General features: G+C 70.0%; 35 protein-coding genes (1 of these 35 running past the window's edge). 19 read left to right on the top strand and 16 right to left on the bottom strand.

Going from position 1 to position 43,420, the window contains the following annotated elements:
• Both ACYVDG_RS05610 and ACYVDG_RS05615 read left to right on the top strand, forming a co-directional pair.
• On the top strand, positions 1-437 hold the final stretch of the coding sequence (locus tag ACYVDG_RS05610) for a carbohydrate ABC transporter permease (protein ID WP_460747248.1). 586 nt of this gene lie to the left of the window's left edge; the window shows 437 of its 1,023 coding nt (coding positions 587-1,023); its start codon lies off the left edge, out of view; its stop codon occupies positions 435-437.
• Entirely contained in the window at positions 434-1,303 is an 870-nt protein-coding gene (locus ACYVDG_RS05615) for a carbohydrate ABC transporter permease (protein WP_460747249.1), read from the top strand. Before ACYVDG_RS05610 ends, ACYVDG_RS05615 begins: the two co-directional genes overlap by 4 nt.
• Before the next feature lie 60 nt (positions 1,304-1,363).
• Here the strand turns inward: ACYVDG_RS05615 and ACYVDG_RS05620 are convergent, their stop codons facing one another.
• Positions 1,364-2,284, bottom strand: coding sequence for a ketopantoate reductase family protein (locus ACYVDG_RS05620; protein WP_460747250.1), 921 nt, complete (start codon positions 2,282-2,284; stop codon positions 1,364-1,366).
• A 248-nt stretch (positions 2,285-2,532) separates the two neighbouring features.
• On the opposite strand from ACYVDG_RS05620, the gene ACYVDG_RS05625 reads away from it, so the two are divergent.
• On the top strand, positions 2,533-4,755 hold the full coding sequence (locus ACYVDG_RS05625) for an MMPL family transporter (protein ID WP_460747251.1): 2,223 nt from the start codon (positions 2,533-2,535) through the stop codon (positions 4,753-4,755).
• Positions 4,756-4,789: 34 nt separating this feature from the next.
• Here ACYVDG_RS05625 and ACYVDG_RS05630 read toward each other — a convergent pair whose 3' ends face one another.
• Entirely contained in the window at positions 4,790-5,392 is a 603-nt protein-coding gene (locus ACYVDG_RS05630) for a TetR/AcrR family transcriptional regulator (protein WP_460747252.1), read from the bottom strand.
• Positions 5,393-6,824: 1,432 nt separating this feature from the next.
• Between ACYVDG_RS05630 and ACYVDG_RS05635 the strand changes: the two genes are divergently transcribed.
• Positions 6,825-8,354, top strand: coding sequence for a fatty acyl-CoA synthetase (locus tag ACYVDG_RS05635; protein WP_460747253.1), 1,530 nt, complete (start codon positions 6,825-6,827; stop codon positions 8,352-8,354).
• A 48-nt stretch (positions 8,355-8,402) separates the two neighbouring features.
• Here the strand turns inward: ACYVDG_RS05635 and ACYVDG_RS05640 are convergent, their stop codons facing one another.
• Positions 8,403-10,304, bottom strand: a complete 1,902-nt coding sequence (locus tag ACYVDG_RS05640) for a CPBP family intramembrane glutamic endopeptidase (protein WP_460747254.1) — start codon at positions 10,302-10,304, stop codon at positions 8,403-8,405.
• Between the two features lie 86 nt (positions 10,305-10,390).
• Here ACYVDG_RS05640 and ACYVDG_RS05645 point away from each other — a divergent pair, with 86 nt between their 5' ends.
• Entirely contained in the window at positions 10,391-11,179 is a 789-nt protein-coding gene (locus tag ACYVDG_RS05645; RefSeq protein WP_460747255.1) for a TetR/AcrR family transcriptional regulator, read from the top strand.
• 68 nt (positions 11,180-11,247) lie between these two features.
• Positions 11,248-12,036, top strand: a complete 789-nt coding sequence (locus ACYVDG_RS05650; protein ID WP_460747256.1) for an SAM-dependent methyltransferase — start codon at positions 11,248-11,250, stop codon at positions 12,034-12,036.
• 118 nt (positions 12,037-12,154) lie between these two features.
• Here the strand turns inward: ACYVDG_RS05650 and ACYVDG_RS05655 are convergent, their stop codons facing one another.
• The 3 genes from ACYVDG_RS05655 to ACYVDG_RS05665 all read right to left on the bottom strand — a co-directional run bounded on the left by ACYVDG_RS05655 (position 12,155) and on the right by ACYVDG_RS05665 (position 15,339).
• On the bottom strand, positions 12,155-12,601 hold the full coding sequence (locus tag ACYVDG_RS05655) for an STAS domain-containing protein (RefSeq protein WP_460747257.1): 447 nt from the start codon (positions 12,599-12,601) through the stop codon (positions 12,155-12,157).
• Between the two features lie 234 nt (positions 12,602-12,835).
• On the bottom strand, positions 12,836-14,362 hold the full coding sequence (locus tag ACYVDG_RS05660) for a hypothetical protein (protein WP_460747258.1): 1,527 nt from the start codon (positions 14,360-14,362) through the stop codon (positions 12,836-12,838).
• 29 nt (positions 14,363-14,391) lie between these two features.
• Positions 14,392-15,339 carry an RRXRR domain-containing protein gene (locus ACYVDG_RS05665; RefSeq protein WP_460747259.1) on the bottom strand — a complete coding sequence of 316 codons (948 nt, stop codon included), beginning with the start codon at positions 15,337-15,339 and terminating at the stop codon, positions 14,392-14,394.
• A 609-nt stretch (positions 15,340-15,948) separates the two neighbouring features.
• Between ACYVDG_RS05665 and ACYVDG_RS05670 the strand changes: the two genes are divergently transcribed.
• Complete coding sequence (locus ACYVDG_RS05670) at positions 15,949-16,434, top strand: GNAT family N-acetyltransferase (protein ID WP_460747260.1); 486 nt, start codon at positions 15,949-15,951, stop codon at positions 16,432-16,434.
• A 2-nt stretch (positions 16,435-16,436) separates the two neighbouring features.
• The gene (locus ACYVDG_RS05675) at positions 16,437-17,846 is read left to right on the top strand and encodes an amidase (protein WP_460747261.1); all 1,410 of its coding nucleotides are present in this window, start codon (positions 16,437-16,439) and stop codon (positions 17,844-17,846) included.
• A gap of 26 nt (positions 17,847-17,872) precedes the next feature.
• Here ACYVDG_RS05675 and ACYVDG_RS05680 read toward each other — a convergent pair whose 3' ends face one another.
• On the bottom strand, positions 17,873-19,171 hold the full coding sequence (locus ACYVDG_RS05680; RefSeq protein ID WP_460747262.1) for a hypothetical protein: 1,299 nt from the start codon (positions 19,169-19,171) through the stop codon (positions 17,873-17,875).
• 734 nt (positions 19,172-19,905) lie between these two features.
• Between ACYVDG_RS05680 and ACYVDG_RS05685 the strand changes: the two genes are divergently transcribed.
• Both ACYVDG_RS05685 and ACYVDG_RS05690 read left to right on the top strand, forming a co-directional pair.
• Positions 19,906-21,075 (top strand): FxsB family cyclophane-forming radical SAM/SPASM peptide maturase, encoded by a 1,170-nt coding sequence (locus tag ACYVDG_RS05685; protein WP_460747286.1) that lies wholly within the window; start codon positions 19,906-19,908, stop codon positions 21,073-21,075.
• The gene (locus ACYVDG_RS05690) at positions 21,076-22,383 is read left to right on the top strand and encodes an HEXXH motif domain-containing protein (protein ID WP_460747263.1); all 1,308 of its coding nucleotides are present in this window, start codon (positions 21,076-21,078) and stop codon (positions 22,381-22,383) included. It begins immediately after the preceding gene.
• A gap of 62 nt (positions 22,384-22,445) precedes the next feature.
• On the opposite strand, the gene fxsT is transcribed toward ACYVDG_RS05690, so the two are convergent.
• A complete protein-coding gene (gene fxsT, locus ACYVDG_RS05695; protein WP_460747264.1) occupies positions 22,446-25,007 on the bottom strand; it encodes an FxSxx-COOH system tetratricopeptide repeat protein in 2,562 nt (853 codons plus the stop codon).
• A 246-nt stretch (positions 25,008-25,253) separates the two neighbouring features.
• Here fxsT and fxsA point away from each other — a divergent pair, with 246 nt between their 5' ends.
• Complete coding sequence (gene fxsA / locus ACYVDG_RS05700; RefSeq protein ID WP_460747265.1) at positions 25,254-25,427, top strand: FxSxx-COOH cyclophane-containing RiPP peptide; 174 nt, start codon at positions 25,254-25,256, stop codon at positions 25,425-25,427.
• Positions 25,428-25,633: 206 nt separating this feature from the next.
• A complete protein-coding gene (locus ACYVDG_RS05705) occupies positions 25,634-27,325 on the top strand; it encodes a tetratricopeptide repeat protein (RefSeq protein WP_460747266.1) in 1,692 nt (563 codons plus the stop codon).
• Between the two features lie 426 nt (positions 27,326-27,751).
• On the opposite strand, the gene ACYVDG_RS05710 is transcribed toward ACYVDG_RS05705, so the two are convergent.
• A complete protein-coding gene (locus tag ACYVDG_RS05710) occupies positions 27,752-29,128 on the bottom strand; it encodes an MFS transporter (RefSeq protein WP_460747267.1) in 1,377 nt (458 codons plus the stop codon).
• Positions 29,129-29,462: 334 nt separating this feature from the next.
• Between ACYVDG_RS05710 and ACYVDG_RS05715 the strand changes: the two genes are divergently transcribed.
• Positions 29,463-29,876 carry a pyridoxamine 5'-phosphate oxidase family protein gene (locus tag ACYVDG_RS05715; RefSeq protein ID WP_460747268.1) on the top strand — a complete coding sequence of 138 codons (414 nt, stop codon included), beginning with the start codon at positions 29,463-29,465 and terminating at the stop codon, positions 29,874-29,876.
• Between the two features lie 38 nt (positions 29,877-29,914).
• On the opposite strand, the gene ACYVDG_RS05720 is transcribed toward ACYVDG_RS05715, so the two are convergent.
• The 3 genes from ACYVDG_RS05720 to ACYVDG_RS05730 form a co-directional block, all read right to left on the bottom strand.
• Complete coding sequence (locus tag ACYVDG_RS05720) at positions 29,915-31,192, bottom strand: DUF2786 domain-containing protein (RefSeq protein ID WP_460747269.1); 1,278 nt, start codon at positions 31,190-31,192, stop codon at positions 29,915-29,917.
• A gap of 94 nt (positions 31,193-31,286) precedes the next feature.
• Positions 31,287-32,084, bottom strand: coding sequence for an SAM-dependent methyltransferase (locus tag ACYVDG_RS05725; protein ID WP_460747270.1), 798 nt, complete (start codon positions 32,082-32,084; stop codon positions 31,287-31,289).
• 45 nt (positions 32,085-32,129) lie between these two features.
• The gene (locus ACYVDG_RS05730; protein WP_460747272.1) at positions 32,130-32,927 is read right to left on the bottom strand and encodes an SAM-dependent methyltransferase; all 798 of its coding nucleotides are present in this window, start codon (positions 32,925-32,927) and stop codon (positions 32,130-32,132) included.
• Positions 32,928-33,223: 296 nt separating this feature from the next.
• Between ACYVDG_RS05730 and ACYVDG_RS05735 the strand changes: the two genes are divergently transcribed.
• The gene (locus tag ACYVDG_RS05735) at positions 33,224-34,747 is read left to right on the top strand and encodes a cytochrome P450 family protein (protein WP_460747273.1); all 1,524 of its coding nucleotides are present in this window, start codon (positions 33,224-33,226) and stop codon (positions 34,745-34,747) included.
• Here the strand turns inward: ACYVDG_RS05735 and ACYVDG_RS05740 are convergent.
• The 3 genes from ACYVDG_RS05740 to ACYVDG_RS05750 are packed head-to-tail and all read right to left on the bottom strand — an operon-like array spanning position 34,744 to position 37,573.
• Positions 34,744-35,412, bottom strand: coding sequence for a LutC/YkgG family protein (locus tag ACYVDG_RS05740; protein WP_460747274.1), 669 nt, complete (start codon positions 35,410-35,412; stop codon positions 34,744-34,746). The genes ACYVDG_RS05735 and ACYVDG_RS05740 overlap by 4 nt on opposite strands.
• Complete coding sequence (locus ACYVDG_RS05745) at positions 35,409-36,836, bottom strand: lactate utilization protein B (RefSeq protein WP_460747275.1); 1,428 nt, start codon at positions 36,834-36,836, stop codon at positions 35,409-35,411. Before ACYVDG_RS05745 ends, ACYVDG_RS05740 begins: the two co-directional genes overlap by 4 nt.
• Positions 36,833-37,573, bottom strand: a complete 741-nt coding sequence (locus ACYVDG_RS05750; protein WP_460747276.1) for a (Fe-S)-binding protein — start codon at positions 37,571-37,573, stop codon at positions 36,833-36,835. The genes ACYVDG_RS05745 and ACYVDG_RS05750 overlap by 4 nt, the downstream gene beginning before the upstream one ends.
• A gap of 150 nt (positions 37,574-37,723) precedes the next feature.
• Between ACYVDG_RS05750 and ACYVDG_RS05755 the strand changes: the two genes are divergently transcribed.
• A complete protein-coding gene (locus ACYVDG_RS05755) occupies positions 37,724-38,422 on the top strand; it encodes a FadR/GntR family transcriptional regulator (RefSeq protein ID WP_460747277.1) in 699 nt (232 codons plus the stop codon).
• A gap of 12 nt (positions 38,423-38,434) precedes the next feature.
• On the opposite strand, the gene ACYVDG_RS05760 is transcribed toward ACYVDG_RS05755, so the two are convergent.
• Entirely contained in the window at positions 38,435-38,746 is a 312-nt protein-coding gene (locus ACYVDG_RS05760; protein ID WP_460747278.1) for a hypothetical protein, read from the bottom strand.
• 162 nt (positions 38,747-38,908) lie between these two features.
• On the opposite strand from ACYVDG_RS05760, the gene ACYVDG_RS05765 reads away from it, so the two are divergent.
• From ACYVDG_RS05765 to ACYVDG_RS05780, 4 genes are all read left to right on the top strand, one after another.
• Positions 38,909-39,835, top strand: coding sequence for an ion transporter (locus ACYVDG_RS05765; RefSeq protein WP_460747279.1), 927 nt, complete (start codon positions 38,909-38,911; stop codon positions 39,833-39,835).
• A 141-nt stretch (positions 39,836-39,976) separates the two neighbouring features.
• Entirely contained in the window at positions 39,977-41,671 is a 1,695-nt protein-coding gene (gene pgi, locus ACYVDG_RS05770) for a glucose-6-phosphate isomerase (RefSeq protein WP_460747281.1), read from the top strand.
• 363 nt (positions 41,672-42,034) lie between these two features.
• Positions 42,035-42,229: a hypothetical protein gene (locus ACYVDG_RS05775; protein ID WP_460747282.1), complete on the top strand. Its 195-nt coding sequence runs from the start codon at positions 42,035-42,037 to the stop codon at positions 42,227-42,229.
• A 154-nt stretch (positions 42,230-42,383) separates the two neighbouring features.
• On the top strand, positions 42,384-42,728 hold the full coding sequence (locus ACYVDG_RS05780) for a hypothetical protein (RefSeq protein ID WP_460747283.1): 345 nt from the start codon (positions 42,384-42,386) through the stop codon (positions 42,726-42,728).
• Positions 42,729-43,420 lie beyond the last annotated feature (692 nt).

Consider the following 43,420-nt stretch of genomic DNA (forward strand, 5'->3'; position numbering starts at 1 on the left):
GGTGGACCGCGCCCGATCTCGGGATGGCGGCGATGGCGCTGCCCGCGGTCTGGCAGCTGAGCGGGTACATCATGGCGCTGTTCCTGGCCGGTTTCCGCGGGGTACCCGAGGACCTGCGCGAAGCGGCACGCGTGGACGGGTGTTCGGAGTGGGGCGTGTACTGGCGGGTGGTCATGCCGCAGCTGCGCCCGGTCATGCTGAGCGCGATCATCATCCTGGGACACATGTCGTTGAAGGTGTTCGACCTGATCATCGCGATCGCGGGGCAGCAGATCGTCGCCGATGTGCCCGCCGTGTACATGTGGGCGATGGTCTTCGAGGTCCGTGACCCGGCCAAGGGCGCCACCATCGCGTCCTACCTGTTGATCGCGGTCGCGGTGTTCGTCATCCCCTACCTGGTGTGGACCGTGCGCAAGGAACGGAGCGAGGGCCGATGACCCAGAGCGCACCCGAGCGCGTGGTCGCACCCGGCGGCGGTACGGCGGGGACCACGCGGCGCGGACAGGCGGTCAAGTTCACCTTCCTGTTCGTACTGGCGGCCGTGTTCCTCCTGCCGATGTACGTGCTGGCGGTCACCGGCTTCAAGCCCTTCGACGAGGCCACCGCGGCCCAAGCGTGGATGCTGCCGCAGAACTGGAGTCTGGAGGGGTGGTCGGCGGCCTGGTCGGCCCTGGCGCCGGGACTGCTGAACAGCGTGCTCATGGCGGTGCCCAGCGCGGTCATCTCTGCCGTGCTCGGTTCGATGAACGGCTACGTGATGGCGCGCTGGCGGTTCCCCGGCGCGGACACGGTGTTCACGCTGTTCCTGTTCGGGATGTTCATCCCCTACCAGGCGGTGATGATCCCGCTCCAGCAGATGCTGATGGGCGCCAACCTGATGGGCGGGCTCTTCCCGCTCATCCTGGCGCACACCGTGTACGGCATCCCGATCTGCACGCTCATCTTCCGCAACTACTACGCGAGTATCCCGCAGACGCTCATCGAGGCGGCCCGGGTGGACGGTGCGGGGCTGTTGCGCACCTATGCCTGGGTGGTGCTGCCGGTGTCGGCTCCCGCGTTCGCGGTGACGCTGATCTGGCAGTTCACCTCGGCGTGGAACGACTTCCTGTTCGCGGTGTTCCTTACCGGACCCAACAGCTGGCCGGTGACGGTACAGCTGAACAACGTGGCGGGGTCCATGGTGGTGCCCTACAACCAGCAGATGGCGGCGGCGGTTCTGGCCTCGCTGCCGACCCTGGTCATCTACCTGATCCTGGGCCGGTACTTCATGCGCGGCATGATGGCGGGCGCGCTGAAGGGCTGAGGGGCACGGGTTCGTACAGCCGCGGGACGCCCCGCGCCCGCGGCCGTCCCGTCCGGGCGTTCAGCCCCGGGCTGCGGAATAGATGCTCAGGTGCGTGTGGGCCAGTGAGAAGAGCGGGGTCGGTACCCCGAGCTCCCGGCCCCGGGCGACCAGGTCGCCGACGATGTGGTCGCCTTCCACGGGGTTGTCGTGGGTGAGGTCCCAGTACATGGACGTGGAGGTGTCGCGTTCGGTGTCGGAGATGACCTTGTCCGCGAACCCCCGGATCCGGTCGCTGGGCGGGTAGCCGGCCGCGGTGGCCACCGCGATCGCCTCGGCGAACATCCCGGCGCTGAACTCGGATCCGCCCGGGGCGCGGTTCACGCGGCCGATGGGCGCACGCATGAGGCAGGTGATGGCGCCCAAACTGCCCAGGAACACCCACTTGTCCCACATCTCCTGGCGGATCTCCTTGGTGGGCCGGGCCTTGAAACCGGCCTCCTCCAGCGCGGCATGGACGCGCTCCAAGCCGACCGCGGGGGAGTCGGAGAGCGGGCCGTAGATGAGCTCGCCCATCCGGCCGACCTCGACGATGCCGCCCTCTTCGTCCAAGCGGGTCATCACCATGCACACGCCGCCGTAGACGCGATCGTCGCCGAAGCGTTCGGTGAGCACGTCCAGGTGCCGCATGCCGTTGAGGAAGGGCAGCACGACGGTGTCCGGGCCCACCGCCGGGGCGAGGTCGTCGATGGCGGCGTCGAGGCCGTAGGACTTCACCGAGAGGATGACCAGGTCGTAGTCGGGCGTGAGCTGGTCCTTGGTGACCGCGTGCACGGGGATGTTCTCGCTGGTGCCGTCCACGGAGTGGATGTTCAGGCCGTGCTCGTTCAGGAGCTCGGCGCGTGCTGGGCGTACCAGGAAGTCGACGTCGCGCCCGGCTTGGACGAGCCGCCCGCCGAAGTAGCCGCCGACCGCACCCGCACCCACGACAAGGATCCTCATCTTCACTCCCGACACGACAGAGCCAGCCTGACCGGAGCAAACGTATGACTGTCGGACCTTTGTGCGCAAGGGCGAAAGGTGCCGAGGAGTCGGGTTCCGGGCGGTTCCCGCGGAGCGGTCTCACACGGGGTGCGGGGCGTTGACACACGAGGCCCGCTCCGCCTAGGTTGACACCGTCATCGGTTTACTGCGTAAACCACATCTCGGTGGGAACCACGCGGTTCCGCCCCTTCCCGGAAGGACCCGCGATGTTCACGGCCCTGGGCGAGTTCACCCACCGCAGGCCGCGCTCCGTGCTGCTGGCCACCCTGGCCTTCACCCTCTTCGCGATCCTGTGGGGGACCGGCCTCTTCCCGCAGATGGGAACGGCGGGATACGCCGACCCCGACATCGAATCCGAACGCGCGGACCGGCTGATCGCGGAAGAGTTCGGGGACTTCGGCGTCGACGCCGTCGTCGTCTACACCGACGGGACCGGCTCGCTCAGCGTCGACGACCCCGCGTTCGGCGATGCAGTCACCACCGTCGTGGACCAGCTGCCCGCGGAGTACGTCGACGAGGCGACCAGCTACTGGACACCGGACCTCGCCGATACTGACCGCGCTGCCCTGGTGTCCGAGGACGGCCATTCCACCTACGTGGCGCTCAACGTCTCCGGCGAGGACGAGGCCGAACGCCTGGCCGCCTACGAGGACCTGCTGCCGGCGTTGGAAGCCGAGGGCCTGACCCACCACACCGGTGGTGAACTCAACAGCCTCCAGCAGCTCCAGACCCTGGCCGCCGACGACCTGGCATCGGCCCAGATGATCGCGCTGCCCCTGCTCTTCGTGCTGCTGGTGGTCATTTTCCGCGGCCTCGTCGCGGCGTTCGTGCCCCTCCTCCTGGGCATCCTGTCCATCCTGGGGTCGCTGGTGCTGCTGCGCGTGCTGGTGCAGTTCACCGAAGTGTCCGTCTTCGCCCTGCAGATATCCGTCATGCTGGGCCTCGGCCTGGCCATCGACTACGGCCTGTTCATCGTCAGCCGCTTCCGGGACGAGCTCGCCCGCCACGGCGATACCTCCCGGGCCCTGCCCGCCACCATCGCCACCGCCGGGCGCACTGTCACCTTCTCGGGGCTGACCGTGGTCGCCGCCCTGTCGGGACTGCTGCTCTTCCCTCAGCCGGTGTCGGTCTCCTTCGGTCTGGGCGGGATGTCCGTGGTGCTGTTCACGATCGTGTCGGCGGTGATCGTGCTGCCCGCGGCCCTGGCCCTGCTCGGCCACCGCGTCAACGCGCTGCGGTTGCCCTGGCCGCGCAGCAGGCCCGGGGGAGCGGCCACCAGCGAGAGCGGGTTCTGGTCCCGCACCGCCCACCTGGTGATGCGCCGCCCCGGACTGTCCCTGGGCGTGACCGGTCTGGCCTTGATACTGCTGGCCTCACTGCTGCTCACGGTCAACCCGGGCCTGACCAACCACCGGTACCTGCCCGCCGACAACCCCGGACAGGTCAGCTCCGACATGATCGCGGAGGAGTTCCCCGAGGGCGGACCGGCGGCCTCGGTCGTGAGCGTCGCGGTCGTCGGCGCCGTGCCGGAACCGCAACTGCGGGACTACGCGGACCGCCTCGAGGGACTGGAGGGGTCCACGGGGGCCGACCTGGAGCAGACCGGCTCCGACACCGCCCACGTCACCGTCGGCTACAGCGGGGACCCCGACGACGGGACCAACCTGGACCTGGTCCGCGACGTACGTGCCGAGCCCTGGCCGGACGGGGCCGACGACGTACTCGTCGGCGGCGCGGGCGGACCCGCACTGACCTTGGACAACAGCGAATCCACGCTGGACGCGCTGCCCGGGGTGCTGCTGTACATCGTCGTGGTCACTTTGGCCCTGCTCTTCCTCGCCTTCCGCTCGGTCCTGCTCCCGGTCAAGGCCGTCGTCCTGGGATTCCTGTCCTTGGCGGCCTCGCTGGGCATCATGACCTGGGGTATCCAGGAAGGCGGGTTCGCTCCGGCGCTCGGCTTCACCCCGGTGGGCACAACGGACGTGTGGACCTACGCGATCATCCTGGTCATCGCCTTCGGCCTCATCACCGACTACGAGATGTTCATCGTCAGCCGGGCGCGGGAGGAGTTCCAGGCGACCGGGGACAACACCCGCTCCGTCGCCGTCGGCCTGCAGCGCACCGGCGGCATCGTCACCTGCGCCGCACTGCTCATGGTGGTGGTGCTAGGCACCACCGGAATCACCTCCAGTTCCCTGGTCATCACCACCATCGGTATCGGGCTGGCCCTGACCGTGGCCTTGGACGCCACGGTCGTGCGAGCCCTGGTGGTCCCCGCCTCCATGCGGCTCTTCGGCGACCTCAACTGGTGGGTGCCGAGCTTCGCGCGTCGGCGCGGGCGGCACGGCGGTCCGACCGGAACGGAGAGTGGCCCGGGGCGGGGCGAGAGCTCAGACCGGGAGCGTGGCGGAGCCCTTCCCGCACGTTGACGGCCCCCTTGGCTTCGACGACCAGAGTCGGCGGTCAGGTGGCCGTCGGGCGGGTGACACGGGCTTCGGCTGTGGCGCCCAGAAGGTCCAGCTGGTCGTCGAGAAGATCGCCGGGGTCGGCCCGGCCCTTGCCGTTGCGCGCCAGGTGCCCCCCGAGGGAGAGCATGACCGCGCCGTGAACGGTGGACAGCAGCAGCGCCGCGTGCCGCTCCGGGTCGCCTGGGGCCACCTCACCGGAGTCCTGTCCCCGGCGCACGGCGTCCACCAACGCTCCCCGTGCCGCCCCGGCAGCCTCGCCCATTTCTTCCTGTGGCATCGACCAGCGGCCGAAGATCAGGGAGAAGCGCACCGGGTGGGCTAGCGCCCAGTCCACGTACGAGTGCAGGGCTCGGCGCAGCGCCCGACCCGGGGTGGGCTCGCGGGAGGCGGCGTCGTCGATGAGGGCGTGCATCCGTTCCAGCTCCTGGGTGGCCACGGCGGCCAGGAGCGCCTCCTTGTCGGCGAAGTGCTTGTAGGGAGCCATGTGGGAGACCCCGCTCATCCGGCCGACCTCGCGGAGGGTTACCGCTTCAGCGCCGCCGTTGTCGAGCAGGGTCGTGGCAGATGACATGAGCACCGCCCGCGTGTTGTTGGCCATGCCGCCATGGTAGGTCCGAGGCGCGGCCACTCCGCCGAGAGTGTTCTGACCCAGGGTGCTGGGTTCTCCTGCCCTTGGGGTGTGCCCCTTTCTGCGTGGGTGCGGGAGGTCCACGCGGGTGCGGGGTTCAGCGTGGGGGCTCGCTGGGTGTGGGTGGTTCCCCTACGGGTGCGAGGTTGCCCCGTTTCCTGCCGCTTGATGGTGGCCGTCTCCGCTGCGCGCGTCAAGGTCGTCGCCGTCGAAGCGCTGGCGCGCTGTCGGTGGCGCTCCACCTTGACCCGCTTCGTTGCGACGGCGGGTCGGCGGCAGTCAGGAAACGGGGGAGGTGTGGTCGGGGCCCTGAAGGGGCCCTTCGGGCCCCGGACCTGCGGCCCGGTAGGCCGGGTGCCCCGGCCCTCCGGCCGTGGCCGGCCGGATTCCTGCCCGTCCGTCTGGCTTCTTCGGCCAGCGCGTCGCAATCCAGTGGCCAGCCGGCGACGAAGGACCCGATCAGGCGGGGCGGATGGCTGGGCGCGTCCCACCGGTCTTTCGGTCAGGCTCGGGCCCTCTTCTCGAAGTTGATCTTGCTCCCAGCTCAACCCTCGACGGCCGAGGGTTGAGACAGGGGCAAGATCATCGGGGATGAACCGGTTTCGGACGCAGCGGTCACCCCCACCGGGCCGGTTCCGGACACCGGGACCGCCCCCGGGGGCGGCCGCTACCCCCGGGTGGAGGCACCCGGGACACCGACCCCCCGCCCAGAAGCACCCGGGGGCCGGTGAGCCCCCTCCCTGGAGGCAAACTCGGCGCCCAAAATGCCTCCAACAGGGGGGCTCACCACGCCCCACCCCGCCCCGACCGGTCCACCCACCGAGCCGCAAGACCGGTGGGACGCGCCCGACCACCCGCCCGGCCTGCTCGGGTCCTTCGTCGCCAACCGGCCACTGGATTGCGACGCGCCTGCCGACACAACCAGACCCACGGGAAGGAACCCGGCCGGCCACGGCCGGACCGGGCCGCAGGCTCGGAGCAGTTCCCGGCCGAAGGCCGGTCCCGTAGCCACCCCGACCACACGTCCCCCGTTTCCTGACTGCCGCCGACCCGCCGTCGCAACGAAGCGGGTCAAGGTGGAGCGCCACCGATAGCGCGCCAGCGCTTCGACGGCGACGACCTTGACGCGCGCAGCGGAGACGGCCACCATCAAGCGGCAGGAAACGGGGAAACCCGCACCCAACAACAAACCCCAGCCACACCGAGCCCCACCCGCGCGGACTCCCCACCCACGTGGACAGGGGCACACCCCAAGGGCAGGGGAGCCCGACGCCCTGTGTCAGCAGGCTCTGAAACCGTGTTCGGGCCGACCCTTGCGGGGCGGGCACGGCGGCAACAGGATGGTGCCGAGCCCGTGGCCCGCTCGCCGGGCCGCACCGACCCGACGGGAAGAGCAGGTGCCATGACCGGTGTGACCAACTCCAGCCGTGTGGACGACATCCTTCGGCGGAGCGCGGCCAGAGCCCCCGCTGACAACGCGCTCCGCTTCGGGGACCGCGAGTGGACCTACGCCGACCTGGACGCCGCGGTGACGCGGGCCGCCGACCGGCTGTTGGGCATCGGCGCGGTCAAGGGCGACCGCGTCGCCGCCTACGGGAAGAACTCCGACTCCTACCTCATCGGCTTCCTGGCCTGCGCACGGGCGGGGCTGGTGCACGTACCCATCAACTTCGCACTCCAAGGTGAGGAGTTGGCCTACCTGTTGGAGCAGTCCGGCAGCACCGTGGTCCTGGCCGACCCCGCACTGCGCTCGGCGGTGGACGCCCTGCGCGACGAGACGGGGGTGGAGCAGGTTCTGGAGCTCAGGGACGGCCCCGGGTCGCTCCTGGCCGAAGCCGCCGACGGACCCGTCCCCGAGCTGGACGTGGAGGTGGCCGACACCGACCTGGTGCAGCTCCTCTACACCTCCGGAACCACGTCGCGGCCCAAGGGTGCGATGATGACGCACCGGGCCCTGGTGCACGAGTACCTGTCCTGCATGGTCGGGCTTGACCTGCGCGCCGACGACAACCCGCTGCACGCGATGCCGCTGTACCACAGCGCCCAGATGCACGTCTTCCTGCTGCCGTGGCTGGCGGTGGGCGCGAGCAACACGCTGGTGGAGGCGCCCGAGCCCGCCGACCTGTTGCGCCGGATCGAGACCGACGGGCACGGGGCGTTCTTCGCGGCACCGACGCTGTGGGTGGCGATGGCCAACCACCCCGACTTCACCGAGCGGGACCTGTCGAGCCTGGCGAAGGCCTACTACGGCGCTTCGGTCATGCCGGGTCCGGTCCTGGACAAGCTCCGCTCCACTCTTCCCGAACTGGGGTTCTACAACTGCTTCGGGCAGAGCGAGATCGGTCCGCTGGCCACTGTGCTGCGGCCGGAGGAACACGGGAGCAGGCCCGCTTCGGCCGGGCGCTCCGCCCTGTTCGTCGAGCTGCGGGTGGTGGACGACAAGGGTGCGGACGTGGCGCCGGGAGAGCTCGGCGAGGTGGTCTACCGGTCCCCGCAGCTGTGCCTTGGTTACTGGGACAAGCCGGAGGAGACCGAGGAGGCTTTCCGGGGCGGCTGGTTCCACTCCGGCGACCTGGTGCGTGCCGACTCCGAGGGCTACATCGAGGTGGTCGACCGGATCAAGGACGTCATCAACACCGGTGGTGTGCAGGTGGCCTCCCGGGAGATCGAGGACGTGCTCTTCGCGCACTCCGGGGTGGCCGAGGCCGCGGTGATCGGTGTCGCCGACGACAAGTGGATCGAGGCGGTGACCGCGTTCGTGGTGCCCGCACCGGACACGGACACCCGTGCGCTGCCGGAGCTGCTGGTGGAGCACGTCCGGGAGCGGCTGGCCCCGTTCAAGGTGCCCAAGACGGTTCGGGTGGTCTCCGAACTGCCGCGCAACGCCTCGGGCAAGATCCTCAAACGCGAACTGCGCGACAGCACCTCCTGACCCCCGACCCGCCTCTCCCGGTCACCGGAGCCTGGTTCGATCTGTGCCTCAGCCCTGGTCCGTACTGCTCGAGGGCGCTGGGACGTCGGCGCCGTAGCGGCGGGCCAGGGCGTGGAAGGCCAGTTTGGGCTCCCAGTGGCCGTCGTCGGGGGAGAGCCCCGACTCCAGGGCGGGCGGGCTCACGATCCCGAGGCTGGCCATATCGCAGTCACGGACGGGGTCGGTGGAGTACCGGAGGTCGCCCTCGACGAACATGCACAGGAAGGCGGCGTGCACGTCCTCGGTCTCGTAGACGTCGACGCACTCCTCGATGTGGTCGGCCTGGACCCGTTCACTGCGAACCAGCCCTTCGCGGACCTTGCGGTCCTCCAGGTCGCGCCAGTCCAGGACGTCGGCGCCACCGCCGCCCTTGGCCGGGGCGCCCACGTACGTGCAGGAGCCGAACTCGGTGATCGCGACCGGTTTTTGCTGCCGGCGCAGGTGGCGCAACCCTTGCCGGTAGACGCCGCGGGTGGCGGCGTCGAGGTAGTAGTCGACGCCGACGATGTCGAACGGGTCCCAGTCCACGGCCTCCCAGCTGCCGGAACCGTAGGTGAGGGGGCCGTGGAAGTGTTCGCGCGCGGTGGCGGCCACCCGGCGCAGGAAGCGGTTGAGCCGCAGGTTCATGTAGACCGGGAGCAGAACGAACACCCACAGGATCCGTGCCCGGCTGTACATGTGACGGCCCGGGACGATGCCGCTGTTGAGCACGGTGAATTCGCAGCCCACGTTGAGTACGACCCGGTCCGGCTCTCCGTCCGGGGCCGGGTACTCCTGGCGCAGGCGTTCGGCGAAGCGCGCGGTACGGCCCACGTGGTCGACGGTCTCGGCGTGCGCGGCCTCCTGGGAGCGCGGCTGGATCCACACGTCCAGGCCCTGGTCGAGGGCGGTTCCGGCTGCCTCCTCCAGGCGGGCCAGGTTCTTGCCGAACACGGTCACGGCGGTGCAGTGCAGCTCCTCGTGGATGACGCGCATCTCCTCGCGGACCACGTCGGGGCGCCAGTGCTCACGGGAGTTCTGGTCCTCCATGTAACTGGAGCCGACGTCGTAGAGGATGCCCCGAACCGGGATCCGGTGGTGATCGAGGCGGTCCTGCGCGGCGGCGGGGAGCGCGGTGAGCTCGGGACGCCTGGCGTGGAGGAGCCTGACCGCGAAGTACGCGGCCAGGGCGGTGCCGAAGCCGATGCCGAGGTCCCAGGCGTCCGGGTTCTGGACGAAGGTGAGTCCGGCCTGGGTGAGCACGATGCCGCTGGTGGCCAGGGCCAGCCGTGCGCCGACGCCCGCCCAGATGCCGCCGCTGATCTGGCGGAGGAGCCCCAGGTAAAGGCCGATCAGCGCCGTTCCCGCGAGCTGGTCGGTGGTGCCCAGGATCAGGGCACCGGACAGGGCGAACAGCGCGGCTTGGGCGAGGAGCACCACGAGTTGGGATGCGTGGTGACCGAGGAAGTGCTGGACGTAGCCGCGGAAGACCAGTTCCTCGGGCAGGACCTGGGCGGCCAGCAGCAGCGGGGCCAGAAGCAGGGCGCTCAGGGCGGCCGTTCCCAGCGCGCCGGGATTCAGCGTGGCGGCGCCGGAGGCCAGGGCCGTGGCCACGAGGAGTGCGGTCACCGCCCAGATGACCAGGACGGCGGTGAGGAGTCCGGGCCAGGCGCGGCGGAGCGGGCTCAGCCCGATGGTGGCCAGGGTGGCACCGCCGGTTGAGCGGCAGAGCAGCCAGAGCAGGGGCACGATCACGAGCAGGGAGACGGCGGAGCGCGTGGCTAGGCCGACCGGGTCGTCGTAGTCGCCGGGAAGCAGCCCGACGAGGGCGGCCGTGGCCGCTCCCAACAGCGTGAATACGGCCACCAGTAAGCCGACCCTGGATCGGAGGCGCCAGGGGTTGGGCCGGGCGGTCTTGTCGGTGCGGGACACGGGGGTTCCTCCAAAAACTCCGTACACTGTTCGATTAATGTAGAACAGTGTACGGAGTTTTGTGAAGTGTCAGCGGCGGAGGGGCCATGAGCAAGGCGCGCAAGGGCATCGAGGCCACCCTCGACCTGCTGTGGAGCGGTTTGGGCCAACCCAAGCGCGGCCCCCGCCACAACCTGACCGTGCACCGCCTGGTGGACACCGCGATGGCCGTCGCAGCGGAGGAGGGGGTCGAGGCGCTGTCCATGCGCAAGGTCGCCGCCCGTCTCGGGGTGGGCGCGGCCAGCCTGTACACCTACGTTCCGGACAAGGCCGCGCTGCTGGCCCTCATGACCGACACCATGACCGGCCAGGGAACCCTTCCGCACACCCGGCCGGGCGGCTGGCGCGAGAAGGTCGAGGCCTGGGCACGCGAGGACATCCGGGTCCTTCGGGAACACCCCTGGGCCGCCGAGATCACCTCGGGCCAGTACGTCGGCCCGAACGCCTTCGCCTGGACCGACTCCGCGATCCGGGCCTTCGACGGCACGGGCCTGAGCGCCCACGAGGCCCTCACCGTGGTGGAGGCCGTCAACGGCCTCATCCGGGGACACCTCACCCAGGTGGTGGCCGCGGACCGGACGGAGCGGTGGACCGATGCCGACGGACGTTCGTGGTCCACCGTGCAGGAGGCCTACCTGGTCGCCCAGCGGATCGATACGGACCGCTATCCCGCGATCCAGCGCCTGGAAACCTCCGGCCCCACGCCCATGGAGGCCTTCGAGCAGGGTCTGGCCTGGCTCCTGGACGGGGTCGAGCGCAGGATCGAGGAGATCCGGGCAGCCGAGTACGGCGGGGGCGCCCACGCCGGCGAAGAGGACGGGGGAGCGCACGCGTAGTTGCGCTGCTCTGCGCGGTGCCGGGAGAATGCGACCGTCCCTCCGCCGCCGTCCGCGAAAGGCCCTCCATGGCCGGCACCTCTCCGATCTACACGACCGTGGCCCATTCGGCACGCGTGTGGAACTACTGGCTCGGCGGCAAGGACAACTTCCAGGTGGACCGCGAGGTCGGCGACCACGTGCTCCGGGCCTGCCCGGAGATGGCCGAGGCCGCCCGGGCCGACCGGCGGTTCCTCGTCAGCGCCGTCACCTATCTGGCCCGAGAGCGCGGCGTGCGCCAGTTCCTCGACATCGGCACCGGGCTGCCCACCCACCACAACACCCACGAGGTCGCCCAAGCGGAGGACCCCGGCGTCGGTGTGGTCTACGTCGACAACGACCCCATGGTCCTGGCCCATGCCCGGGCCCTGCTCACCGGTGCCCGGGCCGGCACGGTCAACTACGTCGACTCCGACCTGCACGAGCCGGACAAGGTCCTGGCCGGTGCTGCTGAGCACCTGGACCTGAGCCAACCCGTCGGTCTCACCATCCTGGGCACCATGGGCCACACCCCGGACTACGCCCTGGCCAGGGCCACGGTGCGCGCCTACGTCGAGGCGCTCCCGCCGGGGAGTTTTCTGGCCCTGTGCGACGGGACCGATACCAGCGAGCCGATGGTCGAGGCGGCCCGTCGCTGGAACGACCGGGCGGGCATGCCGTACCACCTGCGCACCCCCGACGAGATCGCCGGGTTCTTCGACGGCCTGGAACTGCTGGAGCCGGGGGTGGTCTCGGCCCCGAAGTGGCGTCCGGGCCCGGACGAGGAGGGCGAGGCGGCAGAGGTCGCGCAGTACTGCGGGCTCGCCCGCAAATCCTGACCCAGCGCGGCAGCCTGCGGGCCGCGGGACCTTTACGGACATCCCCGGGACCGCGCTCAGACGGGACGGCCGAGTTACACGAACGCGTTGGACGGGACAGCCGCGATGGACAGGCGGTTCAGGAGGCCTGCGCCGACTCCAGCGCCTCGTCCACGGTCGTGACCAGCGGCAGGCGGCGGTCCAGCCCGACCAGGCTCAACGTCCGGGCGATCCGGTTGGTGGCGGCGGCGATGATGAGCACCGTCCCCTGGTCCCTGGCCAACTTGTAGGTGCGGATGAGTACGGCCAGGCCGCTGGAGTCGATGAAGCTCAGGGCGTGCAGGTCCAGGACGACCCGGCCGCCCGGTGAGGTGATGAGCGCGTGGTTGACGGCCTCCTCGAAGAGGTCCGCGGTCGCCATGTCCACTTCGCCCGCGACACTCAGCACCAGCCCGTTCTTCTGGTGGCGGGAGTCGAAGGTGACAACATCGGCTTCCGTCCCGAGGGGAGCACTGGATGCCCGCTGGAACGGAACGGCCGATTGGCCGTGAAACTGGTGGCCCTGCTGGCCGGGTAGGTGGCGCATCGCGTTCCTCGCCTCGTCCCTCCGGTCTTTCGGAGGCGTTCCATGGGACCCCTGATACCGGATGGGTCCGAACAGCACTTATATCGGCTTAACGCCACCGAGCCGAAAAATGGTTCCCCGATCGCCGAAACTACGAACGGTCACGGAAGCCCGACCCCGCGCAGGCAGGCCGCCAACGGGACCTCGCTGGTCACAGTCCACCGGTCGGTACCGGATCCCACCAGAGCCCGAAGGTCAGCGGTGGGTGCCAGACGTGGTGAAGCGGGCCCGGCGGGCCGCGCGTGCCGGATACGGACCCAGCGCACCCAAGGCGATCGCGCCGAGCACGCTGTCGGTCGCCGGGTGCCCCGAGCGCCACATCATCGCCGTGACCGCTTCCGGGTCCCGCCACAGCGGGGCGTCCGCGGGCAGGGGACTGCCTGCCTCGATGCGCAGGGCGTAGGTGTCGAGCAGGACCACCACCAACTGTTCGAGACGGACCCGGCCCGGTACCTGACGTGCGTGGGCGACCCAGCCGCCCAGGACGGGGTGGTCGCGGTAACCGTCGAGCACCGCACCCAGCTCGGGCTCCAGACCACGGAAGAGCCGGAACACATCCACGCGCTGGCGCCAGGCACCGAGCTCGGCGCACACCTCCAGGAGTTCGCGGGCCGCGGTCCGCACGCCCCGTTCGGCCATCCACCGGCGACCCAGCCGGGCGGTGTCGACCGGGCGGCCCTCCCAGAGGTGGAAGAGCAGTTCCCGCGCGGACATGTCGGAGGTGGGCGGGTAACCCGGCAGCGTGATCCCCCACCGCCACCAGCGGTGGGCCATGGCGTGGTCGCCCAGGGCGGTGATGCGCACCCCCGCCCCCGGGGCGGCCTCGACCGCACCCAAGCGGACCAGGGTCTCCACCGTCGCCGCCGTCCGGCCCGCCTCGGCCGCGTCGGACCAGGGGGCGAGCGCCTCCGTCAGTTCAGGAACGGTCCACACACCGCCGGAGGTGAAGAGTTCACCGAGGACCCGCAGGCCCAGGGTGCCGTGCGGGGACACCATGGCGGGCAGGGCCTCGGCCCAGGAACGCACGATGCGCGCGTCGTCTTCCCAGATCTGAGCGGCGGGGCCGGGGCGGGCCTCGGTATAGGTGGCGCGCAGGAACCCGGCACGCAGCGCGGTCTCGAACAGCAGCGGGATCCGCTCGGCGGGCAGCCCCAGGTGTGCGGCGGCCTCCACTCGGGCGCCCCCGGTGAGGGTCTCGTGTTCGGTGTCGTCAGCCAGGGGGAGGCCCCCGCCCACCCAGCTGGCGAGGCGCAGCGCCTGTTCCAGGCGTGGGCAGGACCGTGCGTCGGGAGCCGATTGTACGGCCGGTGGCAGGTGGACGCGCGGCAGCTCCTCTGGCTCCCAGAGCTCGTCCCACCAAGGGCTGCCGACCCCTTCCGGGCCCAGCGCGCTCAGTTGCTGTCGGGGGAGGAGCGCCGCGGACTCCACGGCGGCCCGCAGTCTGCGCGGGCTCTCCGCAGGACCGAGCAGTCCCCGGTTCACGAGGTGGTCGCACCAGGTCAGCCAGGTCTGGCGGAAGTCTTCGGGCACCGGTCCCGAGGCGGACAGGGTGAGCGTGACCCGGGTGACGTCGTCGACGTCCCAGTCACCGGGGTCGGAGCGCACGCTGCCGTGGACGGTGAGGAGTCTGGTGAGGAATCGGGGATCGACCGAGCGGGGCGGGTTGGAGCTTCGGGCCCAGTCGAGGCAGGAACGGACGGCATCGGCGACGGAAGCGGTCATCGGTTTGTTGGGCGTGGAAACCCGGTCCTTCAGGGCCGGGAGGAAACGCCCTGCTCCTTCCGTGTGGTGTAGGCGTAGCCGTCGGCTCGTTGGAGCAGCCGCATGTGCCGGTGGTTGATGCCCTGGACGGTGCCTTGGGTGGTGGTGATGTTGAACCTGCCCGTGGCGCGCACGGCGACCCGGCCGGTGTGCGTGCCCTTCTTTTTGCCCTTGGGGACTACTGCGCGGACCAGGTCACCGGTGGCGAAGGAGAAGAAGCGCTTGACCCGGGGCAGTCGCAGTCGGGGGAAGCCGTGTTTGTCGGTTCGGGTGCGGACGTAGGAGCCGCGCCCGGCGCACCCGGCCACCAGCACTGTGTCCACGGTGTGGGTGATGGTCTCGACCTTGCCCACGGCCAGGGCGTCCAGGGTGTGGGACTTGGGGAGCCGGTTGCGGGTGCGGTTGAATTTGGTGCGCCCACCCGAGCCCACGCGGGTGGGCAGGCGCTGGTCCAGGGCGCGCCAGAGCGCCCACCGGGTGGACTGCGCCGCGGCCGCATCCCGCAGCGGAGCCTGGGAGCGGGCCAGCACCCGGGCCAGCCATCCTGTAGGGCGGGTGCGGTTGGCGAACCGGGGCGTGCGGTAGCGCAGGTTCGCGCCACGTCGCCGCCGCCGGTAGGCGGAGCGCTGGCCTATCTTCTTTGAGATCTGGGCACCGCGGTGGTCGGGCTGGAGGCTGTAGCGGCCCCGGCGCTCACCGGCCTGGGCGGTGAACACGGCGATACCGGTGTGCTGAGAGCCCGGGTCGATGCCGAGTTCGACGCCGTCGACTTCGGAGTCGGCGCGCGTGCGGTCTGTGAGGCGGATGGTGAAGGGGGTGTGGCGGTGCACCACCGCCCGCTTCTTGGCTAGGAGCTTGCGGGCCCGGGCGGGAGGGCACGGTTGGAGGGGGACGTGGTGTTTGTCGAGGACGAACACGGACGGGTGGGTGGTGGGCACCTCACGGTGCTGTTCCCCAACCTGGGGGTTGGGGGTGGCGCCACCGGTACCGGGTGGGGTGCCGGTGGTCTCCCCTCGACCATGTTCGGCACCGGGTACCACCGCGTGGTGGTGTCCGTGCCCCGTTTCGTTCCCGATCCGGGGGGTGTCTGCTGGCACGGATTCCAGAAGGAAAAGGGCTGCGCCGGAGGCGTCCGTTGAGGGTGGTGCAGGGCGACGGGCGGGCTGCTGGGGAAGCACGGCTTGGTGGGTCGGCTGTCCTGTGCGGAACGTAGCCATCGAGGTCACCTCCTCTAGGGTGATGGCTGGGTCTGGTAAAGGCGGCCTCAACCACGGGGGTTGAAAGCCCGGTCCTTGGGGACCGGGATCCCTTTACGCACCCTCGCAGTTCTCCCGTGGGGTCCGCGCCTGCCTCCGAGTCGGTGATGGCGCGGCTGCACCACCATCATCGGGGATCGCGCGCGTTTGCGCTGAGCGCCTGTGGACAACCCGTGCTCGGACAAGGGCCGAGGGGACCCGGCCCGACCCGGAGCACCGGGGCCAGACTGAGGACTCGGTGCGGGCCGGAAACCCGGTGCGGGCGGTCCCCGGGGCTGTTTAGATACGTCCATGATGATTCGTACCGCGCTGCCCTCCGAGCGGCAGACCATCGGTGAGCTCCGGGTCCAGGCCTACAACGCTCAGGGGCTGCTGGACGCGAGCCCCGTGTACGCCGACACCCTGCGGGACTTGGGCTGGAGCGGCCGCGACGAGGTACTGGTGGCCGTGGAGGACCAGCGTGTGGTCGGCACGGTGGTGTTCGTGCCCTGGGGACCGCACAGCGAGATCGCCCGCGGCCCGGACGAGGTGGAGGTGCGCGCCTTCGCCGTGGACCCCACGGTCCAGCGGCGGGGGATCGGGGCTGCTCTGGTGCGCGCCGTGGCCGAACGGGCCGAGGAAGAGGGAGCGTCCCGTCTGGTGCTGTGCACACAGACGGTGATGACCGGAGCCCAGCGCCTGTACGAGGCGCACGGGTTCGTCCGCCTGCCCGAACGCGACTGGAACCCGGTGCCCGGGGTCGACCTCCTGGCCTATGAGCGCGTGCTCAAGGACTGACGTTGAATGCTCACGAGTACGCGGGCCTGGACGCCACCGGGCTGGCCGCGGCGCTGCGCGCGGGACAGGTGAGCCCGGCCGAGGTCGAATCGGCCGCCAGGGAATGCCTGGCCTCAGCGGACGCCGACCTCAACGCACTCACCCGGCCCCTCTTCGAACCCGGCCTCGCCTATGACCCCGATGGCCCTCTGTCCGGGGTGCCCTTCGTGCTCAAGGACAGCGGACCGGTGGCCCGGGGCGTGCCCTTCACCCTCGGTAGTCGGTCCCTGCACGGGGCCGTGGCCGCCGCCGACCAGGAGGTGATGGCCCGCTTCCGGAGAGCCGGGTTGACGGCCCTCGGCCAGAGCACCGCGCCCGAGCTGGGGCTGAGTTTCGCCACCGAATCCCTGGCGCACGGGGTCACGCGCAATCCGTGGGACACCGGGCGCGGGGTCGGCGGGTCCAGCGGGGGTTCGGCGGCACTGGTGGCTGCGGGCGCGGTGCCCTTCGCCCACGGCAACGACGGCGGGGGGTCGATCCGGGTACCGGCTTCGTCCTGCGGTGTGGTCGGGCTCAAACCCAGTCGGGGCCGCGTCCCCTGCGGGCCCTTAGTAGGAGAGGCCGCCTTCGGGCTCGTGTGCGAGTTCGGTCTGACCCGGACGGTGCGGGACGCCGCCCTGCTGCTCGACCTGGTGGGCGCTCCGCCGATCGGGGAGAAACACCTGGCGCCTCCGGTCCGGGGCACTTACGCCGATGCCGCGCGCGGCGACCCCGGGCGGCTGCGGATCGCGGTGACCACCCGGCCATGGGCCCAGACCCGGGTGGACCCGCAGGTCGCCGAGGCCACACGCGACGTTGGCCGGGTGCTGGAATGGATCGGGCACGTGGTGGCGGAGGACGCGCCGGCGTTCGAGTCCGAGGACGTGGTGGAGGCGTCGGTGCTCGCCGCGGTGAGCACCACAGCCGCGCTGTTCACCGGGGCCCGACCGCCCGATCCGGCACTGATGGAGGCCGTTCCGGCGCGCATCCTGACCGAATCGCGGGGATACGGCGCCATGGACGTGGTCGCCTGTCTCCAGGCCCAGCACCGGGTCACCAGCCCGGTGGGCCGCTTCTTCCAGGAACACGACCTGTTGGTCACCCCCACCCTGGCGGCTCTGCCAGCCCCGCACGGCACTCTGGACCACGGAAGCAACCACACGGTGCGCTCCTGGCTGCGGAGCATCTACGCCCACGGTCCGTTCACCGCCCCGTTCAACGTGTCGGGCCACCCGGCGGTCAGCCTGCCCCTGGCCCAGAGCCGTGAAGGACTGCCCATCGGCGTGCAGATCGTGGCACCCTACGGGCGCGAGGACCTGCTGCTCGCCGTCGCCGCCCAGCTGGAGCAGGCCGTCCCCTGGAGCGACCGCCGACCCCCGCTCGCGGTGGGCTGATGCCTCTGGGCACTCTTCCTCAGGTTCTACCGGGCCAGTTCGGCGGTGCCCTTCAGCGGGCCCTCCGCGAGGTGGGCGAGGACGACGTCCGCCCAGGGGCGCTCGGCCACCGCGCGGACGAAAGCCTCCGTGTCGCTGTTGGCCGGGACCAGGCCCGCGTCGACCAGGGCGCGGGCAGCGCACCGTGGGGCCTGCCCGGCCAGCCACCGGTCCAGCAGGGCCTCCACGTCCACGGGCCGGGCCTCCTCCAACAGGCGCAGGAACGGCCGCGCGTCCAATCCGGACACCGGCGGGGCCTCCGGCACGTCGACCCCGGACACGCGCAGGTGGCGGGCGGCGCAGTGATCGCCCAGGCCGGTGATCCGGTACCGTTCGTCGCCGACCTCTTCCACCGCGTCGAGGTCGGCCAGGACTTTCAGCACCTGACGGACGTGCTGCTCCGGCGCCTCCCCATCGGGGACCGCCCCAGGGCCGCAGGTGCGGATCAGCTCGAACGGTGTGTGTGCCCGGCCTGCCAGGAACAGTTCGGTGAGCAGTAGGAACGGCGCCGGGCTGGACAGGGCCGCCATGGTGGTCAGAGAGTCCGCCCAGGCGTCGGCGATCGCGCCGGGCCGCTCCTCGACCGCGGCGAGCGCGGCCGGGCCCGGCAGCACGTGGAGGTAGGTCGTGCGGAGCAGGGCCGCGGATCGGGCGACGGTGAACAGGAAGCGCACCTCATCCGGGGTGGTGCCCAGGTCCTCGGCCGCCTGCTCGGTGTCCTGTTCGCAGAGATCGTCGCGGTCGGTGCCCTCCCGCAGGAGCCGGTCAGGGTCCACCCAGGCGGCGAGCCGGGCGGCTCGCCGCAGGGTGGTGCAGGCCCAGGCCCGGCTGTCCAGTTCGGCCAGGGGCGCGGGCACGAAGGGCAGCAGAGGTTCGGGTTCGTCCACCGACCCGTAACCCAGCCGGTCCAGGAGAGGTGCGGCCACCTCGGCCAGGGGTTCGGGTGCGGGGCCGGTGATATCGCCCGGGGCCAGGTCCACTTCCTCGATGGCGGCGCGCAGGCGGCGCGGGCTCTCGGCGGAGATCAGCCGACCGGTGGCGACGAGGTGGTCGCACCAGGAGAGCCAGGACTCTCGGAGGCTCCCCGGCAGCTCCGTCCGGCCGCGGAGGAGCGCGGCGACCTCCCGCACGTCGTCGACGGTCCAGTCGCCGGGTTCGGGGGCCCCGGAGTCGAGGTGGGTGCTGAGGAGGAGGGCGAGGTCGGCCACCTCCAGCTCGGGCGGGGGCTCTGCGTCCTCCGCCCAGGCGAGGCAGGCGGAAATGGCCGGTGCGATGCGCTCAGTCATGGCGAGTTACCGAACGTTAGATGGTGCAAACGGCATCAGAATAACCCCGTCGGGTGCCCTCGCACGGGAAAACAGCGAAACCCGCCAGCTCAGGGCCGCCTCAGCGCCTTCTGTGGAGGGTGCTCACTTGGCCATGGCGAAGCCCTGGTCGGAACTCACCCCGCCCGCTCATGCCCATCGTGTGGTTCGAGGCGGTTGAGCAGCCGGCGCATCCGACTGCGGCGATCACGGCAAGGATGCCTTCTGGGAACGGTCGGTGCCGGAAGGGGGATCCGGCCATACGGGCGGGGTAGGAATGCGACCGTTTTTCCCTGAGGTCTTTGGGGGTGCGGTGAAGCGGGGTGGAAAAGATCGGGAAAGGTGACGAAATCGTGAACACCCGGAGCTCTGGTCGGACGGCAACTACCTCAAGAGCGTAATGGCCAACCATTGTTCTACTGGCCGGAATCGGCCATTCTCTGGTGGGGCGTGACGTTTGGGGGCCGTGGGCCGGGAAGGGGCGCCAGGGGCGGAATCTGTCGTCCGCAGCGGAGGTGTGCGGGTTCCCGGGTCAGGTCGCCGCTGCGTTCGCGCGCTGGTGGACTAGCCGCGGGTGAGGTTTGTGAATACGCCAGGAGAGTAGATACGTGGGTAAATGCGATAATTGACAGAATTTCGCTCGCCCCTCGTCCCAGGAGGCCACCGACGTGGCAAGGAGCACCGAAGCGGAAAGACCCAGGGAATGGCCCGGAGGCATGGATGTCGACGGGCTGCTCGGACGCGGCTGGCGGCCCACTCCCTTTCGGGAGTTCATCCTCAAGATCCACAGCCGCTGCAACCTGGCCTGCGACTACTGCTACATGTACGAGATGGCCGACCAGAGCTGGCGCGCGCAGCCGCGGCGGATGTCCCGGCCGACGGTAGACCGGGTGGCCGAACGCATCGCCGAGCACGCCCGCGCCCACGGCCGCGAACGCGTATCGGTGGTGCTCCATGGCGGCGAACCCCTCCTGGTCGGACTCGACCACCTCCGACACACCGTCCAATCCCTGCGCAAGGCTTGCGAACCCGATGTGCACGCCGCCCTCACCGTCCAGACCAACGGTGTCCTGATCGACTCCCATTTCCTCGACCTGTTCGAGGAGCTCGGGATCCGGGTCGGGGTGAGCATCGACGGGGCCGAGGCCGACCACGACCGGCACCGGGTCAGGGCCAACGGGCGCGGTACCCACGCCGAGGTCCGTGCGGGGATCGAACGGCTCAACGCCAGACACCCCCACCTGATGTCCGGGCTGCTCGCCACAGTGGACCTGGAGTCGGACCCGGTCACCACCTACGAGCACCTCCTGGAGTACGAGCCGCCCAGCGTCGACTTCCTCCTCCCACACGGCAACTGGGACGAGCCGCCGCCCGGGTGGTCGCCGACCGAACCGCGCTACGGGGCCTGGCTCGTGTCCGTGTTCGACCGCTGGTACCGGACCGCGGAGCGGGAGACCAACATCCGCATGTTCAACGAGATCGTCCGCCTCGTCCTGGGCAGCCCCTCGCGCACCGAGACCGTCGGCCTGTCCCCGGCCGCCCTGGTGGTGGTCGAGACCGACGGCTCCATCGAGCAGGTCGACACCCTCAAGTCCGCCTTCGAGGGGGCGGCGAGCACACCCCTGCACACCTTCAACCACCCTTTCGACGATGCCCTGTACCTGCCCTCGGTCGCCGCACGCCAGATCGGTTCCCGTGCGCTCAGCCCCACCTGTACCGAGTGCCCGCTCTCCCGTGTCTGCGGCGGGGGCCTCTACCCCCACCGCTACCGCGAGGGGACCGGCTTCCTCAACCCGTCCGTGTTCTGCTCGGACCTGTTCCACCTCATCACGCACATTCATGACACCGTGGCCGCGGACGTGGCCCAGCTCAGAGAAGGGCGCTGAATGCCAGGGCCGGTCCCGGACGAGGAGTTCGACGCGCTGGCACGGGGCGGTGGCGGGGCCGAGGCCACCGCCCTCCTGCGCTCAGCACAGTACGGCAAGCACCTCCTGCTGCTGCGCCAGGTCGTGGAGGCGGCCGAGAGCGCGGACCACCCCGAGGCCGACCGGGCACGGAGCGCCTACGCCCTGCTGTCCCGAGCGCAGGAGCACGACCCGCAACGGGTGTCGGCGGTGCTGCGCCACCCCACCGTGGGCGTGTGGGCCCGCCGGACCGCCCTGGCTCTGGCCGGGCACCGGCCCGAGGAACCCAGAGTGGCCCCGATGGCTTCGCTCGCCGCCGCGGCCGCGCTGCGGAGCGGGACCGCCGCGCGGATCGAGGTGCCGCTCTACGGGCCCACCGCACCCCTGCCTTCGCTGGGCCGGGCCCTGGTCGGGGCCGAGGCCGGCCCCGCCCTGTTCGAAACCGAGGGCGGCCGGGCCACGGTACGGGCGGAGCGTGGTCCGCGGGTGCAGGTCCCCGAGGACCCCCACGAAGACGGGCCCGGTTGGCACGCCTTGCGCCGCCTGTCCGCCGAATACCGGGAAAGACGGATCGCGCTCCTCTTGGACGACCAGGACCCCGACCGCATGCCCGGCGCGGAACTGGTGGCCCACCGGCTCGGACCGCAGGAGCTCGCGCGGTGGCGCCGAGCCCTGCACGGTGCGTGGCGGACGCTGGTGCGGGACCACTGGACGGTCGCGCGGGAGACCGTCGACATCGTCGTGACCCTCACCCCCATCGCCGCCCCGGGCGGGCGCACCCACACCAGCGCCACCGCACAACACGCCTTCGGAAACCTCGGGCTGTCCACCCCTCCAGGGCCGGTACTGCTGGCGCTCACCTTCGCCCACGAGGTCCAGCACGCCAAGCTCACGGCGCTGCTCGACCTGGTGGACCTCACCCTGCCAGAGGACGGCAGCCGCTACTATGCGCCTTGGCGCCCCGACCCCCGGCCCGCCGCCGGGCTGCTGCAGGGGGTGTACGCGCACCTGGGGGTGGCGGGGTTCTGGCGCAGGCACCGGCACACCGTTTCGGGTGAGGATGCACGGCAGGCCCACGTGGAGTTCGCCCACTGGCGCCGCTCCACCGCCGACGCCTCACGTGCCCTGGCCGATTCCGGAAGGCTCACCACCGAGGGCAAGAGGTTCCTGTCCATCACGGACCAGACCCTGCGTTCCTGGCTGGCCGAGCCGGTCCCCCCAGAGGCTGAGAAGGCGGCCCAGGCGGCAGCCCGCGACCACCTGGCCCGATGGCGCCAACGCAACGCCTGAGCGGATCGGGCCACACGCACGGGGCAGCCGGAGGTAAGCCCTCACCCACCCCGCACGTATGGTCAGAGCAGGGGCGGGTCGAAGTCGGCCACCAGCCGCCGGCCCTCGCCCATCGCGTTGGTGAAGTCGTGCTCGCGTCCGAGGGTGCGCACATAACCGGTGAAGGTCTGGTCGGCCAGTTCGTCGGCCTCCTCCGTCTCCAACTCCCCTCTGAGGTCCAGCACCAGGTTGGTGGCGCAGGCCAGGGTGCTCGGGTGCTCCTCACCCAGCAGGGCCCGGTAGCGGCGCAGAGTGCCGCGGCCCAGCCGGGCTGCGTTCTTCGTTTCGCCGAGCGCCGCCAGGTCGCTGGCCAGGTTGGTGGCGGCCGCCAGCGTGTAGTGGTGGTTGCGGCCGAGCCGGGCCTCCAAGGCGGTGAGCGCCGACTCGTTCATCGAACGCGAGCGTGCCGGGTCGCCCATCAGGCGGTACAGCAAGGCCACGTTGCTCGTGCACCCGTGCTTGTAGGGGTGGTCGGCGCCATAGGCCTGGGCGTAGCGCATGTCGGTGTCTTCGGCCAGTTCCAGGGCACCGGCCAGTTCGCCGGTCATCCGCCACAGGTTGGCCAGGCACATCGCCGCCGCGAGGGTGCTCGGATGGTTGATGCTGTGCAGGCGCAGGTAGCGGGAGTGGGCGTCCTGACCGAGTTGGAGGGCTTCCTCGAGCTCTCCGGACAGGCGCCGGGCGATCGCCAGGTCGATCTGGGTGCGCAGGGTGCGCGGGTCCTCCACCCCGAGCTGGTCCCGACCGTAGGAGAGCGCGTCCTCGCCCAGGTCGCAGGCTTCGGTGAAGTCGCCGGACAGGCGTACCACCTGGGCCAGCCCTGACCAGAAGTTCAACAGCGCTGGCGAACCGCCGGCCGGAGCGGTGCGCTTGAACAGCATGTAGGCGCGCTCGTGCTTGCTCTGGGCTCCGACGAAGTCGCTGGTGAGCGCGTGGTCGAGGGCGAGGTTGTTCAGCGCGCGCAGAGTGGCGGGGTCGTTGGGGCCGAAGGCCTCCTGGTGTTGGCGCAGAACTTCCTCGTCGTGCTCGCGGGCCTGCCAGAAGTCGCCTCTGGCCCGGTAGTCCGCGCCCAGGCCGGAGAGGACACCCAGGGTCTCCGCGTGGGACTCACCCAGTTGGGAGCGCATCTTGGGCAGGATCGACCGGTTGAGGTCGTGCGCCTCGACGTAGCGCCCCAGGTCGCGGAGCCGGTTGGCGTACTTGGCTTGGGCCTCGAGAACATAGGCGTCCTCGTCGCCGGAGTCCTCGGTCCACATCTGGATGAAGTTCCGGGCGTGCCAACTGGCGGTCTCGAAGTTGCCGGACACGTAGAGGAAGCTCAGCATGTTGAGCGCGAACCGGCGGACCTCGGGTAGGTCGGACTCGGCGACCCTCGCCGGGCCCACGTGGGAGAGGAGCTCGTGGTACCGCGTCTGAGCGGGCTCGTCTGTGAAGGTCTTCGGCGCCGCCGCGCTGAGCAGGGACCACACCTCGTTCCGGATCACCTCCTGCTCGGCGTCGTCCAGTTCTTCGCGTAGCAGGGCCTGGATCAACCGGTGCATCTGGATGGTGCGGCTGGACTGGTCGAGGCGGACCAGCGCGTACCGGCCGAGTTGGCCGATGGCCTTGCTCAGGCGGATGGGGTCGGACATCAGGTCCGACATCTCCGGCCGCACCCTGCCGCCCTCAACCGGGAAGAACAGGTCGCGGGGGATCGGTTCCGGGCCGAAGAAGGCGCAGCTGCGCAGCAGCTCCATGCCCTCGGGCAGGTTCTCCTGGAGTTTGGCCACGGACAGCTGCCAGGCAGCCGTCATCGGCTTGGGGTACTCCGGTGGCTTGCCCTCGCGCAGCAGGGGGCCCGTGCGCTCCGCCAGCAAGCGCAGGTACTCCTCGGCGGACATCCCCGTCTCGGCTTGGAGGGCCCCGGCCTGTTCCAGCGCCAAGGGTAGGTGGCCGAGGGCCTCGGAAAGTTCCGCGGCCTCCGCGGTGGTGATGCCTCGGGGGATGCGCTTCTTGAAGAACTCCACGCTCTCCTGCTCGGTGAACACGTTGACCGGAACCTTCTCGGCCACGCCCTCCCACCGGTGGTTGCGCGTGGTGATCAGGACGTGCCCCGGGCCCTGGGGGATGACGTCGGAGAGCTCCTCGGGTTCGTCGGCGTTGTCGAAGATGATCAGCCAGCGCTCGTACGGCTCACCCCTGCGCAGCGCTTCGAGTACTCCGTTCGCTGCGTCCTCCACGCCGGTCACCGCCGGGCCGGGCAGGTTCAGGTGCGGCGCCAGGTGCGCAAGTGACGAGCGCACCAGGCCCGGCTGGTCGGCCATGACCCACCAGACCAGGTCGTACTCGCCCCGGAAGCGGTGGGCGTACTCCACGGCCATCAGGGTCTTGCCCACACCGCCGTAACCCTGCAGGGTGCGGGGGACGACGGGGTCAGATGGGGCCTGGGGGACCACGGCCGTGATCTGGTTGAGCAGACTGGCGCGGAGGCTGTTGATCTGGTCGCTGCGTCCGGTGAAGTTCTTGTGGCGCGGTGGGACCCTTCCCCACACCTCCGGGAATCGGTTCTTGCCCTGGTTGGGGAAGTTCCCTTTGGGAGCGGTCACGCGGTGTCCTCCGGTTTCACATTGGCCCCATCGGTCCCTTTTCCGGTCAACAGAAATACCGGGTGTTGTGTTGTGGCGGCGGATGTTGTCCGTGGGGGTTCGATATGGAATCAGCGTAGGCGATGAGGTTAGGGAGCAACAGGTCCGTGGTAAGAACTTCCTAGGACAACTCGGAAAGCTGAAAGGACGGTACGCACCGTCCTTTCATGCATGGCTGTCAAAGGGCGGACGTACGGAGGGAAAGTGATGGGCGAACACGAGTTCACCGGGCCGACAGCACTGGTGGACGTGGGTGGACTGACACTGCGCGACCTCGACGGCATCGGCGGTTCAGCGATCGCTGAGGCGCTCCGGGCCGTGCTCGACCCCCGCGACGCGGGCGCCGAGGTGGTGGCCGGGTTCTCCAACGAGCCGGGCTGAGTTCACCGGCTTCTGGCCGGAAGTGTCGAAAGGCGCGACCCCTGGTCACGCCTTATGCCGACGGGGGCTGGACCGGATGGTTCAGTGCAGCGAAAAGGACACAGGAATGTCGCCGGGTCTCGAAAGGGAGACCTGATTCATGGCACCATGGACAGCGCCGTTTCGCGCCAGAACCACTCCTCTTATCGCTGGCCGGGAGCTGCTTCATGACACGAGCCCCCATCGGGCGCACAGAGGGCCCGTTCGTCGGTCCGCGGCCTTTCCTTGCCTCGGACCGCCACTATTTCCTCGGCCGGGAGGAGGAGACCGAAGAGCTGGTGCGTTCCTGGCGCCGGAACCGGCTCACGGTGCTGCACGGACACAACGGCGTCGGCAAGACCTCACTGGTGGTGTCCGGGGCCGTCCCCGCCCTCAGCGCTGACGGCAGCACGGTCCTGCCTTCGGGCGACCTGAGTTTCGACCCGACCTTTCCCACCGCCGTCCTGCCCGGCCAGAACCCCTACACCCGGGCCGTGCTGGCGCTCTGGAGCCCTTCGGAGTTTCCCACCCACACCCCCGGTACCTCCGTCACCGACTATCTGCGCACCCACGAGAGCACCGACCGGTACGGGTTCGCGCGCCCCCTGTTCGCCGTGGTGGATCAGACCGAGCTCCTCCTGCGCCGTTCGGGCGCGCGCGAACAGTGGCGCAGGGACTTCCTGGACGAGTTGTTCTCCGCCATGGAGAACTGCGTCGACCTGCGCCTGTTGCTCACTGTCCGCACGGACCACCTCGACGATCTCCGGCGACTGGTGGAGAAACGCGAGGTCGAACACGCCGAGGTCGGCCTGGCCCCGTTCACCCCGAGCACCGCCGTCGACGTGGTCGCGCGTTCCCTGGCCCGGTTCGGTTCCCGCCTCGCACCGGAGGAGCCCCGCCGCCTGGTGGAGGAAGCGAGGACGGTGCGCGATCAGCGGGGACGTCCCTGCGAGCACAGCGACACGGTCGACCCCTCCCTCCTCCAGCTCTTGGGCCTGACCCTGTGGCAGGAGGCGACTGAGACCGGTACCTCCCTGGTCCCGGAGAGCGGCACCGAAGTCGACCGTGCACTCACCGAGCGGATCGCTGGCGTCCTCGAGCAGGTCGCCGCCGAACACCTGGTGCCGCCGGACGTCCCCCACGCCTGGCTGCGCAGGGTGGCGGTCTCGGACCAGGGTGTGGGGAGGTCGGCCTGCGAAGACCCGGACAGCGCGCTCACACCGGGGGTGGTCCACGCCTTGGAGGACCGCCACCTGGTCACCGCGGAACGGGACGGTTCCGCCTACCTGTTGCGCCACCCGCGGTTGGCCCGCCCCCTGATGGCACTGGCGCTGTCCTCCTACCCGCAGGGACTGTCTCCGTGGAGCGGGTGGGAACGCTTGCACGTCGCCCGTGCGGCCTACACCCGGGGCGAAGCAGTCCTGTGTGCCGAGCACGTACGGCAGGCGTTGCGCACCGAGCCCTCTCCGGAACCTCGAGTGCGTGCGCTGCTCGCCGTGCTCCTAGGCGACCTGGCTTTCGAGCGCGGTGATCACCGGTCCGCCGCCGAGCACTACGCCGAGGCGGGGAGGGCACACGAGTCCGTTGGCGACGGGGCCGCGGTTTCGCGAGCGCTGGTTGCGGAGGCGCGCAACCGGTTGCTGAGCGGTGAACGGGCGGCAGGGTTGGCCGGAGTGGCCGCCGCGGAGAGCCGGGTGTACGCCGACCCGAGCCTGCGGACCGGGATCGGTCAGGTGCTGTGGCTCGCGCGGCAGGCGCAGTCCGCACTGGACGTACTCGAAGGGGTTCTCGTGGGTGCGAGCGGGATGACCGAGGCGCGTCGGACCCGTGGGGAGATCCGCGCGGAGCGAGGCGGCGTTGTCGACGGGGGGTGGGGCTGAGCGTGGATCCCACTGTTCTGGTCGCCCTGATCACGGGGGTGGTGACGGCGGTCAGCACGTTGGGTGGGACGGCGCTGGCGGCTCACCGCGCGGAGATGGTCGAGCGCTGGAGGGCCGAGTACGCCCTGGAGCGGGAACGGGAGCAGCGTGAGGACGAGCGGGACCGCTCCTGGGGGCGCGAGGTGCGCACCCGGCTCGACGACGTGCGCCGGGCTGTGCTGCAGCTCGACATCGGCATGCGCCACATCGCTCAGCTGCGCGCGCACGGCCCGCCCAAGCAGGGCGGGAACGACCTGCCCGAACAGGTGCGTCAGGCCAGGGACCACCTCTATGAGGCGGTGGTCGCGGTCGAGCGCGTGCGCGACGTCCTGCCGCCGGACCGGCAGGAACCGGTTGACGACCTGAGGGAGGCGGTGGACCAGGCCCTCAACCACCTCCAGGTGGGGGACGGTCCGGGTGGAGAGGTGGAGCGGGCGCACGAGCACCTGACGGTAGGGCTTCGTCGGCTGGCCGAGGCGTTTCCGGCCGCGGCGGCCGGGACTGGTGGTGAGGTGGAGCCGTCAGAAGAAGACCGGTCGTGAAAACGATGGTGAGGACGCCCGTGGCCCCCGCCACCAGCAGGACCGTGAGGTGCACACCCAGGGACTCCAGGGCGTAGCCGCCGACCAGCATGCCCACCGGTAGCGCACCGCCGGTGAGGAAGCGGACTGTTCCGGTGAGGCGGCCCAAGAGCTCGGGCGGGACGTGGGTGGTGTGGTAGGTCGTCACGGTGACGTTCATGTGCGCGCCGATGAAGCCGATTCCGCCCCAGACCAGAGGGAGCGCGGCCACCAGCCACCCGGCCCCTGCACGGTCGGCCAGGGCGAGGAGAAGGGTCAGGGACAGCCACGCCCACAGGCACAGCGCCACCATCCGGGTGGGGTGCAGTCGGCGGACCAGGACCGGGGCCACCAGCGCGCCGAACACACCGCCGGCGCCTGTGGCGGCCAGCACCACCCCCAAGAGGAACGCCGACAGGCCCTCGCTCGTCGCGGTCAGCATGATGATCAGCCAGATCACTTGGAACAGGGCGTTGGTGACCGCGCACACGATCAGCGCCAAGCGCAGGAAGCGGTCTTCGCGGAGCACGAGGAAGCCCCCGGCCAGTTCTTGGAGGAGTCGCCGGGGACCCGACAGGCGTTCCGGCGGGTGCGACTGGCGCCGCACCCGGGGGAGGAGCAGGGAGGCCCACAGCGCCAGGGCGGAGACGACGGTGTCGAAGAGCGCGGGCAGCCCGTGCGCCACGCCGTAGAGGGCACCGCCGAGGGGGCGTCCGATCATCTGGGTGGCGTCGTTGCGGGCCTCGTTCTTGGCGGCGGCCCCGGCGAGCTCCTCGCGCGGGACCAGGCAGGGCACGGCGGCGGCCCCGGCGGTGGCGTGGAGGGTGCCGCACACCCCGTGCAGGGCCGAGGCCGCCGCGAGCAGGAGGACGGGCGCGTCGAGCAGCAGGACCGGCGCGACCAGCAGGACCACGCAGGCGATGCGCGCCGCCAGCCCGACCGCCATGACGGTGCGGGGCTCGTGGCGGTCGACCATCAGGCCCATCGGGATGTGCAGAACGGTCCGGGGAACCATGCCGGCCGCCGCGATCCACCCGGCCATCACCGGCGACCCCGTGTGGAACAGGGCCAGGAGCGGTACCGCAAGGCTGAAGGTCATGGTCCCGAGGCTGGACAGCGCCACGCTGCTCCACAGCAGTGCGAAATGGTGCCGCCAACGGCCGGTGTCCCGGACCGGAAAAGTGCCCCCAGAGTTGGCGTGCATTGTAGACATCGTTCTCAATACAGGTGGAAAACGGTCAGTTCTCGAAACCCCATCGGGGGTGCTGGGGTGGCAAATCCGCATACGTCAGACCCTGTGGTTACCGGCCTGCGGAGCCCGAGGCGGCGTGGTCAACGTCGCGCGAAAGGGCGAGGCCCATGCTATCCGGAAACGCATGCCCTCCCAGGCCACCGGCAATCAGGCTGCGTGTGCGGACATAAGCCGCTGATCGCTAAAAAAGCCCGGTGGTGTCTTTTTCGCATTTCCGGGTTGACCCCAACCGAAGTTGAGGTAGCACGATGATCCCCACGCAAGGCCCGCCGGACCCAGGAGCAACGTGACCGCGACGGAAAAAACTGTCCCCGCCCCCGAAGCGCTGCGCGGGCGGCTCAGCGCAGACCGCAACGTATGGCTGTGCACGCTGCGCGCCGACGGCTCACCGCACGTGTCTCCCGTGTGGTTCGTCCACCTGCGTGCACGGTGGTGGATCGGGACTTCCGCCACCGCCGTCAAGACCCGCAACGCCCGCCGCGACCCGCGGGTGAGCCTGGCCCTGGAGGACGCAGACGCGCCCGTCGTCGCCCAAGGGCTCGTCACCGTGCACACCGCCGGCTTCCCCGGCGACGTGCTCGAGGCCTTCCGAGCCCGCTACGACTGGGACCCGCGCACGCGCTATGAGGGGTATTCGGGGCGGCGCGTCCTTCTGGAGATCGGTGTCACCCGCTGGCTGATGGCGGGTGAGGCTCCCTGACCGCTCAGCCGGTGGACCTCGCTCAGCTGGGGTGCGCACTAGTTCAGCCGGGTGCGCGCTCCCAGGGAGGCCGCGTCGGCGGCTGCGCGGCCCTCGTACCAGCCCTCGGCGTTGGACGGCCCGCGGACCCGCGAGGTGGTCAGCGCCCCGAAGGCCTCGCCTACGGCAGCCTCCACCGCGCGCTCACGGGCGGCGAACACCGGGACCAGGTCGGTACCGGTCTCGGCGGCGACCGCCTCCTCGGTGGTGCGCGCAGATTCGGTGAGCCGTTCGCCCACGCGTACGGCGAAGGCGGACATGAAGGAGGAACGGAAGGTCTTCTTGGCGCCGCGCCCCGACCGGTCCCGGGCCGAACCGCTGACCCGCATCGCCGCGTCTGCCTGTACCAGCAGCGACGTGTACAGCAGGTCCACGGCCTCCACGTCACCGGGGAAGCCCATCACCGTGCTCAGCCCCAGCTCTCGGTGCCACACAGCCCGGCAGTGGTTGGCCTCGGCGACCTCGTTCAGCAGTACGGCCCGGTGCTCGTCGTAGGGGGAGTCGACGGGCAGCCTGCGCGCCGCGGCCGCTTCGGGCGCGTCGGGGTCGGCCGCCACCAGGGCGAGGTCGATACTGTGCCGGGCCATCATCTCCTGGGCACGGGCGGTCAGTGCTTCGGCCTCCTGCGGGAACTCGGTGGACTCGGCCTTGGCGAGCAGTGCACGCACGCGTTGCAGGCGGTTCCGGTCCACCGGTGCCGCGGACCGCCTACCGGGACGGAAGGTGCCGGGCGGCGGTCCGAGGCGGCGCATCGGAGGCAGGGTACGCAGCAGTGCCAACAGCCGGAGGACCACCTCGACCGCCTCGAAGCGCAACAGGTCGTGTTCGGAACCCAACCGGCTCAGGTGGTGGCCGTCCGCGGCCGGGGCTTCGGTGCCCATGCCGCGGACCTGCTCACTCCAGCGGGGGTCCACCGTCGCGGCGGAGTGGCGTGCGAGATCGGCCGCCACGGCCTCCGCGCACACGGCGGCGGCCAACGGCCCGGATTCGCGCGTGACGTGCCGGACCGTTTCCGCGGGCTGCCAGCCGCGCGCCCAGGCGTCGGCCACCCCGAAGAGGAGGGTGTCGAAGAGGGTCCGGTCCGCAGCCCCGGCCCAGGTGGTGTCCTCGACGTCGGCCAAGCGGGCCACGGCCAGGTCCACGCCGCCGCCCTCCTGCCCGCGCACGAGCGCGTCGACAGCACCGGTGACCACCTCCACGAGGGTGTCCGAGGGGCCGGGCCCGGCCCACTCGGTGTCCGCCCGTGCGTCGCCGCGCTTGCGGCCTTTCCTGCCCACCGTGAATCTCCCTGGTCGAAGGGTGCTGGAGCCAGCGGGTCATCCTACCCGCCGCCAGGGAGAGGGGATTCGGGAAGGTGCGGGTTGCCCGCCCTCAGGGCTTGCGGGCCACACCCCCGTACTGGGCTACGTCGCAGACGACGCCGATGTCACTGTGACCAGGCCGCCAGAGGGGGACGGAGACTACGCCGGGCTCGAGCAGCTGCAGTCCGTCGAAGAAGGCCTCGATTTGTTCTGGCGTGCGCAAGTAGATGGGCTGTGCCGCGTTCTCGTTCCAGGCCGCGGCGGCGTCGATGATCTGTTGGCTGGTGTCGGTGCTGTCACACAGGGCGAGATAGCTGCCCGAGGGCATGGCGTCCACGTAGGTGCGGGCCAGCGCGTAGGTCTCCTCGTCGGCGGGAAAGTGACCGAGCGTACCCATGATGACCAGGCCGATCGGTTGGGTGAAGTCCAGGTACTGGCGGGCTTGGGCGAGCAGTGGTTCCGGGTCGAGGAGGTCGGCGTCGATGTAGTGGGTGCTGCCTTTTTCGGTGCTGGTGAGCAGGGCTCTGGCGTGGGCGAGCACCATGGGGTCGTTGTCGACGTAGACGATGCGGGATTCGGGTGCGGCCGCTTGGGCGACTTCGTGGGTGTTGTTGGCGGTGGGTAGGCCGGTGCCGATGTCCAGGAACTGGCGGACGCCCTCTTCGCGGGCGAGGTGGGTGACCGATCGGATGATGAACTGGCGGTCGGCTCGGGCGATGTCGGCGATCTCGGGGTAGGCCTGTTCGATCTGCTCACCGAGCTCGCGGTCGACCGGATAGTGGTCCTTGCCGCCCAACCAGTAGTCACAGACCCGAGCGGAGTGGGGAACGCTCGTGTCCAAGGGCGCGGTAGGGGAGGTGTCCGTCATGGGGGCCTTCTGAGTCGGCAGGATGTTCGGAGGACAGCGGCGTTCTCAGGGCTTGCGTGCCACACCCCCGTACTGGGCCGCTTCCCTGACCTTGCCGATTTCGGACGGGTTCGGGCGCCAGAACGGGATGGAAACCACACCCGGCTCGAGCAGCTGCAGTCCGTCGAAGTAGGCCTCGACCTCTTCCGGGGTGCGCAGGTGGATCGGCAGTGCCGCGTTCTCGTTCCAGGCCGCGGCGGCGTCGATGATCTGTTGGCTGGTGTCGGTGCTGTCGTTCAGGGCGAGGAAGCTGCCCGAGGGCAGTGCGTCCATGTACGTCCGCACGAGTGAGTAGATCTTCTCGTCGACGGGGTAGTGGACGAGCGTGCCCATGAAGGTCAGCGCGATGGGCTGGGTGAAGTCCAGGTACTGGCGGGCTTGGGCGAGCAGTGGTTCCGGGTCGAGGAGGTCGGCGTCGATGTAGTGGGTGCTGCCTTTTTCGGTGCTGGTGAGCAGGGCTCTGGCGTGGGCGAGCACCATGGGGTCGTTGTCGACGTAGACGATGCGGGATTCGGGTGCGGCCGCTTGGGCGACTTCGTGGGTGTTGTTGGCGGTGGGTAGGCCGGTGCCGATGTCCAGGAACTGGCGGACGCCCTCTTCGCGGGCGAGGTGGGTGACCGATCGGATGATGAACTGGCGGTCGGCTCGGGCGATGTCGGCGATCTCGGGGTAGGCCTGTTCGATCTGCTCACCGAGCTCGCGGTCGACCGGATAGTGGTCCTTGCCGCCCAACCAGTAGTTCCACACCCGAGCGGAGTGGGGAACGCTCGTGTCCAAGGGCGCGGTAGGGGAGGTGTCCGTCATGAGGGCCTTCCGACGTGGCGGGGGATCCGGTGAACAGCCGTATTGTCCTCCCTCATCCCCGCGCATGGCAAGCAGGATCCCCTTAACCACAGGGCTTTTGGTCGCTGCCCGTGTGACCCGTCAGAACAGGCCTGTGGGCGGGGAGCCACTCCTTGTGCGCTATGTCGCCTTCACCCGGCGTGACCTGCGGTGTGCCACCGTGCCGGGCACCGAAAGGCGCAGCTTTCCTGGAGGAAGCACCCCGGAAACATCCACGACATAGCGTCGCCCCCAACCGCCGCCACTCAGGAGTCTCCATGCGCCAGGGAACCGGATCCACGGGCCGCGACAACGTCCACGGAGGAAAGAGCGCTGAGCGCTGCCCCTACGAGGGGGTTCTGCCACTGCACCAAGGGGGCGGACTCCCCTGGGAGCAACTGCGCACCCGGTTCGGCGGCCTGGTCCCGGTTGAGATCACACCCGGCGTCCCCGGTTGGCTCCTGCTCGGCTACAAGGAGAACCTCCAGGTCCTGCGCGACCACATCTACTTCTCCGCCGACCCGCGGCTCTGGAGCCCCGGCGGCGCACCGCCGGCCCGCAGCGGGGCGCTGGCCCGCGACGGGGACGAACACCAGAGGCTGCGCCTGCCCATCGTGGACGCGCTGGCCTCCGTGGGCACACCGCAGCTGGTCCCGGTGGTGCAACGTGCCGCGGTGCACCTGCTCGGCGCGGTCGAGGCCGAGGGCTCGGCCGACCTCGTCGGCCACTACGCGGCCCCGCTGCCCGCGCTCGTCCTCAACGAACTCTTCGGGCTTCCCGACCCGTACGGTCACCTCCTGGCCGACCTCACCGAGCGGCTCTGGAACGGCGACCCGCAACGGGCCGAAGCCGCTGCCCTGGGTGTGCGCTCCTATTTCCAGGGCCTGGTCGCCCGCAAGCGTGCCGTACCCGGCGAGGACATCGCCAGCCGGATCCTGGCGCATCCGCACGGGCTCACCGACGACGAGGCGGTGGAGGCGTTGTCCCTGCTGTGGGAGACCGGGCACGAGCCCACCACCCACCTCATCGGCAACGCCCTGCTCAAGCTCTTGGAGGACCCGAACGTGTGGACCGCCTACCTGGGCGGCACGCTCACCCCCGAGGACTTCGTCGACTACGTGATGTGGACCGACTCCCCGATCCGGATGCTCGCCGGGCGCTACTCCGTTAGGGACATCCGTTTTTCGGGGGCCCGGATCCGCCGAGGCGAACCCCTGCTGTTCGGCTTCGCCTCAGCGCACACCGACCCCTCCGTGGTCCGCGGCGCCGACGATGCCATGGCCTTGGCGGGAAACCGCTCCCACCTCTCCTGGGGCGCGGGTGCCCACCGCTGCCCGGCCACCGCCTTCGCCCGGGAACTGGTGCGCACCGCCATCGACACCGCGGTGGACCGCATGCGCGGCATGGTGATGGCGGCTGAGCCCGGTGACCTGCGCTGGCGCACCTCACTGAGCGTGCACGGCCTCGTGGAGCTACCCGTGTGGTTCACCCCGACCGGCGAGCGCGGCCAGCAGCGGGCACGGTCCGAGCCCCGCCCCGAACGCGCCGCCTCGCGCTGGGTCCGCAGGAAGAAGCGCAAACCAGCGCCGCAGGGCGCCCGGTACCAGGCGCCGCTGCGGGAGGGTGGGGCCGAGCCCGAGGAACGCTCCCGGACCCTCCCCGTGCGGCCCGCCGGGACCAGGACCCGGAAGCCGCGGCCGCAGGGCGCGGGCGCCCGGTACCAGGCGCCGTTCGCGGAGGAGGTCCACGTTCCCGACGCGCTGGAACAGCTCCTGGAGAACTGGCGGTCGAAGGGCCCCTAGGACCCGTCCGACCCCGCCGTGTCCCCGTCCGGCTCCACCACGAGCACCTCCAGGGTGCGGGGGCCGTGCACGCCCTCCACCCGGTTCAGCTCGATGTCGCTGGTGGCCGACGGGCCGCTGATCCAGGTGAGCGGGCGCCCCGGGTCCAGGAGCCGCACGCCTTGGGGAACACCGTCCACGACCTGATCCGCGCGCACCACGCACAGGTGGTAGTCGGGGACCAGCGAGATAGCCCGCCGCCCCTGGTCGGGGCCGGCGTCCAGGACGATGGTGCCGGTCTCGGCGATCGCTACGGCGCACCCGGTGACCACACCGTCGGTGGCGTCGAGTTCGGCCACCGAAAGCGGGGATCCGGGGGAGTCGCTGAGCCGCTGGGCCGAGACGGCGGTGAACCACTGCGCGGGTGCCCCTTCGGGGACCGCGACACGTGCCGCGCCCCTGCGCTCCAGGGCGGTGGCGATGCGGTCGGGCAGGTCAGCGGCCGACACCCGCTCCACCAGTGCCTTGTAGTCCAGCAACCGGTCCACGAGCACGTCCAGGGTGGCCCCCTCGGAGTGGCTTTCCGCGTAGTCGCGCTCCACCGGCCGCTCTGTCGGCTCGTCGGCGGGCACGTCGGACAGTGCGGCGCGCACGCGCGCCAGGACACGCTCTCGGGAGCTACTCAACCCTGCCCCTTTCCCTGCTCGCGCCACCACTGGCGGAAGGATTTCTCCGGAACCTCGGGGACGTCGCGGGTGTCCGTCCAGTTCCCCGCCAGCCCGGGAAGGTGGCCGGGGAGGCTCCCGCGCGCCGCACTGGCGGCCCGCTGGGCCGCCTCCAGGGCCGTCGAGGACCCGAACACCGCTTCCGCTCCGGCCATCATCGCCTTCTCACCCAGGTGCCCAGGACCCTCCGCGACCTGCTCGCGCAGGTGGACCAGGACTTCGGGGATGTCGATGGCCACCGGGCAGACGTCGTAACAGGCCCCGCACAGCGACGACGCGTACGGCAGCGCCTCGTCCACCTCCGAGGACATCCCTTGGAGCTGGGGGGTGAGGATCGCGCCGATCGGCCCCGGATAGACCGAACCGTAGGCGTGCCCGCCGGTGCGCTCGTAGACGGGGCAGATGTTGAGACAGGCCGAACAGCGGATACAGCGCAGTGCCTGACGGCCCACGGTGTCGGCCAGCACGTCGGTGCGGCCGTTGTCGAGCAGCACCAGGTGGAACTCCTGGGGGCCGTCGCCCGGGGTGACCCCGGTCCAGGTCGAGGTGTAGGGGTTCATCCGCTCGCCCGTGGAGGACCGCGGCAGCAGCTGCATGAACACCTCGAGGTCGGACCACGTGGGTACGAGCTTCTCGATACCCACCACCGAGATGAGCGTCTCGGGCAGGGTCAGGCACATCCGGCCGTTGCCTTCGGACTCCAGGACCACGAGTGTGCCTGAGTCGGCCACCGCGAAATTGGCCCCCGAGACCGCCACCTTGGAGCGCAGGAACAGCTCGCGCAGGTGAACGCGGGCGGCCTCGGCCAACGCCTTGGGGTCGTCCGTGAGCCCCGGCGGGGCCGGAACGCCCCACTCGGACATCTGGTCCAGGAAGATCTCCCGGATCTGCGAACGTGCCAGGTGGATGGCGGGCACCAGGATGTGCGAGGGGAGGTCCTCTCCCAACTGCACGATCAGCTCGGCCAGGTCGGTCTCGTAGGCGGTGATGCCGGCGGCTTCGAGCGCGTTGTTCAGCTCGATCTCCTGGGTGGCCATCGACTTGACCTTGACCACCTCGGACTCGCCGGTCTGCCGCACCAGGCGGGTGACGATCTCGTTGGCCTCGGCCGCGTCGGATGCCCAGTGCACCGTCCCGCCGGCCCGTTGGACCGACTCCTCCAGCTGTTCCAGGTAGTGGTCCAGGTGGCGCAGCGTGTGCGTCTTGACCTGTTCGCCCTCGGAACGCAGGCGCTGCCAGTCGTCGCCCAGTTCGCCGACGACGGAGTCGCGCTTGCCGCGGATGGTGTGGGTGGCCTTGTGCAGGTTGTGACGGGTCTGGGAGTCGTTGACCGCGCTGCGCGCGGCCTCGGGAAAGGGCGGAATGCCCAGGAACGTGGCGCTCATGCTCGCGCGTACTCCTTCTCGGTACTGGCCAGGATCTCAGCGATGTGCGCGATCCGCAGTCCCGCGCGCTGCCGCGACAGCGTGCCGCCGATGTGCATCAGGCAGGAGTTGTCCACCGCGCAAAGGACCTCGGCGCCGGTCTCCACCGCGTGGCGTGCCTTGTCGAAGCCCATCGCCGCGGAGACGTCGCCGTTCTTGACCGAGAACGTGCCCCCGAATCCGCAGCACTCGGTGGCGCCGGGTAGTTCGAGCAGTTCCAGGCCGCGCACCGCGCGCAGCAGTTGGTAGGGACGGTCCCCCAGGCCGAGGAAGCGCAGCCCGTGACATGTGGGGTGGTAGACGACCTTGTGCGGGAAGTAGGCGCCCACATCGGTCACCTTCAGCACGTCCACGAGGAACTCCGTGAGGTCGTACACGCGCGGGGACAGGTCCGCCACTTTCCGGGAGAGGCGGCTCCCCTGTGCGCCCAGGCGCGGGTAGTGGGAGCGCACCATCGCGGCGCACGAGGCCGAGGGGACGATGACCGCGTCGGCCCGGTCGAAGATCTTCACGAACCGCACCGCGAGCTTGGCCGCGGGGCGCCGGTAACCGGTGTTGTAGTGCATCTGGCCGCAACAGGTCTGCTCGGTGGGGAAGACCACCTCGTGGCCCAGCCGCTCCAAGAGCCGCACCACGGACCGGCCCGTGTCGGGGAAGAGTGTGTCGTTGACACAGGTGATGAACAGCGCGATCCGCATGTGCCTCCTTCGTGCTCCGGCAACGCGGGCCAAGTGGTCCGACCACATTGCCTGATCAACGCGAGAGAGGCAAGGGGGGATCGTCGGTTCGAAACGGGTAGGATTCCGCTGTCATCAGTCGTAACCCCGGCTTAGGAGGTGAAGGACGGCGTGCGCACCCCGGTCGCCCAGCGGACCGTCGGCCAGATCAAGGCGATGATCTCCAACGGAGAGGTAGGACCAGGAGAGCGACTTCCTACCGAACGCGAGCTCTCCTCCCGCCTGGGCGTCTCCCGCGGCACGGTCCGCGAGGCGATCAGCTCACTGACCACGCTCGGAGTCCTGGAGGTCCGGCACGGCGCCGGCGTCTACGTCACCGCCCTGCGCCCGTCCGACCTGTTGGAGGCCTTCTCCGTCCTGGCCGAGGTGTCCCAGGACCAGACCCTGATGGAGGTCCTCCAAGTCCGCCGGATGATCGAGCCCGCCGCCACGGCGATGGCGGCCGCGCGCGCCACCCCCGAGGACCTGGCCCGGATCGGCTCCCTGCTCGACCGGATGGCGGACGGCGCGGCAGGGTGCGAGCCCGCCGTGCACGGCGCCGCCGACCTGGGGTTCCACCAGGCCATCGTGGCCTGCGTGGGCAATGCCACCCTCTCGGCGGTCCACTCCGGGCTGTCGTCGCGTACGTTCAATGAAAGGGTCTGGGCCGGGCACGGCGAGGCCGACGTCGCCGAGGCCCTGCACGAGGACCACTGGCGGATCCACGAGGCCCTCGCGGCACGGGATCCCGAGGCGGCTCGCGCGGCCGCGGCCGCGCACGTGCTCAGGGTCGAGCACTGGCTCACCGCCCACACCGGCCCCACAACGTAGTGGGTTCGGGCCTCATCGGCCGTGGCGTCGTTCCACGCGCTCGGCGTAGGCCTCGGCCTTGAGGAGCCGGGACAGCTCCTCACGTCCGGGAACGGGCGGCCGCTCCTCCGCGGGCGGGGGTGCCTGCTCCGGAACTTCTTTGCGGAGTTCGGCGTCTATACCGAGTGCCTCGTGGTCCTCGATCTCCTCGATCCGGTAGTCCTCGGGGTGCTCCTCCAGGTACTCCGCCACGGCGGTGTCCTGGCTCGGGGCGCCCACGTCCATGTCGGCGTCCACGTCGTCGATGTCCGTGACGCCGTCGTCGAAGTCTGCGGATTCCGTCACCGGCGGCCCCCTCGCCTCGGTTCCCTCCTTCGATCATGCCTGTTCGGGGCGGGAGACGCCAGTGGGGCGCGTACCGAGGGCAACGGTCGCTGAACGGGGCGCAGTTTTCGCGGATAGGCTTTTTCGCCGGTATCCGACAGCAGAGAAGGAGTTCCCACCCAAGTGACCGTGCGCGAACGGGTCCGAACCATCGTCGAGGCCCGCTGGTTCCAGGCCGCTGTCATCACCGTCATCCTCATCAACGCCGTCGTCCTCGGTATCGAGACGTCGCAGCGGATGATGGAGGAGCACGGCGACCTCCTGTTCGCCATCGACAGGGTGATCCTGTCGGTGTTCGTCGTCGAACTGGGGCTGCGGGTCTTCGCCCACCGCAGGGACTTCTTCCGGGATCCCTGGAGCTGGTTCGACATGGTCATCATCGGGATCGCCCTGCTTCCGGCCTCCGGGCCGTTCGCGGTCCTGCGGGTGCTCCGGGTCCTGCGCGTGCTGCGGCTGCTGTCGGTGATTCCGAGCCTGCGCCACGTGGTGGCCGGGCTGTTCCGGGCGATGCCCGGCATGGCCTCGATCATGGCCCTAGTGGTGCTGCTGCTGTACGTTTCGGCGGTGATGGCCACCAAGCTGTTCGCCACCGACGCCCCGCAGTACTTCGGTGACCTCTGGACCTCCCTCTTCACCCTCTTCCAGATCTTCACTGCGGACGGTTGGGCCGAGATCGCACAGGAGGTCATGGAGAGCCAGCCCATGGCGTGGATCTTCTTCGTGGTCTTCGTCCTGGTGTCCACCCTCATCGCCCTCAACCTGTTCATCGCCGTCGCGGTGGAGGCCCTCGACAGGTCCGGAGACGAGGAGCGCGCGGGCGGCGACGCGCCCGGCCAAGGCCCCGCGGACGGCGCCGGCGCTGAGGGGCCGCGCGGCAGGGGTCCGCACGGCGGCCGGGGCTCGGGCCAGGGCGGTACCGGGTCGTCCGGTCCAACCGGTCCGGACGACGGTCAGCTGCAGATCCTCGCCGAGCTGCGGGCACTGCGCGAGGAAGTCTCCCAGCTGCGCGCTGAACGCGAACGGGAGCGCAGCGGACAAACCATGGGTTAAAGCCCTGACGTGCCGGAGAAAGCCCGTGGTTGCCGGTTTTCGTGGGAAGGTTGGGGGCACAGCCGCACACCGCGGACACGGCGCCCGGGACGGGTACCCGCTCGCCGTGTGCGCCTTTCCAGACCACGGAGGAGCGACCGGATGTCTGCCAGTACACCCCTCCCTCGCACCGAGGACAGCGGAGGCCGGTCCGACGCGACCACACCCCTGGACCGCAGCGGGGAATGGGCCGCGCTCGACGAGCACCGCACCCGGTTCGGCGGAACCCACCTGCGTGATCTGTTCGCGGACGATCCCGCACGGGCCGACCGGTACGCGCTCGACGTCGGGGACCTGCACGTCGACTACTCCAAGAACCTCGTCACCGACGAGACCCTGCGCCTGCTCGGCGGCCTGGCGGAGGCCGCCGGGGTCGCCATGCTGCGCGACGCCATGCTGCGCGGCGACCGCATCAACCTGACCGAGGACCGCGCCGTCCTGCACACCGCCCTGCGCGCACCGCGGGGCAGCGTCATCAAAGCGGACGGGTACGACGTGGTGCCAGAGGTGCACCGGGTCCTGGACCAGATGGCCGCCTTCGCCGAACGGGTGCGCTCGCGTTCGTGGCTGGGCCACACCGGTCGGCCCGTGACCCGGGTGGTCAACATCGGTATCGGCGGCTCCGACCTGGGGCCCGCCATGGCCTACGAGGCGCTGCGCCCCTACACCGACCGGGGCCTGGAGTTCCGCTTCGTCTCCAACGTCGACGGCACCGACCTGCACGAGGCCCTGGTGGACGCCGACCCCGAACGCACCCTGTTCGTGGTCGCCTCCAAGACCTTCACCACTATCGAGACCATCACCAACGCCACGGCGGCCCGCGACTGGCTCCTGTCCGGTCTGGACGCGGGACCCGAAGCGATCGCCCAGCACTTCGTCGCGGTTTCCACCAACGCCGACGAGGTCGCCGGGTTCGGTATCGACACGGCCAACATGTTCGAGTTCTGGGACTGGGTGGGCGGCCGCTACTCCTACGACTCGGCGATCGGCCTGTCGCTGATGGTTGCCCTGGGGCCGGAGCGGTTCCGGGAGATGCTCGCGGGGTTCCACGCCATGGACACCCACTTCGCCACGGCACCCGCCGAACAGAACCTGCCGTTCCTGCTCGGCCTGCTCGGTGTCTGGTACGGGGGCTTCTTCGACGCGCAGTCGCACGCGGTGCTGCCCTACAGCCACTACATGTCGAAGTTCCCGGCCTACCTCCAGCAGCTCGACATGGAATCCAACGGCAAGTCGGTGCAGCGCGACGGCCGACCCGTCGACTGGCAGACCGGGCCGGTGGTGTGGGGGACCCCCGGTACCAACGGCCAGCACGCCTACTTCCAGCTGCTGCACCAGGGCACGCGGTTCGTGCCCGCCGACCTCATCGGTTTCGCGCGCCCCGCGCCGGACCTGCCCGAGGGGCTGGTTCCCCAGCACGACCTGTTGATGGCCAACCTGTTCGCCCAGGGCCAGGCGCTGGCCTTCGGCCGCACCGGCAGCGAGGTGGCCGCCGAGGGCGTGCCCGCCGATCTGGTGCCTCACCGGACGTTCCCGGGCAATCGGCCCACGACCACGATCCTGGCCGACCGGCTCGACCCCTCGGTGCTCGGCAAGCTCGTCGCCCTCTACGAGCACAAGGTGTTCGTGCAGGGTGCGGTGTGGAACATCAACTCCTTCGACCAGTGGGGTGTCCAGCTCGGCAAGGTGCTGGCCAAGAAGGTGGAGCCGGCCCTGACCGGGGGCGCCGACGTGCCCGGCCTGGATCCCTCCACAGCGGCTCTGGTCGAGCGCTATAGGGAGCTGCGCGGCCGCTAACACGGTGAACCAAGAGGCGCGTGCCACGTTGTGGTACGCGCCCTTTTAGTTTTCGCGGGTGGATCTTCCTGTTGTTCGGCATTGGTTCCGAATGGGGCCGGGTTCCCGTTGTGGAAAACGCGGAGAGGGTAAGTGTCCTTGCTTTTCGATGTCAAATGCGCGGCATGGAAAACCGGGTTCTGGCCGAAAACGGACCGGTTCGATGTCCGCATGCGGCCGTTTTGCCCGTCCGGATGTGGCCTTCACGGTGCCTCATCGCGGATCTATGGTTAGCATTCCTGGTGGATTCAACGGCTTGATCAACCGTTGGCTTCGCAGTCCCGTCAGTAGTATTTTCTGCAACTGAAAGATGGAGGATTCCGCATGGGAATCAAGGAAAACGGACGGGTTTCCCGGGTCACCGCGACCCTGGGAGTGACCGCTGCCGCTCTGCTCGGCGGGGCCGTGCTGGCGGCCCCCGCGAGCGCTGCCGTCGTGAACTCGTGGCAGTCCGCTGAACTGGAATGGCAGTCCGCTGACGCGGAGTGGCAGACCTCCAGGGATATCGAATGGGGCTAGCGCAGGCCAGCCAGGTACGCGTCCAGCCGATACCTGACGAGTACCGGTTAACCGTACCCGGATCCCTGCTTCTCTGAGGGATTTCACTTGATAGGCGGTGCGGCGGGTGCGAACCCGTCGCACCGCCCCGTCCCGGAACAACAGGGAGGTTCCCTTGCCCACCACGACGAAGTCCGGTGGCCTGGTGCGTGGCACGGCGCTCCTCGCCGTGGCCGCGGCGACCGCCGTTGGCGGCGCCGTGCTCTCGTCCCCGGCCCATGCGGCGGCCCCCGCCGCGCAGTCGGCCGATGCCCAGTCGGAGCCCTACTGCGTGCACGAGGCCCTCGACGACGCCCCCGTCCACGAAGCCCCCGGCGGAGAGGTCATCGACTACATCCCCGAGGGTGAGTCGGTCGCGGTCCGGCCGGTGGCATCGACCGACTGGATGGAGATCGCGAACAGCGGATACGTGCAGGACCACTACCTCAGTGACAGGAACGGGCCGTGCATGGTCCCTTAAGCCGGTGCGGCATCGGGCCCTGACCCCAGGTGGCGAAGCACGTTCACTCTCGCCCCGGCCCCAGCAGCTACCACCCTTCAGCAACCGCCACCCCAGTAGGCGTAGAGCGCACCTCCTTCGCCCCGAGTTAGCACCAGAGCAAATCGGCCTTCTACCAGCGTTGAGGGGGCGATTGCGTTTCAGGTTACTCCCCAGCGCACTCGCTGCCATTCGGTATCGAGAACCAGAATGTACCACGTGCTATTTCTCCGTCCGCCTCCGTGGTGCGGGGGAGAATAGATATGAGCCGCGCCCGGTGTCAAATAATAGCTAGGGAAAATAAGTTCTGTCCGGTTGCGGCCTGCTGAGCTGGCCGGATGTGGCCGATCGGGTGTGTATCTTCCATTCCTTGGCTAGTCTTGCAGTGAATTCATCAGATTGATCAGGAGCTGATTTATCTGGTCTCGCCCGAGGATTCCGATGGTTTCTCTCAGGGTAGGAATGAGGTTTTCCGTGCAGAAGAAGAAAAACCCCCTGGCTCGTGGCGGATCGGTAGTGGCCCTGGCAGCAGCGACCGTGCTCGGCGGGTGACTGTTCAGGTGTCCCGGAGAAGGATCAGACGGTTTCGGGCATCCAGCACCGGCCCTCGGCCAGGTGGACCAGGGCGTCGAACATACCGATGCCGTGCTTGGCCGCGGTCGCTACATAGGAGC

The organism is Nocardiopsis oceani (assembly GCF_054777395.1).

Bases quoted from the DNA above. Each gene is read 5' to 3' on its own strand.
- pgi (WP_460747281.1), top strand. From the start codon at position 39,977: ATGTCTGCCAGTACACCCCTCCCTCGCACCGAGGACAGCGGAGGCCGG.
- ACYVDG_RS05745 (WP_460747275.1), bottom strand. From the start codon at position 36,836: ATGAGCGCCACGTTCCTGGGCATTCCGCCCTTTCCCGAGGCCGCGCGC.
- ACYVDG_RS05620 (WP_460747250.1), bottom strand. From the start codon at position 2,284: ATGAGGATCCTTGTCGTGGGTGCGGGTGCGGTCGGCGGCTACTTCGGC.
- ACYVDG_RS05750 (WP_460747276.1), bottom strand. From the start codon at position 37,573: ATGCGGATCGCGCTGTTCATCACCTGTGTCAACGACACACTCTTCCCC.
- ACYVDG_RS05680 (WP_460747262.1), bottom strand. From the start codon at position 19,171: ATGACTGAGCGCATCGCACCGGCCATTTCCGCCTGCCTCGCCTGGGCG.
- ACYVDG_RS05685 (WP_460747286.1), top strand. From the start codon at position 19,906: ATGGATGTCGACGGGCTGCTCGGACGCGGCTGGCGGCCCACTCCCTTT.
- fxsA (WP_460747265.1), top strand. From the start codon at position 25,254: ATGGGCGAACACGAGTTCACCGGGCCGACAGCACTGGTGGACGTGGGT.
- ACYVDG_RS05645 (WP_460747255.1), top strand. From the start codon at position 10,391: ATGAGCAAGGCGCGCAAGGGCATCGAGGCCACCCTCGACCTGCTGTGG.
- ACYVDG_RS05730 (WP_460747272.1), bottom strand. From the start codon at position 32,927: ATGACGGACACCTCCCCTACCGCGCCCTTGGACACGAGCGTTCCCCAC.
- ACYVDG_RS05660 (WP_460747258.1), bottom strand. From the start codon at position 14,362: ATGACCGCTTCCGTCGCCGATGCCGTCCGTTCCTGCCTCGACTGGGCC.
- ACYVDG_RS05630 (WP_460747252.1), bottom strand. From the start codon at position 5,392: ATGGCCAACAACACGCGGGCGGTGCTCATGTCATCTGCCACGACCCTG.
- ACYVDG_RS05690 (WP_460747263.1), top strand. From the start codon at position 21,076: ATGCCAGGGCCGGTCCCGGACGAGGAGTTCGACGCGCTGGCACGGGGC.
- ACYVDG_RS05735 (WP_460747273.1), top strand. From the start codon at position 33,224: ATGCGCCAGGGAACCGGATCCACGGGCCGCGACAACGTCCACGGAGGA.
- ACYVDG_RS05710 (WP_460747267.1), bottom strand. From the start codon at position 29,128: ATGCACGCCAACTCTGGGGGCACTTTTCCGGTCCGGGACACCGGCCGT.
- ACYVDG_RS05655 (WP_460747257.1), bottom strand. From the start codon at position 12,601: ATGCGCCACCTACCCGGCCAGCAGGGCCACCAGTTTCACGGCCAATCG.
- ACYVDG_RS05775 (WP_460747282.1), top strand. From the start codon at position 42,035: ATGGGAATCAAGGAAAACGGACGGGTTTCCCGGGTCACCGCGACCCTG.
- ACYVDG_RS05650 (WP_460747256.1), top strand. From the start codon at position 11,248: ATGGCCGGCACCTCTCCGATCTACACGACCGTGGCCCATTCGGCACGC.
- ACYVDG_RS05635 (WP_460747253.1), top strand. From the start codon at position 6,825: ATGACCGGTGTGACCAACTCCAGCCGTGTGGACGACATCCTTCGGCGG.
- ACYVDG_RS05725 (WP_460747270.1), bottom strand. From the start codon at position 32,084: ATGACGGACACCTCCCCTACCGCGCCCTTGGACACGAGCGTTCCCCAC.
- ACYVDG_RS05615 (WP_460747249.1), top strand. From the start codon at position 434: ATGACCCAGAGCGCACCCGAGCGCGTGGTCGCACCCGGCGGCGGTACG.
- ACYVDG_RS05625 (WP_460747251.1), top strand. From the start codon at position 2,533: ATGTTCACGGCCCTGGGCGAGTTCACCCACCGCAGGCCGCGCTCCGTG.
- ACYVDG_RS05670 (WP_460747260.1), top strand. From the start codon at position 15,949: ATGATGATTCGTACCGCGCTGCCCTCCGAGCGGCAGACCATCGGTGAG.
- ACYVDG_RS05705 (WP_460747266.1), top strand. From the start codon at position 25,634: ATGACACGAGCCCCCATCGGGCGCACAGAGGGCCCGTTCGTCGGTCCG.